This window comes from Bacillus sp. 196mf (assembly GCF_003217275.1).
Lineage (GTDB): Bacteria > Bacillota > Bacilli > Bacillales > Bacillaceae_G > Bacillus_A > Bacillus_A thuringiensis_S.
Map to the genome: position 1 here is coordinate 710,261 of NZ_QJTG01000001.1, position 57,671 is coordinate 767,931.

A 57,671-nucleotide genomic window follows, 5' to 3' on the forward strand; every position below is an offset into this window, starting at 1 on the left:
ATGACTTTGAAGGGAATGAACGTACACTAGACGTTCATATTAATCGGTTACGTGAGAAGTTTCAAGAAGAACAGTCGAATTTTAGTATTAAAACAATAAGAGGATTAGGGTATCGCTTAGAGGTAAGTAAATGAGAAAAAGAAAACGGATGAGTAAGTTGAAGATGCTGAAAGTATTTGGAGCGGTATTAGCGCTCTTTTCTTTTCTTACTATCATTTGGTCTATCGCATTTTATGTAGCAACTAGTATATTGAATGCTTTTGACGTAAACGTATCGCCATTTGTTGCCTTTCTAATTAGTGATATGGTCGGTTTTGTATTTATTATTCTTATTTGGACATTAATTGGAATATTAATGAGGCCAAAACGAGAGGCAATGATTTGGACTATTATTGAACCGATACAAAAAATTGCAAAAGGAGACTTCTCCGTAAAAATACGAAATGAAGAAAAGTATGATGGAGAAATTGGTGTGCTCGTAAAAAGTATAAATGATATGACAGATGAACTGAATACGATGGAGAAAATGAGACAAGAATTTGTATCGAATGTTTCTCATGAAATACAGTCACCATTAACTTCTATAAAAGGGTTTGCTAGAGCACTACAAGACGATAATCTTTCTGAGGAAAAAAGAAAACATTATCTTACCATTATTGAAACTGAAACAACGAGATTATCTAAACTAAGTCAAAACTTATTGAAGCTAACTCTTTTAGAATCAGAAGAGTATATACCAGAAAGAGTGAGTTATCGATTAGATCAGCAGTTAAAGCAAATTGTGTTAAATAGTGAACCGCTCTGGGCTGAAAAAGAAATCGAGTTAGAACTAGATTTAGAAAAAGTACATGTTATTGCTGACCAAGAAAGTATGAGTCAAGTGTGGATTAATTTAATTCATAATAGTATTAAATTTACTCCAAGCGGTGGCACGATTACTATTCAGTTAAAGGAACATGAAACAGTAGTGGAAGTGCGCATCCATGATTCGGGAATCGGTATATCAGAAGAACAGAAACAACATATTTTTGAGCGTTTTTATAAAGCGGATTCTTCACGAAATCGTGCCTATGGAGGAAGTGGCTTAGGTTTAGCTATTGTAAAAAAAGTACTCGATCTTCATCATGGGGAAATAAAAGTTGAGAGTGAGGAAGGGAATGGCACTGAATTTATTGTGTGTATTCCTAATTATGAAGAAAAATAGTGTAGTGATAAAGAACCATTTTTTATTTCATACGCAGACACTCTCTTATGAGGAGGGTGTCTTTATTTTGCATGAATAAGGATAAATATGTGCAATGAATTAATAGTAATTTTCTATAGTTACCTACAAGTAACCTACGCACATGAAAGTGCATCATTGCCTTTTTACATAAACATAGATACAATTTTAATATAATACATAACAGAGATGATTAAGGAGTGTTATACTTGGCAGAATTATTACAAGGTAAAAATGCTTTAATTACAGGAGCAGGTAGAGGGATTGGTCGCGCTGTAGCAATCGCATTAGCGAAAGAAGGCGTAAATGTAGGCTTATTAGCTCGTTCAGAAGAAAACTTAAAAGCTGTAGCGAAAGAAGTAGAAGCAGAAGGTGTAAAAGCCGTTATTGCAACTGCTGATGTTTCTTCATACGAAGAAGTAACAACTGCGATTGAAACGTTAAAAAATGGTTTAGGATCTATCGATATTTTAATTAATAACGCTGGTATTTCTAAATTCGGTAAGTTTTTAGAACTAGATGTTGCTGATTGGGAAAAAATCATTCAAGTAAACTTAATGGGTGTATATTATGCAACTCGTGCTGCTTTACCGAGCATGATTGAACAACAATCTGGTGATATCATTAACATTTCATCTACAGCAGGACAAAAAGGTGCACCTGTAACAAGTGCATATAGTGCTTCTAAATTTGGTGTCCTTGGCCTAACAGAATCGTTAGCGATGGAAGTTCGCAAACATAACATTCGTGTAACAGCTTTAACTCCAAGTACAGTAGCGACTGATATGGCTGTAGATTTAGGGTTAACTGATGGAAACCCTGATAAAGTAATGCAAGCAGAAGATATTGCAGAATTTATCGTAGCGCAGCTGAAATTAAATAAACGTACATTTATTAAATCTGCTGGGCTTTGGTCTACTAATCCATAGGAAGTAAATTTAACTTTAAAAGAAGGGATATCTATTCTGTAAGGGGTAGATGTCCCTTCTTTATTTTTTGTATTGGAGACAGAATTTTCGGTATAATTAAAAGTGAATGGTAGAAAGCATTGGGAAATTGAAAGGGATGGTATTTACATGAGTACAATTGAAAAATGGACGGCTGTTGATCAATATATGAGTGATGTATTAATACCGAAAGATTCTACATTAGAAGGGGTTCTTCAAACTAATGTTGCAGCTAATTTGCCAGCACATGATGTATCACCAATGCAAGGGAAGTTTTTACAACTATTAGTACAAATTCAAGGGGCTCGTAATGTTTTAGAAATTGGCACGCTAGGCGGGTATAGCACGATATGGCTTGCTAGAGCATTGTCATCTGGAGGCCGAGTTGTTACATTGGAAGCAAGTGAAAAACATGCTGAAATTGCACGTAGCAATATTGAGCGTGCTAATTTGACTGATAAAATTGAAATACGAACAGGATTAGCGTTAGATTCTTTACAACAAATAGAAAACGAGAAGTATGAACCGTTTGATTTTATTTTTATAGATGCTGATAAACAAAATAACCCTGCTTATTTTGAATGGGCACTAAAACTATTACGACCGGGTACTGTAATTATTGGGGATAACGTAGTACGTGAAGGAGAAGTTATTGACAATACTAGTACCGATCCTCGTGTACAAGGGATACGTCGTTTCTATGAATTAATAGCTGCTGAGCCACGTGTTAGTGCTACAGCGCTTCAAACTGTCGGAAGTAAGGGATACGATGGATTTGTAATGGCAATCGTAAAAGAATGAGGTAAGGAGATAGATAGAATGAAAAAGATGTTTGAAAAATTATAACATGTATCTTGTATAACGAGATTAGCTCGTGGGCCTCCGACATACATAACACTATATTATATATCAAAAAATTGGAGGCTATAAGTAGATGAGAACTGAAAAAGAAATGCTAGACTTAATTATTAATACAGCAAAAGAGGATGGAAGAATTCGAGCAGTTATCATGAATGGATCGCGTGTAAATCCAAATGTGAAAAGAGATTGTTTTCAAGACTATGATATTATGTATGTTGTAAATGATATACAATCTTTTACGTCTAATCATAATTGGGTTCATAGATTTGGAGAAATAATGATAGTACAAATGCCAGAAGAAATGTCGTTAGTTCAACCAGATGAAGATGGGAAGTTTCCGTATTTAATGCAGTTCATGGATGGGAATCGGATTGATTTAACGCTAGTTCCAGTTGAGTTAATAAAAAAGTTCGTTGGACAAGATAGTTTAAGTAAATTACTTCTCGATAAAGATAAGTGTATGGAAGGAGTCCCGCCAGCAAGCGATAAAGATTACTTAATAAAAAAGCCTACAGAAAAAGAGTTTTTGGATTGTTGTAATGAATTTTGGTGGTGTAGTACGAATGTGGCAAAAGGGCTATGGAGAGAAGAGCTTTCTTATGCAAAAGGAATGCTTGAGGGACCAGTGCGAGATATGTTCATCGTAATGCTAGAATGGTATATTGGTATGAAAACAGATTTTACAGTTAATGCAGGGAAGTTTGGAAAGCATTTCGAGCAATATATTGAAAAAGATATGTGGGTGCAATTTAAAAGAACATTTTCTAATGCAGAATATGAAAACATATGGGAGTCATTCTTTGTCATGGGTGATTTATTTAGGGAAGTGGCGAACGAAATCGCTAACACATATGAATATCAATATCCGCAAGATGATGATGATAAAGTGACGAACTATTTAAAACATGTGAAAGCTTTGCCAAAAGATAGTACATCGATTTATTAATAATAGTAAGCAGTAAGACTGTCCTAATTAAGGACAGTCTTATTTTTGTTTATGAATAACAATTTCTCTAACAAAGTGCAGATGAATTACATATGAAAATTTAGGGAGGTTTTTTATCATGTATTATTTTTATTCGCCAGAAATGTTTGATCCATATCAATGGGGACTAGAACGAGATGTTTCGTATGCTTATATGCCATATAACTCATTTTATTATGGAGACTATATAAGCGCATTGCCATACGCATATATCCCTCAAAGCTATGAAGTACAAATGAAAGCAGATGATCGTGGATCGTGGACACCATTTACATGGGTTGAAAAATATGCGTACGCATTTTCAGGACCGTATAATAAAGCGGAAGTAGCTCTTACATTTGATGATGGACCAGATTCAGAATTCACGCCAAAAATATTAGATAAGTTAAAACAACATAATGTAAAAGCTACTTTTTTCTTACTTGGTGAAAACGCAGAAAAATTTCCGAACGTAGTAAAGCGTATTGCAAATGAAGGGCATGTAATTGGTAATCATACGTACAATCATCCGAATTTAGCGAAAGTAAATGACGCTGAGTACCGTAATCAAATTATAAAAACGGAAGAAATATTAAAACGTTTAGCCGGCTATGCTCCTAAATTTATACGTCCACCGTATGGTGAAATACTTGAAAATCAATTGAATTGGGCAACTGAGCAAAATTTTATGATTGTACAGTGGAGTGTTGATACAGTTGATTGGAAAGGTGTAAGTGCCGATACGATTACAAATAATGTGTTAGGGAATTCATTTCCAGGTAGTGTCATACTGCAGCATTCTACTCCAGGTGGGCATTTACAAGGATCTGTTGATGCACTAGACAAAATCATTCCGCAGTTAAAAACGAAAGGGGCACGTTTTGTAACACTTCCAAGTATGTTCCAGACATCGAAAGAAAGAAAGTGAATGTGTTATAAATTGGAAAAATAAGGGGTGTGTCGTATAATGAAAGTGTAAGTTAGGGGGGGGGGATATAATTGATTGATGCACTAGTAAACATAGGAATAAGCATATTGATTGGTATTATTTTTATACTTGCGGCAATTATTCTTCAAAAAAATCCACCGACCGATATTAATGCGGCATATGGTTATCGTACGAAACGATCTATGAAAAATAAGGAATTATGGGATGCGGGTAACAGGTATAGTGCAGAAGTGATGAAGCAAAACGGATTTATCATGATGTTAATTGGAAGTGTTATTAGTATACTGTTTAGATATCCACATACAATAATAGCGATTATAGTGGTTATGCTGTTATTAATCATTCGTTTATTTATACAAGTAGAGAGTAGATTAAAAATACTTGAACAATAATAAAAAATAGGACTCTACGCAATATTATGCTAGGAGTCCTATTTTATTTATAAACTATTATTTTTTAATAATTCTTTTCCTTGCTCTATAACAAATTCATAGTATGCAAGATCATACGGATAAATATCTTCAAATGTTATCGTAATCGATGTATTGTTTAAGACTGAAATAGTCGTTAAAGATGAAATCTCTCCTTTTAATAGTTGTAGAAAAGAAGTTGCATGTACTTTCATCACATCGTCTACTTCTTCACCTGGTGCGAATGGAAGTGGATTGATGACATTGTGAAAATACATATGACAAAATTCACGATCAGTAAGATTTGAAATTTCATAATCTATTTTAAAGATTCCCTTGTATGTTAAATCATTAGTTTGAAAGGAAAGCCCTAATTCTTCCTCAATTTCACGAAGACCACCAATTTGTACATCTTCATCATGCATAATATGTCCAGCTGAAGTAATATCCCATATACATGGAGCTTCTTTTTTATTTTTAGAGCGTAATTGGAAATATAAAAACATATCTTCATTATCTTTTTCTACAAACCAACAATGAAATGTTTCGTGCCAATCACCGTCACGATGCACTTCATCGCGTAATTTCTTCCCAAGTGTATTTCTTTCAGAATCAAATATTGTTAACCACTCTGTCATTTTAATTCCCCTTTCTGCAAATTTTATTATACAATATTCGTATTGAATTTTGGGAAAATAAAGAAAAAGGGGCGATTATAAGTGGAGATAGAGCGTATGGAAATAAAATCGATTATTTCAACAGAGGAAGAGTTACGGAAAATATTGGGGCAACCAAGTGAGCGAGCATTGAAAAAAGTTATTTCATCATTAGACAACCATTGCGTAGATTTTCTTTCTAAATCTCCGTTTCTAGTATTATCCACTGGAAATAAGTTGGGGGAGTGTGACGCCTCACCGCGAGGAGACGCACCTGGATTTGTATACGTACTCAATAATAATAAAATTATCATTCCAGAAAGACCAGGAAATCGTCGTATAGACTCCATTTTGAATATTATTTCAAATCCACGTGTAGGACTAATCTTTTTTATTCCAGGTCTTGGGGAGACACTCAGAATAAATGGCCGAGCGTATATTACAAACGACGAAGAAATTTTGAAAGAAATGCAGGCGAATGGACGCAATCCGTTGCTTGGAATTGTTGTTGAAATAGAAGAGTGTTATATTCATTGTGCAAAAGCGTTTATTCGTTCTAAGATGTGGGATCCAGAATCTTGGTTAAATAAAAAAGAGTTACCATCAGCAGCAAAAATGTTGCTGGAGCATGCGAAAGTGAATACTTCAGAAGAAGATGTTGCACGTTCTTTAGAAGAAAGTTATACAAAAAGATTGTATTGAAAATTTTATTGATATAGTTTTGTAAGGTGGATATGTACGGGTTTTAGAATGGGGAACTTATATATGAACCGTTGATTTATAAACTGGAGAAATAACAAAATAGGTAAATTGAGTGGCGGTTGCATAATGCTATTGTAAAATATAATAAAAAAAATTCTTGAAAATAGTTAGTAAAAATAGGCTTGCTTTTTAAAAAGTTGATAACTATAATAAGTTAACAAATAGACATGAACGAAAAAGTAACGATAAGGACAAGAAATCATTTTTACGGTTTACAGAGAGGGAAGTCTAGGGTGTGAGCTTCCTAACACGAGAAATGATTTTACCACCTTTGAACTTCAATAGTGAACGAGTAATCTATTAATTATTGACGGTATCAGCCGTTATCTGAACTTGAGCAATCTAGGGAGAGATACGTCTAGATTGGAACAAGGGTGGAACCACGAAAACACATTCGTCCCTTTCCTAGGGATGAGTGTGTTTTTTTACGGATTTATAGATTGAAAATTTAAAATAATTAAAAAATAGTATTGATTTTGTTTTTTATGCGAGTATAATGAGTTAACAAATAAACATGAACGAAAAAGTAACGATAAGGACAAGAAATCATTTTTACGGTTTACAGAGAGGGAAGCCAAGGGTGTGAGCTTCCTAACACGAGAAATGATTTTACCACCTTTGAACTTCAATAGTGAACGAGTAATCTAGTAATTATTGACGGTATCAGCCGTTATCTGAACTTGAGCAATCTAGGGAGAAATACGTCTAGATTGGAACAAGGGTGGAACCACGAAAACACATTCGTCCCTTTCCTAGGGATGGGTGTGTTTTTTTTATTACTTTGAAGGGAGGTGCGGTAACATGAAACTATTTATAAGTACGGAAATAACCACCACCTGCATGACAAAAAAGCAGAGTAAGGTGATTTATAGGTGTAACAATTAAACTTTTAGGAGGAGATTAGAAGATGAATAACGTTATAAATGTTGGGGTATTAGGTTTAGGCACGGTCGGAAGTGGTGTTGTTCATATTTTGAAAGAACATTATAAAAAAATCGCCCTTGATACAGGATACGAAGTGAAAGTGAAAACAGTCGTTGTACGTGATTTGGAAAAAGAACGCGATGTTTGTATTGACGGAATTGCAGTCACAAGTCATGCAGATGAAGTTCTAAATGATTCAAATATTGATATTGTAGTAGAGGTAATGGGCGGAATTGAAGAAGCAAAACAGCATATTGTTAAGGCTTTAGAAAATAAAAAACATGTCGTAACAGCAAATAAAGACTTAATGGCTGTATATGGTGCAGAGCTTCTTCAACTGGCAAACGATAATGATTGTGATTTATGTTATGAAGCGAGCGTAGCAGGCGGTATTCCAGTGTTAAGAGGACTAACTGACGGGCTAGCATCAGATCAAATTGAAAAAATAATGGGAATTGTAAATGGTACAACAAATTATATGTTAACAAAAATGAGTCAAAATGGGTGGTCTTATGAAGAGGCTTTACAGGAAGCACAAAAATTAGGTTTTGCAGAATCGGATCCGACAGCAGATGTAGATGGACTAGATGCGGCGAGAAAGGTAGCAATTCTTGCAAACTTAGGTTTTTCGATGAATGTTTCATTAGATGATGTGCAAGTAAGAGGGATTCGAAAGGTCGAAAAAGAAGATTTACAAATGGCTGAAAAGTTAGGATTTACTATGAAGTTAATTGGGAAAGCAGAAAAACAAGGATCAGCCATTCATTTAAGTGTAGAACCGACACTTTTACCAAGTCGTCATCCATTATCGAATGTAAATAATGAATTTAATGCAGTATATGTTCACGGTCAAGCGGTAGGAGAAGTAATGTTTTACGGACCTGGAGCTGGAAAGTTGCCAACTGGTTCTGCTGTAGTAAGTGATATTATTTCCATCGTTAAAAATATGAATCAAGTGCCGAAAAATAAAAGTGCGTTAAAAGAACCAGTTCCTTATGAATTACAAGGTGATGAAGAAGTAGTTTCGAAATATTTCTTGCGTATTTCATTACGAGATGAGCCTGGGATGTTACAAAAAATAACAGAATGTTTCGTTAATTATTCTGTAAGTTTAAAAGAAGTTATTCAATTACCTTTAAACCGTGAACTGGCAGAAGTTGTTGTTGTGACACATCGAACTTCCAAGTATCAATTCGAACGAGTTTTAGGAGCGATAGAAGCTGTCGCAAGTGAAATAAACAGTTACTACATTATTGAGGAGGAAAAACAATATGTATAAAGGACTATTAAAACAATATGCTTCTTATTTACCGGTGAATGAAAACACACCTGATGTCAGTTTAATGGAAGGAAACACACCTCTTATTCCGTTATTAAATATATCAAAGCAATTAGGGATTCAGCTATATGGTAAGTACGAAGGAGCGAATCCGACAGGTTCTTTTAAAGATCGTGGTATGGTGATGGCAGTTGCTAAGGCGAAAGAAGAAGGTTCAGAAGCAATCATTTGTGCATCAACAGGTAATACATCAGCATCAGCTGCAGCATATGCGGCACGTCTTGGGATGAAATGTATAATCGTAATCCCTGAAGGAAAGATTGCGCATGGAAAATTAGCGCAAGCGGTCGCTTATGGAGCTGAAATTATTTCAATAGAAGGGAATTTCGATGATGCACTTAAGGCTGTAAGAAATATTGCTGCAGAAGAGCCGATTACATTAGTAAATTCAGTGAATCCTTATCGAATTGAAGGACAAAAAACAGCAGCATTTGAAATTTGTGACCAATTGCAAAATGCACCAGATGTTCTAGCTATCCCTGTTGGGAACGCAGGGAATATTACAGCATATTGGAAAGGCTTCTGTGAATATGAGAAAGAAAAAGGTTATAAGAAGCCAAGAATTCATGGCTTTGAAGCAGAAGGAGCAGCGGCAATTGTAAAAGGGCATGTAATTGAAGAGCCTGAAACAATTGCAACAGCAATTCGCATTGGTAACCCAGCAAGTTGGTCGTATGCAGTAGAGGCTGCCGAGCAGTCTTGTGGTGAAATAGATATGGTATCAGATGAAGAAATTTTACATGCGTATAGGTTATTGGCAAAAACTGAAGGAGTTTTCGCTGAACCAGGATCAAATGCTTCATTAGCTGGCGTAATTAAACATGTTAAATCTGGAAAAATCAAAAAGGGAGAAACAGTTGTTGCAGTATTAACTGGAAATGGTTTGAAGGATCCTGATATCGCTATTTCTTCAAATCAACTAGACATCGCAAGTTTGTCAAATGATATAGAACAGATTAAAGATCATATTAAAGGGGTGATTATGTCGTGATACCATTAAGTGTTCGTGTCCCTGCTAGTACGGCAAATGTTGGTCCTGGATTTGATTCAGTTGGAATAGCTTTGTCATTGTATTTAGATGTGGTGGTTAAAGAAAAAGCTGATAAATGGCAAGTAATCCATTCCTTTGAAGAATCAATTCCGACAGACGATAAAAATTTAATCGTTAGCACGGCATGTAAAGTCTGTCCTTCTATATCACCCCATATAATAGAAGTTACTAGTAATATCCCATTAACAAGAGGGCTAGGAAGTAGTGCATCAGCGATTGTAGCTGGGATAGAACTTGCGAATCAACTAGGCAAGTTGAACTTAACTGCTGATCAAAAAGTTCAAATTGCTACAAATTTTGAAGGACATCCTGATAATGTTGCTGCTTCTATATTAGGTGGAACTGTAATCGGAGCACTTGATGGAAAGGATATTTCCGTCGTAAGAATTGAGAGCAAGGAGTTAGGGGTAATTTCTCTTATTCCGAATGAAGAATTAAATACAGATGAAAGTCGATCTGTATTACCAAAGATGTTTCCGTTTCATGAGGCAGTTAAAGCTAGTGCGATAAGTAACGTATTAGTAGCTGCATTATGTCAAAAGCGGTGGGAAGTTGTAGGTGAAATGATGGAGAGAGACCATTTTCACGAGCCATATCGTTTAGAACTCGTACCGTTATTACCATCTATTCGTAAATGCGCAAAAGAATTTGGTGCGTACGGTACAGCACTTAGCGGTGCGGGACCATCTATTTTTATATTAACGCCATATGAGAAACGTCAAGAAATCGCTGAGCAATTAGCGAGAGTATTTACAGATATGAAAGTATGTGAGCTTGAAATCGACCATAAAGGTATTATTGTAAATAAGGAAGAGCATATTGAATCGTAAAGAAAGCTGGCATGGCTAGCTTTCTTTACGTTGCAAACCTATTTTAAATTAGGTTTTTTCGGAAAAAAATATAAAACAAATGTTGATTTTGAATAATGTAAGTAAAGAGTGCATTCATTTTGGAGGTGATTAAATGAATAAAGAGTCACCAGAAGAAAAAAGAGAGCGTATGAGACAAAGTGAATTAAAAAGTAATCCTACGGGTTCTTTACATGACGGACTCAATAGAGCGGAAACAGGTAGTCCAGTTGATATAGCAGGCGGTATGAATTGGAAAGGTACAGGGATAATCATTTTAGTACTACTTTTAGGATACATTGTATACACTTATTTTTTCAGTTAAAGAATACTTGTTAAAATTTTGATTTGTTTAGTTTCATAATTGTTGAGAAAAAATGCAGTTACTGTATTACATGTCTTCTAAGCGAATTATAGTTGTTCATATCAACTTTTAATACTCCAAATAGAGCTAGCAAAATGCTAGCTCTATTATTTTTTGCCACATTCCTGTAACAAACCACCTGTATATTCATTGGTGGAGGTGCAGAGGATGAAAAAAATGATAGCGATATGTCTTCTAACAACTATGCCATTTTCGACTTTAGTCGGTTGTGACGTAAAAGGTAGTAATGCTGTACAAGAGTCTAAAATAAAGAAATCGACGTATAAAGATTTTACTTATGATGTAAATCCAGAAACATTCACATTAACTGTAGAACATGAGGGGGTAAAGGAACAGGCATCACAACCCCTACCGAAAATGAAGGTATCGAATGTAAAAAAAGAAAAGGATCGTACATCGTGGGAATATCCAGATCAAAAAGTAAAAATAAAATTAGAAAAGAAAAAAGACCACTTAAACATTGAAGTGGAATCGACTGGTGCAGAAAGCTTTACATGGCCGAAAGTAGAAGCTGAAAATTATACACTTCCGTTATGGGAGGGTAAGCAAATTCCGAGCAATGATGAGAATTGGAAGAAGTTTTTAAAGGATGATGCATATTCATTTGCTGAATCATTTTCTATGAAGTTTTTCGCTTTAAATGGTTCGAAATATTCAATTGTATATATTGCAAACAATATGTTTAATAATGAATTGAAATTTCATTCGGATCCGAAAATAGGATTTGATTTTACACATGAATTTCCGAGCATAAATAAAAATAAAACATATGGATTTCAATTATATGTGACAAATAATGATGCGGTAAGCATTGCTAAACTGTATAAGGATGATATTGTTCGAAAAGGTGAATTTAAAACATTACAAGAAAAGGCTAGAAAAAATAAAGAAATCGAAAAGTTATATGGAGCGGCGCATTTTTATTTTTGGAATCAAAATGGTTTATCAGAAAATAATATAAATTGGCCAAAACTAAGGGAGCAAATAAATAGCCCGCTGTTTAGTCATATAAAAGAACTTATTCAAAAGAATAGTTCAGAGCCTGGGGAACTGAATGTATTAGATCAAGTAAGTAAACAAGATTTCATTGATAAGTATCAAAAAAATGTTATTTTACGTTATATAAACGAAGTATTATCCATGAAGGAATTTTATAAAGAGGATATTTTTCAAAACGTTGATCAGGAAGCTAGTGTGCTATTAAAGAAAGGTGTAGGTCACTTAACGAACACAGAATTGTATAGCTTAAATAAGCATTTATTAAAGTCGCTACTTGGTGATGCGGTTGAAGAGGTAAGTAAATGGGGTAATGCAGATGGAACGGACATACTAAAGGAAATGAAAGAGGTAGGAATAGAAAAAGCGTGGATTGGTCTGCCGAACTGGGAACAAGGATTTATGCAACCTAATTTCGTGACAAAAGCGAAGGAAATGGGGTATTTAGTTGGTCCGTATGATTCATATCATTCCATTCACGAAAAAAGTGATAAAAATTGGAACACAGCATCCTTTAATGACCCATCATTATATGAAGAGGCTACTGTAACGAAGAAAAACGGAGAAAAGGTGCAAGGCTTTTTAGGCAGAGGTCGCAAGTTAAACCCGACTTTATCGCTGCCTAGTGTAAAGGAACGCATGAATGATATATTACAAAATGGTCCTAAATATAATTCATGGTTTATTGATTGTGATGCGACAGGTGAAATTTACGATGACTATTCAGCGAAACATATAACGACACAAGAGCAAGATTTAAAAGCACGTTTAAAACGAATGGACTACATTGCACAAGAAAAGGGTATGGTCGTTGGTTCTGAAGGTGGAAATGATTTTGCTAGTAGTACGATTGCATTTGCACACGGAATTGAAACACCTGTTATTAAATGGGACGATGAAGATATGCGGAAAAATAAAACAAGTCCGTATTATGTCGGTGGATATTGGTCACCCAATCAAAATGTTCCCGAAAAATATGCAAAACAAGTACCATTGAAAGAAGAATATAAACAAGTGTATTTAAACCCAGTATATTCGGTACCATTATATAAATTAGTATACAATGATTCCGTTATTACAACGCACCATTGGGAATGGGGAAGTTTAAAGGTAAAAGATGAAGTGGGAAATCGAATGCTGTCTGAATTATTGTATAATGTTCCTCCGTTGTACCATTTAGATGAAGTAGAGTGGAATAAACATAAAAAAGAAATTACAGAGCATCTAAAAGTTTGGAATGAAGTTCATGAAAAAGCAGTAAAAGAAGAGATGACGAATTTTGCGTATTTGTCAGAAGATAAGCTAGTACAATCTGTTTCTTATGGAAAAAATATTAAAATCATTGTGAACTTCTCAAATGAAGACATGGAAGTAGAAAAAGCGAAAATAAAAGCAAAGTCGGCTTTTATTGATAATCAGGGGAAGAAAAGCATGTATACGCCGTTTGAGAAATAATAACGTGAAATATACTGTATTCATAGAGGTTTTATCATTAGCTGGACTCTTTATTCATATCGTTTATCTGGAAAAAGATATCCTAATTTAAAATGAAAGAGTTAATGAATTTATAAATTTGCATGTTGCGAAGTGCTAAATTTTTGAAATTGGTAAATAGTGACTTGCCAAAAATAAGTACGAGAGTATAATGTGAAATGGAATACATATTGGGTTTAGTAGTAACCTTACAAAATTGTAAGGTTAATGAAAGGAAATTCAATATGAAGATAAATAGACTTACATTATACTTGGTAAAGAGAAAGAGAGGCGAATGGGTATGAGCTCTGAATTAGAACAAAATACGAGAAGTAATAAAAAGCGTTCTAAAAGAAAGTCAATAAAATGGTTCATATTAATTCCATTTTTCCTACTTATTTTTGGAGGAGTAGGATATGGTTCGTTTATATATAATAAAGCAAAAGCTGTTGTAAATGATGCGTATGCGAAAATTGAAAAGTCATCAAAGCGTGATAAAGAAGTTGAACCTTTAAAGGATAATATTTCAATATTAATCATGGGTGTAGATGGAAGTGAAATGAGAAAAAGCCAATATGGCGAAGCAGTTCGAACAGATGCACTTTTATTAGCAACAATTAATAAAGATGATAAGTCTGTTAAGCTAGTAAGTATTCCACGTGATTCACGTGTTTATATTCCAACTAGAAAAAAATTAGATAAAATTACTCATGCTCACGTATTTGGTGGCGTAGAAAGCACACGCGATACGGTGGAAAGATTTTTAAATGTCCCTGTTGATTATTATGTGAAGTTTAACTTTGAATCATTCGTACAAATTGTCGATTCAATTGGTGGTATTGATATTGATGTACCAGTTACTTTCACTGAACAAGATAGTAAAGACCAAGCTGGTATGATCCATTTAGAAAAAGGTTACCAACATTTAAATGGAGAACAAGCACTTGCACTTGCAAGAACGCGTAAAATTGATAGTGACGCAATGCGTGGACAGAGACAGCAACTTGTAATAGAAGCAATTGCCAAAAAAGCGATGTCTGTTCAATCAATTAGCAAAATGGGCTCTTTACTAGATGCGGTTGATAAAAACATGAAAACGAACTTAACATTTGACGATATGCTTGCCATTACAAAAAATATGGCAGGATCTAATTTGGAAATGGAAAAAATGCAAATAGAAGGTACAGATAAACGTATCGGTGGTATTTATTATTACATTCCAAATGAAAAAAATGTAAAAGATATTTCAAAAAAATTAAATGATCATTTAGGTGTAACGCCAAAACCAGTTCGAAACGAATAATAAAAAAAGATTGGCTTTTGCCAATCTTTTTTTTGGAATGTATTTGTAACTTTTCTGTAACGATTTTTTAGTTTAGAAAAATTATACTCATATGTATGAGTATAATGGATAGGTAAAAAAGTAAAAGGACATATTCAAAATTTGTGGTAAGGAAAGATATCATATGCAGAAATGGTTAAGCATGATGGGAATTATCTTTATATTGACTGGATGTAAAATGTCTGAAGCTCCAACAAGTCTAATGGAAGCTCCAACAAATAAAAAATGGATTAATGAATTAAATGAACAAATTGATAAAGATTTACCTGTTAATTATCGCTTACTTACTCCAATGTCTAATAGAGATAAACAGACGACATGGTCAATGAATTTCGAGCGAGATAATAAAAAAGAAGCTGTCATCGTATATAAGATACCTAATGAAGATTATCATATATATTTAGCCGTATATGAGAAGAAAAATAATGGATGGAATATGAAGTCAACCTATACATTTGATGGGGAAGAAGTAGATATTGTTGAGGTAGGAGATTTCACAGGGAGTGGGAAAAGGGAACTATTGATAGGAATAACTACCAATCGTGATTTATTAGAAAACACAATGTATGTTTTTTCCGATGAGAGTGACGATATAAAGGAATTTTATAGACAGAAGTATACAAAGTTATTTATAGATGATTTAAACAAAAATGGTTTTAAAGACATAAGCCTTGTTTCGCATATGAAAGATGAACAGTTGAAGGTTCAGTTCATTGAAAAGTTTAAGGTATTGTCAGAGGTTACATTTGATCCGTATATAAATAGTATTCAAAGAATACAAATGGGTCGTATTTCTAAATCATTAAAGGCAGTTGTAATCGATGCGGGAACAGGGGCTCATTCAGGTATAACTTATGTAGCAAAATTTGATCAGGATCATTATGAAGTATTACCTATAGATGGGAAAGAAGATTTATTTAATGAATATGTTGTAGAAAGTAAAGATGTTAATGAAGACGGCATTATTGAATTTGTTCGTACTGTACGCCCAAAAGGTTGGGAAGATAAATCACATGGTGATAGTCCGCTTTTCGAACGTTACATACAGTGGAGTGAATCTGGAATTAAACCAATTGAAGAACGATATATAGATATAGAAAAAGGGTATTATGTGAAAATCCCTAAAGAGTTAATAGGGAAAATTACAATACCAGATCAGCAAAAAGAATCAAATTCTCAAAAGTTTTTGGATACAAGAACAAATGAAATATGGCTTGAAGTTCATATTTTTAAGCGGAAAGAATGGTTCAATATAAAAGGCTACAGTGCAGCAATTAAAACGGCTTCTCACGTATATGCAGTACCGAAGCAATCAAAATTTGAAAAAGTGAAAGCATATATAAAACCGCTAGCGGATTATCAACAAGAGTAGGAGGTGAGAATTATGTCAAAAATTTTAGTTTTAGAAGATGAATTAACAATCCGTAGCTTTATTGTTTTAAATTTAAAACGTGCTGGATTTTATGTAATAGAAGCTACTACTGGAGAAGAAGCGTTACAAATTTTGAGTGAACAAACTGTTGATATAGCACTGCTGGATGTAATGTTACCGGGGATTAATGGTTTAGAAGTTTGTAAGGCTATCAGGAAAGAAAATAAAAAAATGGGTATTATTATGTTAACCGCACGTGTACAAGATGAAGATAAGGTGCAAGGACTAGGAATAGGTGCAGATGATTATATTGCAAAACCGTTTAGTCCAGTAGTATTAACTGCACGTATACAGTCTTTATTAAGAAGAATAGAAGTACATGAAGAAAAAACGAATATTGTTACGTCAGGTCCATTTTCGTTAAATATTATAGAAGAAAGATTGTATAAAGATGGACAATTAGTCGATTTAACACCTACAGAGTATATGATATTACAGTATTTAATGAATCAGGCTTCAAAGCCAGTTTCGCGTGATGAAATTTTAAATATGATTTGGGGAACCAATTACGTAGGTGAGACGAAAGTGGTAGATGTAAATATGAGACGGTTACGTCAAAAGATAGAATGTAATCCATCAGAACCTGAATTTATTCTTACGGTGTGGGGAAAAGGATATGTGTGGAAGGAAAGTATAAGATGAAACGGAAAGTGACTTTATATTTTATGACGGTCATTACACTTATGCTTGTATTATTTGAAGTTGTATTTTCAGTCTCAATTTATCGATACTATTATAATGGTATTGTGCAATATATAGAGTCTCATGCGAAAACGAGTACACGTTTTTTTTCAGAATACAATTCACTATACTTTATTCGGTTACAAGAATATAGTGGTGACATAATTAGTAGCTTTCAATTAGAAGGAACAGAATTACAGTTAATTGATCGTCACGGCTCGGTTATACAATCTTCAAGTGGTGAAAAGATAGAAGGTAAAGTCAATATTCCACAATCATTATTAGAAGGTGAAATGTATAATCAAGTTACTAAGAAAGGTAATAAAAAACAACTAGAGGTGCTAAGCCCACTTATACATCAAGGACAAACTATTGGTGTTTTAAAATATACGACTGTTTTAACAAATGTAAATAAAAAGATTATTGAAATTATTACGTTTACTATTTCTGTAGGTATTGTTATTTCGGGAGTCGTCTTCTTAATTAGTAGACGTTTGGCAAATTCATTTGTTGAGCCAATTGAATCCATTATTCAAGCCTCTTCACAAATTGCAGAAGGCACATTAAAGCAAAAAATTAAAGAAGATTATCCTGGAGAATTAGGTGACTTGGCACATAGTTTAAATTATATGGCCTATAAAATAGATAAGGCTGAGCAGATGAAAAATGAATTCATTGCTTCTATTTCGCACGAAATACGAACGCCTTTAACAGGAATTAAAGGTTGGAGTGAGACGTTAAAAACAGTAGATCATTTAACAGAAGAAGAAATAAAGCAAGGTATGGGCATTATTTCAGGTGAGACAGATAGGTTGATTCATTTAGTAGAAGAATTGTTAGATTTTTCAAGATTACAATCAAATCATTTTAATTTATATAAACAAAAGGTGCAATTGTACGATATACTAGAGGAGACGATTTGGCAATTAACTCCTAAATCGGAAGAGAAGGAAATTCAATTTATTACTACTATAGACCGAATTGAATTGATGGGAGATCGAAATAGGCTAAAGCAAGTTTTCTTGAATATTGTTCAAAATGCAATTAAGTATTCACATAAAAAAAGCACAATACACATTGAAGCGACTAAAATAGAAGGACAAGCAGTGATTAAGGTAAGAGACGAAGGAATTGGAATTGCTAAAGAACATTTACCATATATTGAGCAATCATTTTACCAAATTAATAATCATGCTGCAGGTGCAGGTATTGGTTTAGCTATCGTTAAAAAAATGGTGGAGCTTCATGGCGGTGCGCTTAGTGTTACAAGTAAAGAAGGAATAGGAACAACAATTTTGATAAAACTCCCATTATAATACAAATAAAATCTATTTATATGGTGAAATAAAAATAAATAGATGTATAATTATATTGGGCGATTTATATATAAGATTAATAGGGAGAGGAATTCGATAGAATGGAAAAAGCTTTAAAAATTAAACAAATAGTAGTCGTTTTAATAGCGATTGCCGCAGTAGCTATTGGGTATTACATGTTTCAATCAATTACTTCACCAGCAAAAGCTGTTGCGAAACAAGAAAATGTAGTGCAGCTTGCAAGTGAACAGCCGAAAGTTGAAATGAATAAAACGGCACCAAGTCGTTTTAATGGAAAAGAAAGAAAAGTTGCTTATCTTACATTTGACGATGGGCCAGGGAAATATACGGCTGAATTATTAAATACGCTAAAACAACATGATGCGAAGGCGACGTTCTTTTTAATTGGAGCGAATGTCAAAGAATTTCCTGATTTAGTGAAACGTGAAAATGCTGAGGGTCATTATGTAGGCATGCATAGTATGACACATAATTTCGCAAAGTTATATAAAAATGGCGAGTATGTAAATGAGATGAAAGAAGATCAAGGTTTAATCGCTAATATTATTGGGAAATCACCTAAATTAACACGTCCTCCATATGGTTCGATGCCTGGATTGAATGAAGGTCTTCGAAATAAAGTGGTAGAAAGCGGATTTAAAGTATGGGATTGGACAATTGATTCATCAGATTGGAAATACAATAAAATGCCAGTTGATGCAGCTGCAGCACAAATTGCTCAAAATGTATTAACAAACGCAACAAAACCACAAGAAGTAATTTTAATGCATGATATTCACCCGCAATCAGTTGCTGCTGTGCCAGCAATTTTAAAGGGGCTAAAAGAAAAGGGTTATGAGTTTGAAGCTTATCATGAAGAGAATCACTTCCCAGTGAACCTCTGGCATGATAACCGTATGTAATGGAGGAATGAACGTTGAAGTATGGAAAAGTAGCAGTAGTAGGAGCATTATCAGTAGGACTTTTAACAGGTTGTTTCGGTGAAAAGCCAGAAGAAAATCTATATACAGCTTTTGAAACAGCAGCAACACAAGAAAAATCTTTAGTGGATGAAGCAAAAAAATTAGAGCAGTTAGAGAAACAAGGGCAAGAATTATATGCTCAAATTTTGCAAGAAGGTAAAGATCATAATGAAGCAGTTGTGAAGAAAATAGAGCAAGCTACTGCAAATGTAGATGATCGTGAAAAAGTATTGAAAAGTGAAAAAGAAATGTTAGAAAAAGCACAGAAGGAAACAAAATCTGTTCAAAGTAATATAGAGAAGATTGAAGATAAGAAGTTACAAAAACAAGCAAAAGCAGTAGAAGAGTCGTATAAAAACCGTTATGATGCATTCAAAAAGATGAATGAAAATTACACGAAAGTGTTAGCGACTGAAAAAGAACTGTATGAAAAATTAAAAGTAAAAGAAACGAAATTAAAAGAAATCGGTGAAAAAGTTAAAACTGTTAATGAATTAAATGTGGAAGCACAAAAGTCGAAAGAGCAGTTTAACAAATTTACAAAAGAGTATAATGACAGTAAATTAGCATTCTACAAAGATGCAGAAATTAAGATTAAAGATCAGAAATAAAGAAGAATCTAAAGTGTAATAAAAAGCCGGAGAAACATCGTTATAAATGTTTTTTCGGTTTTTTACGTTAAATGAATAGAAAAGACTGGAATTGATATCATAAAAGAGTTATAGTGAGTTATTCTAAGGGAAACATTGTAAAGTAAGGAGAATGGAAATATGTCATATGAATTTTTACTCAAATTAGGTTTAGCACTCTTTTTAGGATTATTCATCGGGATAGATAGGCAGCTAAAGAATAAACCACTTGGTGTGAAAACAAGTATGGTTATTTCTGTAGCAAGTTGTTTAATTACGATGGTTTCAATTGAATCTGTGCATGTATATTCTGTTCCAGGACATACAAATATGGATCCGATGCGACTGGCCGCTCAAATTGTTAGTGGAATTGGTTTTCTTGGCGCAGGTGTCATTTTACGAAGAAGTAATGATGTTATTTCTGGATTAACAACAGCTTCTATGGTGTGGGCTGCTTCAGCTTTAGGGATTGCAATTGGTGCGGGATTCTATTTACAAGCGACAGTTGCTATGGTTTTAATTATTTTAGCGATTAATGTACTTCCGCAACTTGTGAAAATTGCAGGACCGTATTCATTAAGACAAAAGGATTTATCTATAAAAATTACTGTTAAAGAGCATCATGAGTTAGATGGTATATTTAAGCAAATTAAAAATTTAGGCATGCATGTGAAACGCGTGAAAATTAAAGATATAGATAGTGGAGCATTTCAGCAACTGGAGATGGTTATTTTAGCTCCAGAAGATTTATATACAACAGAGTTATATAGTTCCCTGAAAGAGATTGATCGAGTAGTTTCAGTTGAAGTGGAAAGTAGATAATTGTGATAAAAAAGAGTGAAGTGAATTCACTCTTTTTTATTTGGATTTTTAAGGAATGAAATTGATATAATGATGAGTAACAAGGGGGAGAAATGATGGGAATACATATTAGAAGAGCAATAAAGGATGATATACCAGGTATAGCAAAGGTGCATGTTGATAGTTGGAAAACAACGTATAAAGGGATATTTGCTGACGAAATTCTAGATAATGTAGCATATGAGAAACGAGAAAAACAATGGGAAGATATTTTTCAAAAAGAAGGTAATCATCAATTTAGATTTGTAGCAGAGAATTTAAATGGAGACATAGTTGGATTCGTCGATGGGGGAGTAGAAAGAACTGGTACATATAATTGTGATGGAGAATTATATGCAATCTACCTTTTACAAGAGTATCAAGGAATGAAAATAGGACAAAAGTTATTTCAAGCTTTATTATCGGATTGTATAAACAATGATATACAATCACTTTTAGTTTGGGTTGTTACGAATAATCCTTCTAAAAAGTTTTATGAAAAATTTAACCCTGAAAAAATTGATACGAAATTTTTAGAGAGAGTAAGGGTAGAAGAAACAGCGTATTGTTGGAGAGATTTGAATTTGTTATACAAAAAGTTATATAGATTTGCTTAAATAATATTATTATGTAAACTTTATGTTTGAAAGAGGTATACCAATTAAGGTATACCTCTTTTGTTTAACCATTTTGGATAGATTACTAATGAAAAATAGTAAGTATGTAGTTTGAAACTGAGTATTTTTTTTCTTGTATTTTTAACTAGATTAAAGAAAAGAGAGAAAACAAGAAAAATTAAATCAGATAAAAAAATTCTGAAATATACTCTTGAATTGAATATCATTATCAATTAGAATCATAATTGATAACGACATTCAATTATCGTTTATTATATAAAATTTCGATAGCTTTAATATAAAGAGGAGGACCAACATGCAGCATGCGAAACAAATCGCAGAACATGCAACATTACAAAGCTTTTTAAACTGTTATTTAAGAGAAACAGGGAGTGGAGAATGGATTACAGAGGATGAAAGAATGAAGATTATCTTCAGTAATACGTTGAATAGAGATACAGTCCCCACATATTTATGTTGTCGGCTATCGGCACAGAACGTTACTTTGTATGGAGAAGTTATATATAAATCATCAACAGATCGTCATTTGTTTGGAGAACAATTTTATTATCAAATTGGAGATAGTAATTCTGTTATTAAAGCAGATTACGTTACAGTTATTACATTTTTAATAAAAGAGATGTCTATCAACTACGGAGAAGGGACGAATCCTGCGGAACTTATGCTTCGAGTTATCCGTAGTTGTCAAAATATTGAGGAATTTACAAAAGAGAGAATAGAAGATACGTCCGCATTATACGGTTTCCATACAACTTTTATAGAAGCGGAGCAGTCTTTATTATTTGGGCATTTAACTCATCCTACACCAAAGAGTAGACAGGGGATATTGGATTGGAAAAATGCAATGTATTCTCCAGAATTAAAAGGAGAATGTCAGCTTCATTATTTTCGGGCCCATAAAAGTATAGTAAATGAAAAATCATTATTATCAGATTCTACAACAACGATTATAAAAGAAGAATTAAGTAATGATGAGATGGTTAGTAAGGAATTTATAGAGAAGTACTGTAAGGAAGATCAATATGCATTAATTCCAATTCATCCGCTTCAGGCAGAATGGCTCTTGCATCAAGCTTACGTACAAGATTGGATAGTTCAAGAATTGCTTGAGTATATTGGACCTGTAGGTAAGTATTATATGGCAACATCATCACTAAGGACGCTATATCATCCCGATTCGAAGTATATGCTTAAGTTTTCATTTCCGGTGAAAGTAACGAATTCAATGCGTATTAATAAACTGAAAGAACTTGAGAGTGGTCTTGAAGGGAAGAAAATGTTAAAGACGGCTATTGGTGAAGTACGAGAAAGGTTTCCAGGCTTTGATTTTATTTGTGATCCAGCCTATATTACATTAAATTATGGAACACAAGAATCTGGATTTGAAGTGATTATTCGCGAGAACCCTTTTTATAGTGAACATGTAAACGACGCAACATTAATTGCTGGGCTAGTTCAAGACGCTATACCTGGAGAGCGTACGCGGTTATCGAATATTATTCATCGCCTAGCAGATTTAGAAAGTAAAAGCTGTGAAGAAGTAAGCTTAGAGTGGTTTAGACGATATATGAATATTTCTTTAAAGCCAATGGTATGGATGTATTTACAGTATGGTGTTGCATTAGAAGCTCATCAGCAAAATAGCGTTGTTCAGCTAAAAGATGGTTATCCGGTCAAATATTATTTCCGTGATAATCAAGGATTTTATTTCTGTAATTCAATGAAAGAGATGCTTAATAATGAATTAGTTGGTATTGGAGAACGTACTGGAAATTTATATGACGACTATATTGTGGATGAGAGATTTCGTTACTACTTAATTTTCAATCATATGTTTGGTCTCATTAATGGTTTTGGCACAGCAGGATTAATTAAGGAGGAAATTCTTCTCTCGGAATTAAGGTCTGTACTTGAATCATTCCTTCCGTATAACCGGGAACCTTCAACATTTTTAAGAGAATTATTGGACGAAGATAAGTTAGCGTGTAAAGCAAATTTACTAACGAGATTTTTCGATGTCGATGAGTTAAGTAATCCATTAGAGCAAGCAATTTATGTGCAAGTACATAATCCGCTCGTTAGAGAAGTGGCTGTTCGTTCATAAATAGCGTTAAAATTTCACGTAATACAAATAATGGTATTTTGTCATAAGGTGGAGGGTTTTATGAGAGTGGACATGTATCATACGAAAGTATTGAAGGCGCTCGAATCAGAAGATTACATTTCAGTACGAAGAAGAGTGCTACGTCAATTAGTAGAATCGTTAATTTATGAGGGGATTATTACACCGGTTCGCATAGAAAAAGAAGAACAAATTCTTTTTATAATACAAGGACTTGATGAAGAAGACAAAAGTGTCACGTACAAATGCTATGGCAGGGAACGGATGACATTTGGACGTATTTCTTTAGACTCATTAATAGTAAGAGTCCAAGATGAACAGCAAGAAATACAATCTGTCTCGCAATTTCTAGAAGAAGTTTTTCGGGTTGCTAGTGTAGAACAAGCTAAATTAGATTCTTTTATGCACGAATTAGAACAAACAATATTTAAAGACACGATTGCACAATATGAAAGAAATAATAAGAAAGAATATACTCAAAAATCTTACGATGAGTTTGAAAGCCATTTAATAGACGGCCATCCATATCACCCTAGTTATAAAGCACGTGTTGGATTTCAATATCGTGACAATTTTCAATATGGATATGAATTTATGCAGCCAATAAAACTCATATGGATTGCAGCGCATAAGAATTATGCGACTGTAGGTTATGAGAATGAAGTGATGTATAACGACCTTTTAAAAGAGGAGATTGGCGATCGTAAATTAGAAGAGTTTATGGAACGAATTCGTAATAGGGGATGTTATCCAAAACAGTACGTGTTTATACCTGTTCACCCATGGCAGTGGGAGAATTTCATCATTTCAAATTATGGGGATCATATACAGGGTAATTTTATTATTTATTTAGGAACATCAGAGGACGATTATTGCGCGCAACAGTCAATGAGAACGTTAAGAAATATTACGAGTCAAAAGAAACCGTACGTTAAATTATCGATGAATTTACTCAACACTTCAACACTCCGTACACTGAAACCATACTCTGTTGTAAGTGCACCAGTAATATCAAATTGGTTAAATGATGTTGTAAGTAATGACGCCTATTTAATGGATGAAGCACGTTTAATCTTGTTAAGTGAGTTTTCAAGTGTAACGTATGACACGAATAAGAAAGCTATATATGGTTCATTAGGATGTATTTGGCGCGAAAGCGTTCACAAGTATTTAGATGCACAAGAGGATGCAATTCCTTTTAATGGTTTATACGCTAAAGAGAAAGATGGTACACCAATTATTGATGCGTGGTTGAATAAATATGGAATGAAGGATTGGCTACAATTACTTATTCAAAAAGCGATAATACCAGTTATACATCTTGTTGTAGAGCATGGCATCGCACTGGAATCACATGGACAAAATATGATTCTAGTCCATAAAGAAGGGGTGCCTGTTCGTATTGCGTTAAAGGATTTTCATGAAGGGCTTGAGTTTTATCGTCCATATTTGAAAGAAGTTGACAAATGTCCCGACTTTACTAAAATGCATAAAACATATGCGAATGGAAAAATGAATGATTTCTTTGAAATGGATCGCATTGAATGTTTGCAAGAGATGGTGTTAGATGCACTATTTCTGTTTAATTTAGGAGAATTAGCATTCGTACTTGCGGATGAGTATGGATTGAAAGAAGAACATTTTTGGATGATGGTTGTTGAAGAAATTGAAAATCATTTAAGAATATATCCACATTTGAAAGGTAGATTTGAAAATATTCAATTATATGCACCTACATTCTATGCTGAACAATTAACGAAACGTCGATTATATATGGATGTGGAATCGCTTGTTCATGAAGTTCCAAATCCATTGTATAGAGTAAGACAACTTATGAAACAAAAATCAGCTGTTACAGGGGGAAATTATGCTAATCGTTAATAAACAAGAGTATAGCAAAAGTGATTTTGAATTGAGATTACAAGTTTATGAGGAAATGGAACAATTTCAAAAAGCAGAAGGAAATAGATTTGCACTTTGTCTGAAAGATCCATTCGATATTATTACGCTTGTGTTTTTCTTAAAAGAAAAGAAATCATCAGTATTACTTATACATGAAGATACGCCAAAAGAAACGGCTATTGAAATGGCAAAGCGTGCAAATTGTGTAGGGATTTTATATGGAGAATATGGCGATTTTACAAAATTAGAAGTAGGGAACTTTTTACTAGAAGAGCCTTCTTTATTGCAATATAGTTCGGGAACTACGGGAGAACCGAAACTGATTCGTAGAGCATGGACGGAAGTTGATACAGAAATTACTGCCTATAATGAAGCTTTAAACTGTGAAGTAGATGAAGTGCCAATCGTTATGGCTCCTGTTTCACATTCATACGGACTAATATGTGGTACGTTATCAGCAATTACGAGGGGGAGCAAGCCTGTAATCATTACGAACAAAAATCCTAAATTCGCATTAAATATAGTTCGCAATACAGAAAAACATATTATATATGCAGTACCACTTATGTTACACATTATGGGGAGTTTTCCATTAGGAACGTTCCAGTTTCATAAAATTATGACATCAGGATCGCCTTTGCCAGAAGCACTATTTTATAAACTAAAAAAAATGACAACATATATGATGCAGCAATACGGTTGTTCTGAAGCAGGTTGTATTAGTATATGTCATGATATGAAAAGCCATTTAGATTTAGGAAACCCTCTACCTCATGCAAGTATAAGCATAGGTTCAGATGAAAATGCACCGGAAGAAATCGTCGTGAAAATGAATGATAAGGAAATTTTCACGAAGGATTTAGGGTATAAATCTGAGCGTGGCATTCATTTTATGGGGCGTATGGACGATGTAATTAATGTCTCAGGATTAAAAGTCTTTCCTATAGAGGTAGAAGAAACGATGCTTCGATTGGAAGGTGTGCAAGAGGCAATTGTATATCGGGGGAAACATCCTGTGATGGGCGAAATAGTTAAAGCGAAAGTGATCTCTCATGTTGATCCAGTGAAAATAAGAGAATGGTGTATTCAGCACTTACCTTCTTATAAAGTTCCGCATGAAATTGAAAGTGTAAATGAAATTCCTAAAAATAAAACTGGAAAAGTAAGTAGAAAGTTACTAGAGATGGGAGAGGTTACAACATGAGACGGGAAGCGTTAAAGAATGCCGTGTTAAAAATTATGATAGAAAAAATGGAACTGAAAAATGTAACGCATTTAGAAGAAACGATGCGCTTAAATCAAGATTTATATATAGATTCGGTAATGATGTTACAGCTTATTGTATACATAGAAATGGATGTAAAGCTATGCGTTCCAGAGGATGAGGTAGACCCAAAGGCATTTCTTACTGTAGGATCTTTGCTTGATTTTATGGAAGAGTTAGAGCCGTTACAGGAAGTAAATGTGAATAACTAACCTTTAGGAAAGTGGATGAGAGTATGACTTCAATTAAAGTGCACTGTTTAGTGAGTTGTTTTTGTGAAATTATAAAAAGGCGTAGCGACATTGATTTTCGTCCATTTTATTTTGGACTATGGGATGGAGATTTTGATATAACACAAGGCGGAATTATTTCATATCACTCTGAAAACATTAACCATGATCATTATTTAATTTGGTTTGAAAAATTGTACGGTATTAAAGTAAACGAATGGTATGATCATGCAAAAGATAAAGATAGCAATGTAGAAACGTTTTTAGAATTAGTAGAAAACAAGCCGGAAAATCGTTATGTCATTGTAATGGTTGATATGTCTCTATTACCAGAGAGGGAAAATAAATTTCATCAAAAACCGTTTCCACATTATTTAATGATATCAAAAACAGAGAAAGAAGAAGAATGGTTCATGCTAGATCCTGATTTTCGTTGGGAAGGAAATATGGAAAGAGAAAAAGTACTTCACTCTATTCAAGATAACCCATTTGGTGGAGGTTATTTCATTGATATAGAAGGAATTGGAGAGCCAACGCAAGAAACAGTAGCTAGTTATTTCACAGAAACATTCAAAAAGAACGACAATGAACTGACTATGGAACTGAAAAATTTAATTGTAAAAATGGCAAATGAGGAAGAAGGATATGCGCTTTCTGGACTTGTAGCAGCAGTAAAACAAATACCAGTACTTGCAATTCGTAAATATAGTTATGAGCATGCCTTTGCATACTTCCGTGAAACGTTGCAATATTCGGAGCAAGAATTTGATTATTGGTGTGATCGAGTAGAGGATATTGTACAAGGATTTACAAATGTACAGTATCGTGCAATTAAAATGGCAATGACGAATAATAAAGGTATGCTAGTATCGATTATTGAAAAACTGGATGAAATGAATGCAATTGAACTGCAAATTAAGAAGGAATTAGAGAGACAGTTTCTATCATGGAAAGGTATGAAAACAAATCAATCTGTCGCAACTCTTTAATAAGCTAACTGAATTTAAGATAGGAGAGTTTAATACTATGAAATATTCGCTATGTACCATTTCATTTCGTCATCAATTAATTTCATTTACTGATATTGTTCAATTTGCATATGAAAACGGTTTTGAAGGAATTGAATTATGGGGGACGCATGCACAAAATTTGTACATGCAAGAACGTGAAACGACAGAACGAGAATTGAATTTTCTAAAGGATAAAAACTTAGAAATTACGATGATAAGTGATTACTTAGATATATCATTATCAGCAGATTTTGAAAAAACGATAGAGAAAAGTGAACAACTTGTAGTACTAGCTAATTGGTTTAATACGAATAAAATTCGCACGTTTGCTGGGCAAAAAGGGAGCAAGGACTTCTCGGAACAAGAGAGAAAAGAGTATGTGAAGCGAATACGTAAGATTTGTGATGTGTTTGCTCAGAACAATATGTATGTGCTGTTAGAAACACATCCCAATACACTAACGGACACATTGCCTTCTACTATAGAGTTATTAGAAGAAGTAAACCATCCGAATTTAAAAATAAATCTTGATTTTCTTCATATATGGGAGTCTGGCGCAGATCCAATAGACAGTTTCCATCGATTAAAGCCGTGGACACTACATTACCATTTTAAGAATATATCTTCAGCGGATTATTTGCATGTGTTTGAACCTAATAATGTATATGCTGCAGCAGGAAGTCGTATAGGTATGGTTCCGTTATTTGAAGGTATTGTAAATTATGATGAGATTATTCAGGAAGTGAGAAATACGGATCTTTTTGCTTCCTTAGAATGGTTTGGACATAATTCAAAAGAGATATTAAAAGAAGAAATGAAAGTATTAATAAATAGAAAATTAGAAGTAGTAACTTCGTAATGTGAAATGATGTGAGAGTCTCGTTTAGAGGCTCTTTTTTTATGGTAAAATATAACCAAAAATTTCCATGTATTTTAATTTGAATTTAACACAATTTATATATAAATAAGGAGGTGATTGGTAATGGCTAGAAATCGTAATTCTAATCAATTAGCATCACATGGAGCACAAGCAGCTTTAGATCAAATGAAGTATGAAATTGCACAAGAGTTCGGTGTACAACTTGGAGCTGATACTTCTTCACGTGCAAACGGTTCTGTAGGCGGTGAAATCACAAAACGCCTAGTAGCGATGGCAGAACAACAGCTTGGTGGCGGATATACTCGCTAAATGTAGAAGGTTATAGGAGAAAGGAAGGATTCTTCCTTTCTTTTTTTTTCAATTAATTGGTATGGATATATAGTGAACAGAATTCAAAGAATAGAAGTAATACTATATTTTACCCAATTTCTTTTGTTGTGAATGGGAAGTATTAAAGATGTAATAGCCCTGGTGGAATGAAAATTATGTTCCAGCAGGGCTATTATATGGTAAGAAATATATGATGAAAGGTTCCGAAATCAACATGTTAAAAAAAGAAAACTGTTGTTTAATTGCGCTTGCATCAGTTCCACTTGTCATGACATTAGGGAATTCAATGCTCATTCCAATCTTGCCGACAATTGAAAAGAAATTACATATTTCATCGTTTCAAGTATCCATGATTATTACAATTTACTCTATCGTAGCCATTTTACTTATACCGATTGCTGGTTATTTATCAGATAGATGGGGACGAAAGATGGTAATGGTTCCGAGTTTGCTGATTGCGGCTATAGGAGGAGCGATAACTGGTTGGGTATCATGGAAAGTTGATAATCCCTACATTTGGATACTAATCGGTAGAGCGATTCAAGGTATTGGTGCTGCTGGTGCAATGCCGGTTGTTATACCGTGTGTTGGTGATTTATACAAAGATGAAAAACAAGTTAGTACAGGTTTGGGAATCATTGAGACATCCAATACATTTGGAAAAGTGCTGAGCCCTATTTTAGGATCTGCTCTTGCTGCCATTGTATGGTTCTTACCATTTTGGGCGATTCCAGTTTTATGTGTCGTAGCAATTGTTTTATTGCTGGTATTAGTAAAGGCAAAAAAACAAGAAGGGGAAGTACCGCCACTAAAAGAGTTTATTCGATCTATTATCTCTACGTTTCGAGAAAAGGGAAGATGGTTAATTGCCATTTTTGCATTAGGTGCAATTATTATGCTTATTTTATTCGGAATTCTCTTTTATTTGTCGACTATACTGGAATCAAAGTATGACATTCATGGTATATGGAAAGGGTGTGTGCTTGCTATCCCGTTACTTGTACTGTCACTTAGTTCCTATATGGCCGGTAAAAAAATTGGAGATAATCAAAATGTTATGAAGAAGTGTATTTATATTGGTTTTTTAATGGCAGCTGCATCAGTCATCATTCCTTTATTTATAAAAGGGATTTACTTACTACTTCTTTGTCTCGTTATTATGGGGATAGGAATTGGTATGGCACTCCCATGTTTAGATGCTCTCATTACACAAGGGATTGAAAAGGAGCAAAGGGGAACGGTTACGTCCTTTTATAGTTCAATGCGATTTATCGGTGTAGCAGCTGGACCACCTTTATATTCTTTTTTTATGAAAGGGGCGGACCATGAAGTGTTTTATTTGACAAGTATTTTCGCTGCCATTGGTGCTGTTATAGCAATCATTTGGATTAAACCAGCAAAAGATGCAAAGACGGTAAAACAGAAACCGGAACCTACTTCATAATTTGAAAGAGAATTGCATGATGTTTTCAGTAACATGCAATTCTCTTTCGTTCATTAAGAATAAATAACTTGTTTTAACATATAAAGCGCGACACCCCATATGATGAGACCAGAAAATTTATTTAATAATAAGATTGTCTTTCCGGTTGAGTCTAGTCTTTTTAGAAATTTCCCCGCTAAAGCTAAGCTTATAAACCAAATCCAAGAAACGATAATAGTTGCAAGTGTAAAAGCCCATTTTTCACTTCCTATGTATTGAATAGAATTTGTTCCAATTACACCGATTGTGTCTAAAATTGCATGTGGATTTAATAACGAAACTGATGCTGCGAAAAGGATTTGCTTTTTTAAGGGCATACTTTTTTCTTGTTTTACATCGTTGGAAGGGTTACTTCTCCAAATAACAAAGCCCATATATAGGAGAAAGAAAAATCCAATTATATATAACGAGTTAGTTAGCCAAGAAAAAGTAAGGAGTACAAGGGAGACACCTTGCACCGCAATCAATATGAGTAACGTATCACATATAGAGGCAGTTAATACTACAGGGGCTGCCCTCCAAATGTTTGGTTGGCTAGCGCCTTGGTTAAAGACAAAAACATTTTGTACACCTAATGGAATGATAAGTCCAAATGCAAGAATGATACCATGAATAATTGCTTCACTCATCATATTACCTCCTATTTTAATTCATTATGATAGTGTATATTGTATAGAAGAAATGAAAATTTGTATCCATCCATATGGTTGGGGAGGTTACCAACCAAAAAGAATATAAGGTGATATGATGGAAAGATTCGTTTGGAAACCGAATATGTCTCTAGCGACGCCGCTGTATAAACAAATAGAAACGTATATAAAAGAAAGGATTGTTAATGGAGAATGGACCGTTGGAACAAAATTACCTTCACAAAGAGATTTGGCCCATACATTTGGTGTGAATCGAAGCACAATTGTAATGGCTTTCGATGAACTAGTTGCGAAGGGATATATTGAAGGGAATGGCAGGAAAGGAACAATTGTTGTAAATAATAATGAGAATGCTTCAACTTACGCACCCCCGCCTAATTGGCAGTCTTATGTAGAAACAGGAGTTCATTATCCGAATCTCCCAGCTATTCAAGAGATTAATCAAGCTGAATTTTATCCACATGTAATTCGGTTAGGAACAGGTGAGCTCGCGCCGAGTCTCTTACCTGAGAAAAAGATGAAAGAAATTATGAATAAGCTTTTAAAGTCAAATGTGACGCTTGGGTATGAAGAGCCGAAAGGAAATCTGTATTTAAGGGAAAAGATTTCCGAATACTTAAAGGAGCATGGCGTATATGTATCTCCTGCCTCTATATTAATTGTTTCAGGAGCAATTCAAGCGCTGCAACTTATTTCTATGGGGCTTCTTTCGAAAGGGGCATCCATCTTATTAGAGAAACCATCCTATTTATATTCGCTTAATGTTTTTCAATCAGCAGGAGTACGTTTAATTGGAATCCCAATGGATGAGAGCGGGTTACATACATCATATATTAAGAAATATAAGAAGCAGTTCAATGCCTCTATTTTATATACGATCCCGTCTTTTCATAATCCGACGAATTTTAGTATGAATACTAAGAAGCGAAAAGAAATAATGGAAGTATGTAATGAAATTGGATTACCTATTATAGAGGACGCAGTGTATCAAGACTTATGGTTTGATGCACCTAGTTCGAAACCTTTAAAAGCCTATGATAAAAATGGAATTGTACTACATATTGGAAGCATGTCCAAAGTAATTAGTCCAGGTTTAAGAATTGGATGGATTGTTGGACCCGAGCCAGTAATTCAAAGATTGTCAGACATAAAAATGCAAACAGATTATGGTTCAAGCACTATATCCCAGCAAATTGCAGCAGAGTGGTTTACAAATGGTCTATATGATGAGCATTTGCGATTTGTAAGAAGTGAATTGAAAAAACGAAGAGATTTTATGTTACTAATGTTAGATAAATATCTTCGTGAAATAGCAACTTGGCATGAACCAACAGGCGGGTTTTATATATGGGTACATATAAAAATACCCATTTCATATCGCAGTTTATTTGATAAAGCTCTGCAAGAAAAGGTTTTATTAAACCCAGGTACTTTATATGATAGAAGTGCAAATCAATTTTTGCGCCTATCGTATTCATACGCAACGTTAGAAGAAATTGAAATAGGTATAAAAAAACTTGCACAACTAATGAAAAAGTAAGAGGAGAAAGTAATGAAACAATATGTAATTTGCCAAATGATCAATGGAGAAAAATATTTAGCTGCTTATGCGGAGACCCAGCAAGAAGCAATTGAAAAAGCAGAACTGTTAGGATTAAGAACGGGAAATCGTTACATAGTTATTACTGCAGAAGAAGCCGAAGGGTTATCGTACCCTTAAACAATGTACGAGATTGTATAGGAAGTAAATAAGCCTAGTAATATAAGAAATTACTAGGCTTATTTACTATTAATTTGTCAAACGTTTTTGTATGCAAAATAATAATATTATGAGTCAAGTTGACGAAAAAATCGATTTGTCTTTCGGTCTTGATTTCTTTTTCTATATTCATCAATATATTGCCTAAAGTTCCAAGCTTGTAAAAATTTATTAGCAGAGTTATAACCAGAATTGTAAAGCCATTCTTTTTCTTCCTTTGTCAGTTCAAAATTAGTACTTGTAATCGTTCCTGTTGGAATTGTAATGGTTCTTGCTTTTGATTCCTTATCTAAATGACGTAAATCGTGAGCTTGCATCATTGTTTTAAATAGTCCTTTGAACATAGAAATAGGCTCGTTATAGTGAGCAGGGTCAGCTTGAATCTCATCTTTTACAAAATGAAATCCGAAAGTCGGCCAGCGAGGAGCGGTAGGTGAATCGAAGATCCAAATTGGATAATTACTTAGAATTCCTCCATCAACCATATAACAAGGCTGCTTCCATTTTGGAGTTCTCCATTTTACGGGTTCAAAGAAGAAGGGGATTGTACTACTCATTCTTACCGCTTTAGCGATAGAGAAGCGATAATTTAAAAATCCGTAGTTTGGTAAGTCGTCAGGAAAGACAACCATTTTACCATTACTAATATCAGAGGCGATGATTTTGAGTTTGTTTAGATCTGGTAAATCAGTAAATAAATGAACACCTTTTTTTCGAAGTAATTCTTCAATCCATTCTTCTATAAATACATTAGAGTATATACCTAGAGTAGTCCATGCACTTAGTCCCTTACCGATAAAAGGAATTCTATCAATAAAAGTTCTTTTCGTAAATTTATTATAATCAATATCAGTTATAATCGTTTTTAACTCTGAACAAGAATATCCTGCCGCTAGGAGCGCTGCAATAATCGAACCAGCCGATGTACCAGCTACACGTTCCCATTCATAACCTTTTTCGGCTAACGCGCAAATTGCCCCGACATGCGCAATACCGCGCACACCGCCTCCTTCAAAAACACCATCAATCTTCATTAAACATACTTCCTTTCGAATAAAAGATTTGGAAATGGCAAAAAAGCACGTATTGTACGTGCTTTTTTTTAATAGTTTTTAAGTTTACTAGCAGCCTACAAAGCCGCCCCAACAGCTAGCTCCGATGATGATTAGAAGGATAAATAAAACGATTAATAAAGCGAAACCTCCGTAACCACAACCGCCGCCACCGTATCCGTAACCACAGCAACTATATCCGTAACCCATGTGGAATTCCTCCTTATATTTAAAAATGAACGAGGGGAAAATGTACTGGAAGAAATAAAGAATTATCGTGTTTGTAGGAACAATGTATAGTATGCTTTTTTAAACTTGTTCGCGTACGAAGGATAAGCCCGTTTTTTAGAGGCTTGTTGATTTTGTAAAGAATGAAGTATAATCTTTGTACTATGATATAAATAAGTATGTAAATGTAAGGAGAATTTATGAATAAAAAAATTGAAGTATTAATTGATAAATATGAACTAACACACTTGAAAGAAGAACTTATTAATACTGTATTTCCTTGTATAAAAGTTGTGCCAAAGCAGCAGGAAACTGTTGCGATAGGTAGTTCGAAAATGGGAGGAGTTCCTGATTTACCAGCTTTATTTGAATATCCAAAGTATAAGGGAAATCCACTACAATTTATCGCACAATTTAACTTAAGTGATTTACAAAACGTTGGTATGGATCACAATCTTCCTAAGACGGGGATGCTGTATTTCTTTTGTATTGAAAATTATTTTGAAGAAAATGTGAATCTAACAGAAGCTGGGCGTGTACTTTATTATGATGTTCCTGTAGAGCAATTACGAAGAGAAAATGAAATACAAGCGAAATATAACCAGTGTGCAATTACTTTTGAACTGACATACAAATTACCAGAACTTTTCATTGAAGATGAGGCTGATTCAGATCGTTTCTTGCAATTACTTGAAGAGCTAATTCCAGATAACTACGATAACCATCAAATGTTTGGTGAGCCATTCTCTGTACAAGAAGAAGTGTTATATGAGACAGGAGAATATATGGGAGTAGACCCGCAGCAAATGACTCTTTTATTCCAAATTGATTCAGATCATAAAAATTGTAATATGGTTTGGGGAGAACTAGGGATGCTATATTTCTGTATTAGTAATGAAGATTTGAAAAATCAACGTTTTGAAAATACATGCTGTGTATTACAAACATGCTAATGAAAAAAGGTTGTTCTTTTAAAAAGAACAACCTTTTTATGTGAATTAGTTAATATGCATAATCTCATATGACCTATACGAAAAAGTATTGTATACTCTGAAACTATACGATACTTTTTCGTATAGTTATAGAATATAAGGAGTGACAAGATGGGAAAGACAAGTAAGTATGTGACAGCTGCCGCACTTTGTTCAACTATAGTAATGGGAGGCTTACAAGCGTCATCTGTATCTTATGCAGCTACAAATCCGACTACGGTGACAGCACAATCAGATGTAAAGTTATTAGATGATTTCAGAAAAGAATTAAAAAAACAGATTGATAATCGAGAAGAAAATATTACAATCACATATAAAACAAAAGATAGAAATGCTAGAAATATTATGGATCAATTGTATGGTGAGTTTAATAAAATTGTAGATGCTGATGAGTATGTAAAATATAATGTAGCGTCTACTAGATATTCTATTAAAGGAATGCCAGGGGACTATACGTTTACACTGCAAGTAAAATACCGTGAATCAAAAGAACAAACTCAATATGTAAAAGCTCAGGCAAAATCAATTGTTGGATCAATTGTAAAACCAGGAATGGATGAGCATGAGAAAGTAAAAGCTATTCACGATTACGTTGTGAAGCATGTGTCTTATGATACGTCTTATCAAGCGTATACAGCATATGAAGCATTAGCGAATCGTTCTGCCGTTTGCCAAGGATATACATTATTAACGTATGAGTTGTTAAAAGAGGCAGGTATTCAAAATCATATTGTAACAGGCACAGGAAATGGACAAGCTCACGCGTGGAATTTAGTGAACATTGAAAACAAATGGTATCACCTAGATACTACATTTGATGATCCAGTACCAGATAAAGCAGGGCGTGTAACTTACTCATATTTTAATATGTCTGACGAACAGTTAAGTAAAGATCATGAATGGGATCGTAGCAAATATCCAGCGGCAACTACAAGTTATTTTGGTGAATTAACAAATAAAATAAAAGCTGGTAGCTCAAAAACTGTTGTATATGAGCAGATGTTAAAAGAAACAAATTTACAATACTTATCTGCAGAATACGGAGCAGAAAATTATAATGAATTTAAGCAAAAGTTGCAGCAACAGTTTGCAGCCAAACCAGAAAAAGTAGAAGTACGATATAAGCAGTCCATGGATGGAACGATGCAAGATATAAAGAAAGTATTAAATGAAATAAATTGGCCAAAAGGTGCAAAGCGTGTGTCTTATCAAGTAGCACCTTATAGTGCATTGGCTGGTTATTCATTGGCGACAATTACATTTACGTATTAAGCAATGAGAAAGAGCATCTGTAAAAGATGCTCTTTTTATATTTGTTGATCACTTTAAAATATTGGGAATTATGTGATAAAATAAAAAGGAGAGGATGTGAATGCTGAATGAACTTGTTCGAAAGTAATATTTTCACATTGATATATACTTGTTTAGTAATCGGACTTATCGTTTTGTTTTTCATATCATTTACTTTGTTTATTAGAAGAGTATTACAAAGCAGCGTTGCAAAGAAACACCATGTGATTAATATGAACCAGAAGCTAGATCGAATTATTGAATTGCTTGAAAAAGATAAGAAATAGCGATAGAAGAAGTATGAAAAGGGGAAAGAGAATGGCGAATTATATAAAAGAATTACGTGAAAAAGTAGGACATGATTATGTTTTCTTAAACTTTGCCGGTGGTTGTGTATTTAATAAAGAAGGAGAAGTATTACTGCAAAAAAGAGGAGACTTTAACGCTTGGGGCTTTCCAGGTGGCGCAATGGAGATAGGGGAATCGGCTGCGGAAACTGCAATCCGAGAAATAAAAGAAGAAACCGGGTATGATGTAGAAATAAATGAGCTTATTGGAGTGTATACAAAATATTTTCAATCATATCCAAATGGAGACAAGGCACAGTCAATTGTGATGTGTTTTTCATGCTCAATAGTTGGGGGCGACAAAAAAGTAGATGGTGATGAAACGTTGGATTTGAAGTTTTTCCCGTTAGACGACATGCCACCGTTATTTTGTAAACAGCATGAAGATTGCCTGCAAGATTTATTGGAGAAAAGAGTAGGGGTATATCGTTAACATATAAAAAAGAAGCTAAATGAGATTAGCTTCTTTTTTATGTTTTATTTCCACCAATCATCAAACATTGACGCTGGTACTTGTCTTTTATGCTCACTCACTGTGTAACGTTTTTCAATTTTCTCTGCAACGTCAGCTGGAACTGCTTTACCTTCTAAATAATCATCTAATTGATCATAAGTAATACCTAACTCTGTTTCGTCAGCTTGACCTGGTTTTTCATCTAATAAATCAGCTGTTGGCATTTTTAAGTAAAGTCGCTCGTCTGCACCTAACTCTTGTAATAATGCACGTCCTTGGCGCTTCGTTAATCCCGTTAATGGTAATAAATCTGCACCACCATCTCCGAATTTTGTAAAGAACCCTGTTACAGCTTCTGCAGCGTGATCTGTTCCGATAACAAGAAGCCCTTTTTGTCCACCAGTTGCATATTGAGTAACCATACGGATACGTGCTTTCACGTTACCTTTATTGAAATCTGTTAATGATTCACCCAATAAGTTTTCATATTGATTTGAAAAAGCATCAACAGTTGAAGCAATATCAAATGCAACAGATTGATCTGCTTGAATGAATTGTAATGCTAATTGTGCATCATCTTCATCTTTTTGTACTTTATAAGGAAGACGTACGGCGATAAACGTTACATTACCACCTTCGTTACGAATTTCTTCAACTGCAAGTTGTGCTAAGCGTCCTGCTAATGTAGAGTCTTGGCCGCCGCTAATACCAAGTACAAATCCTTTTGCACCTGTTTTTTTTACATAATCTTTTAAGAAATCAACTCGTTTACGAATTTCAACTTTTGGATCAATTACAGGCTGAACATGTAATGCTTTCATAATCTGTTCTTGTAATGTCATTATGTTTTCCTCCTATTCATATTAAAGCGGTAAATAAGTTTATATGTATAATGGTACATACTTCTATCCTTTATTATTTCGCAAAACTAACGAATATACAATAGGATGTGTGTATGAATACGAATGTAGTCATTATAAATAAAGTACTACGTATAAGCAATTTTTTTAAACCTTTCAAAACTGTAAGGTTTTTGTCATTTGAATCGATGGAAGGTATTTCCGTACTTTACTAATATAAAAACATAGTTAGTAGAAAGAAGGGCGGAGAAGTAATATGAACATTAGAGAACTCGCATATCGGAATGTAACGCGAAATAGACGGACATACTCAGCCTATTTTTTGAGTAGTGCATTTGCTATTATGGCCTTTTTTGTGTATTCATTTTTTGCGTTTCATCCGGCATTAAGTGCAGGAGAATTGGGTCAGTACGTATTCGTAAGTATGTCTTTTGCACAGTCTATTATTTACTTATTTACATTCTTCTTTATTTTGTATTCAATGGGAATGTTTTTAAAAACGAGAAAGCGTGAGCTAGGAATTTTAATGATGCTAGGTATGACGAAATATCAATTAAAGCGTCTTATCTTTTTTGAAAATATTATGATTGGAATAGGGGCAATTATTTTTGGTATTCTTTCAGGTATGTTATTTTCAGGGGTATTACTATTTGTCGCCCCGATGATATTAAAACTAGATATATCCTTATCCTATTACATACCGATGAAAGCAATTGTTGTAACAAGTATTATGTTTTTCATATTATTTATGATCATATCATTGTTTAGTGCAGGAATGATTCGTAAAAATAAAATTATGAAGTTGTTTAGAGGGTCAGCAGAGGCAAAACCGGAACCGAAAGCATCAATCATTTCTTCAATATTAGCAGTAGTATTGCTTAGTGCTGGCTATGTAGGAGCTCTTCTATCGCATGGCGCAATGGTATTTATTATGATGATTCCTGTTACAACGGTAGTTATTATTGGGACGTATTTGTTGTACAAGCAGCTGAGTGTCTTTATTATTCGATTATGTAAAAAAAGTAAACGTTTTTATTGGACACAGACTAATATTATTACGTTATCAGATTTAGCGTATCGCATGAGAGATAACGCAAGAATGTTCTTTATTGTAACCATTATTTCTACTGTAGCATTTTCCGCAATAGGGACATTAGTCGGCTTCGCATCCATGACGAAAGGGATAATGGAGAGACCAATTGCGTTTCATTACCATTCTAAGCAAGGGAATAGTAACGAATCACAACATATACAAATGATTGACAAAGGATTAAAGAAACATAATATAGCAACTTCAAAAACTAATATTTCGACAAAGAAAACGGAGGAACAGTCGTTAAGAAGCGCCACTTTTATAAAAGAATCAGATTATAAGGAATATGCAAAGTTAACAGGAGAACCATTTAATACTGTAGCCAATAAAGAGATTGTATTTTTGTCAGGTGATATACCAGGGCCAGCGATGAAAGAAAGAAAAGAAATTACTTTACTCAATATGAATGAAAGTTTAAAGGTGAAAAAAGTTACTTCATCTTCATTGGGGAAAATATTAAGAGGAAATGTTTATGTAATCTCTAATAATCAATATGATTCATTACAAGATGGATTTATAGAGACAAAAGATTATATGTATAAAACTGAAAGAACGAAAGATGAGATTGAAATTGGTAAAGAGCTTACTCATCAAATTAAACCGTATCAAGAACAGTCAACGTTTAGTGCGGAAGAGTACGAACAAAACCAAAGTTTACAAATTGCAGGACCGATTTTATTTGTAGGTTTCTTTATTGGTATAGTATTTTTCGTTTGCGCAGGAAGTTTCCTTTACTTCCGTTTATTCTCCGATTTGGAGGATGATGTTCGCTTGTTCGAAATGATTCGAAAAGTTGGATTGACGAGTGGGGAATTATCGAAGGTAGTTACAATTCGATTGGCGCTTTTATTCTTCGTTCCAATTGGTGTTGCAACATTACATGGGGCAGTAGCCTTAACTGCGTTAGGGCAAATGTTTGAGTACTCATTGTTTAAAGAAAATACAGTTGTATTAAGTATTTTCATAGGTATTCAAATTGTATACTTCTTACTTATAAGATCCCGTTATGTAAAACAATTGAAAGAGAGATTACATATGCATTAAATGTGTTTTTTTAACTCGAGTACAAAATTTTCTAAAAAGAGGCAAGTATTGCCAAAAAGTGATAAAATGGAAAAAGCGAGGTGAAAAAATTAATATAGAGTAAGGGGGGGAGAAATATGAAAGCAACAGGAGTTATTCGAAAAGTAGACGAATTAGGACGAATTGTTATCCCTAAAGAATTACGCGATGTATTGGGAATACAAATCAAATCACCGCTTGAAATTTTTGTAGAAGCAGATAAAATCATTTTACAAAAATATCAACCTTACAATGCTTGCCAAATCACAGGTGATGTTTCAGAACAGAACATATCATTAGCAAATGGAAATATTACTGTTGGGATAGAGGGAGCGGAATATTTAGTAAAAGAGATAGAAAAGTTTTTAAACAAGAGTGAGGTTTAGTCTTAATTTATATTATTTTTCAAATTACATATCATTCTTTTAAAAGACTGTAAGAGGACCATTAATTGGTTCTCTTATTTTGGTTAGTAGTTGAACGACATGGGGTGTTACTTCCTACAAATCATAGGGAAAATAAAAAAGTAGTATAGAGTTAGTAAATGATGTTGAGAAATATTTGAAAAGAAGGAAAACAAAAAGAATAAAACGAATGTTACATTTACACTTATTCAAAAGTGGTCTGAAATGAAAATAATACATTTTCAGGAGGGATTACGATGAGTAGTACAGTGAATAAACAAAAAGGTATACAATTGATTCCGTTTACCGTAAATAAGGTGGTAGAACAAGTAAATGAAATTCCACCAGGTGTACAAATGATTCACGCTCCGCAAGTATGGGAAAAGAGTGTGAAGGGGCAAGATGTAGTCGTTGCCGTATTAGATACAGGGTGTGATACTAATCATATAGATTTAAAAGATCGTATTATCGACGGAAGAAATTTCACAAAAGATTATGAAGCTGATCCAAATGTGTATCTTGATAATAACGGACATGGTACTCATGTAGCGGGGACGATTGCCGCGACTGAAAATGGTGTCGGTGTATTAGGAGTTGCACCACTTGCTAAAATGTTAGTATTAAAAGTTTTAGCGGGAGATGGTTCTGGAAGTTATGAGCAAATTATTGAGGCAATTCATTATGCTGTAAATTGGAGAGGGCCGAATCAAGAGAAAGTGAGAATTATTTCAATGTCACTTGGTGGTCCGCAAGATGTTCCAGAATTACATGAAGCAATTCAAAATGCGGTAAAGCAGGATGTTCTCGTTGTATGTGCTGCTGGAAATAATGGAGATTGCGATGATGAAACAGAGGAATTAGATTTCCCAGGTGCTTACTCTGAGGTAATTGAAGTTGGTGCTGTTAATTTAGAGCGGAAGATTGCATGTTTTAGTAATTCAAATCAAGAAATTGATCTAGTAGCGCCAGGTGATGAAATATTATCTACGTATCCAGATGGGAAATATGCTGTGTTAAGTGGAACTTCCATGGCGACGCCGCATATTGCTGGGGCGCTCGCCTTGCTCATTAAACAGTGTGAGAAAGAATACGGTCGAAAGTTATCAGAGCCGGAAGTATATGCACAACTTATTAAAAGAACTGTACCTTTAGGGTACGAACGTACATCTGAAGGGAATGGATTAATAGATTTATTAAAAGAATAGCCATATTAAAAAACATCTCATATGAATATGAGATGTTTTTTAATATGGCTTTGTCGCATGTAATACAACTTGTAACAAACCTGGGAATCTAGCATTTAAATCTTCTTCACGAATTGAAATGAAACGTTGTGTTCCTTCAAGGCGCGTGTACATAACACCTGACTCACGTAAAACTTTGAAATGGTGAGATAAAGTTGATTTCGCAATAGGGATGTTTAAAGCACCACAAGATTGTTCACTTTTCTCTAGTAACATATTTACAATTTGTAAACGAATTTGATCGCTAAGTGCATATAAGACAGAAGAAAATTGAATTTCTTCTCGATTTGGATGATAGAGTGTACGCATATTTCACCTACTTGTATAAGTTAAGATATTTGCACTATAACATATAAAGTGATATATTTCTATTGTTCGAATATATTCGAACAATAGAAATATAGGGGGAGAAAAAATGAAGTATACAAAATTGCAAAAGGCAGGACTAAATATTTCAAAGTTGGGTTTAGGTACAAATGCAGTAGGGGGACATAATTTATATGCTGATGTGAATGAAGAAGAGGGAAAGCAATTAGTAGAAGAAGCTATTCAGCAAGGGATTACATTTTTTGATACAGCAGATTCATATGGTTTTGGTAGATCAGAGGAATTAGTAGGAGAAGTATTAAAGGGAAAACGTCATGAGTTTATACTTGCTACAAAAGGTGGAATTCAACCGTTGTTAAATGGAGAAACTTATATTAACAATGAACCAAGTTATTTAAGAAATGCTGTGGAGAATAGCTTAAGAAGATTACAGACTGATTATATTGATTTATATTATTTACATTTTACAAATCCTGAAACAAGTTACATAGATTCAATCGGAGAGCTTACTCGTTTAAAAGAAGAAGGGAAAATTCGTTCAATTGGAATATCGAACGTAAACATAGAACAATTAAAAGAAGCGAACCAACATGGTCATATAGATGTTGTACAATCTCCGTACAATGTGTTAGAACGTACGGCAGAGGAAGAACTGTTGCCGTATTGTATAGAAGCGGGTATTTCATTTATTCCATATGGGCCTCTTGCTTTTGGAATATTAGGTGGGAAATATACAGAAGATTTTAAATTGAACGAAGTCGATTGGCGCCAAAATGTAAATCTATTTGAAGAAAATACATATAAGAGTAATTTTAAGAAAGTGGAAAAGTTAAAAGGGCTAGCTAAAGAAAATGATATTGAAGTGTCTCATTTAGCGCTAGCATGGTTATTAAATAAAGAAGGAATTGATACAGTTATACCTGGTGGAAAGCGGGCAGAGCAAATAAGAGAAAGTGTGAAAGCGGTAGACGTTTCATTGAATGAAAGAGTCATGAAAGAAATCCAATCTATTTTAGAAGATTAGTGAAACAGAGGGATAGTACCCTCTGTTTATATAAGGAGAAGGTCTAAATGAATAGAGTACTAGCTGTATTTTTCACGATAATGTTTATGATCGGTACAGACACTTTCTTAATTTCACCACTGTTGCCGACATTACAACAGGTGTATCATGTTTCAACCGAGTTGTCAGGATGGATGGTGAGTTCGTATGCTTTAGGGTATGCTGGATTTGCGCTTATTGCTGGTCCTATATCAGATGGATTAAACAGAAAAAAAGTGATGGTACTAGGTATGAGTTTTTTTGCAATAAGTACGTTTTTGTGTGGAATTGCACCGAGTTTTTTATGGATGCTAACATTTAGATTTTTAGCAGGTGTAAGTGCAGCTTTTGTATCTCCACAAGTGTGGGCATCCATTCCGCTCCTTATAGAGAAAAAGCAAATTGTGAAAGCAATTGGGGTTGCAACAGCAGGGTTATCAATCTCTCAAATTTTAGGGCTGCCACTGGGAGCTTATTTAGCAACGATACATTATACAATCCCATTCTATTTCATTGGTATATTATCAGCACTACTTGTTATTCTTATTTATGTTGTATTACCAGAAATACAGTCGGTTCATATAGATGGAAATAAAAAAGTGATTTTACAGCGTTATAAACAATTACTTACAGATTCAAAGGTTTCACTTTCTTATTTTGCATACTTTGTTTTTCAAACCGGAAATTTTGCTGCATTTTCATTTTTTGGTGTATGGCTTTCCATTCAATTTGGCTTACAGGTTCATGAAGTAGGTACGGCTATGCTTGTACTAGGATTAGGAAATTTAGCTGGTAATATTTTTGGCCCTAGACTTGTAAATAAAATTGGATACAATCTTTCTTTCTATGGTGGAATTGTATTTACGGCAGTGTTATATGTAATACTTCCCTATTTAAAGAATCTTATTTTTGTTGAATTCTTTTTCTTTGTTTTATTTTTTGTGACAGGAATTTTGTTTGTATTAATGATGGGACATTTACAAAACATGTCTACTATAGCACGGGGAACAGGTGCTGCCCTTGCTAACGCCTCGATGTACATTGGCCAAATGATTGGTGCGGTAATAGCAGGAATGTTATTTGCAACATCTCACAATTTTATACTAGTAGGTAGCTTTACAGCGTTATTATATGTTGTAGCTTTATTTCTGCTTAGAAAAGGTGAACACATTAGTAAAGATAATGAAAAAGGAATTGCATCATAAAGTTTTAGTAAATCAAAAAACAATTTTTTAGGATAAGTTAAAAAGGTGCTTTTTGATTGCATAGTTGCTGTATTTTTAATAATTCGTCGTTGAGCTGTATGATTGAAAAGGATTTGTAATAAAATTATGGGAAAATAAAAAACCCCTATATAGATAGGGGTTTATATATCGGCATATAGCTCCTCGGAAAAGGATATACCTAGTTTAACATATAGGAGTACTTATAATTGTGAAATAGATGTGAAAGTAATGTGAAAAATGTTGTAATAAAAAGCACTGTTTTAGCTAATGTAGCTAAAACAGTGCTTTTCTCTTTGATTGAACAGTTGCAGCATTTTCATCATGTATACCTGCATCTTTAATAATTCGTTGTTTTGCTTTATTTAATAGATGGTTTACTGCTTCGCCAAAATAGTTAGCTTCGCTTTTTGTGCGGGCTTCTCGTAAACATTTATAGTTTTCTAGCAGTTCCTCTTTTTCGGAGTTTGTTAAGAAATCTTCTATTTTCTTTTTTGTCATACGAAACACCCTTTCTCCTGACAAACGACGCAATAGAAAATATTTATTTCTCATTATAACAATAATTTTAAAAGAAAGTATACACTAACGTCGCAATAATTTGTCAATTTCTTGAATCTTCTCATCAGCTTTCCCAATTTGCGTATTTTTAGCCTGTTCGCCACCAAGAGCTTGATGTAGTAAAAAAGTTTGACCGGAAATAGCAGTTACAATGGATACTTTTATAATTTCTTTTATTGCGGTGACATCGAATAAAACGAGCCCAAGAAGTGCGGCTAGGCTACCAGTAAAAATATCAGTTAAAAATCCAAAATGAAAAAATGTTTTCAAACGGCGTGGAAGCAATAACTTACCTTGGTTATTGATTAGATGGGAAACGAAGCCGGTAATGCCACCAACGAGAACAGCGGTTAGCCATTGATACATTTCCATCGAATCCACTCCTTTTAGTGAATAAGATTCGATTATTTTATATTGATTCCTTTTAATATTTCATATAAGCATATTGAGAAAGTTTGTTTGGGTATATTTTGTATTCAAATTAATTATAACAGAAAATTTCGATAGATTTCAGTCTATTATATGAATCATTTTTACAATAATATGAATGCAGAAAGGGGTGCGTCATATGAATATAGATTATCGAATAAGAAGTGTAGATGGTTATACAAAAAAAATAGGGGAATTAGTAAGCATGCTTGAGCATACGAGAGCTGTAACATTAGGCGAAGTAAAAAATTTATCAGTTGAGCAATTAGATTTAATTATGCAAAGCAGCGGAAATTCAATTGGCGCCTTATTAAAGCATATAGCAGCTATTGAAAAAGTTCATCAGCTTATTTCATTTCAAGATAGTGACTTTACAAAAGAAGAATTAGAAATATGGGAAGATGCACTGTATTTAGGGGAAGCGGGTAGAGCAATCTGTGGTCATGAAATACAGTATTATGTACAACTTCTACAAAGTGTTCGAGAAGAATCTCTGAAGTATTTAAGTGAACAAGGTAATGAGTGGCTCATGTCAGAAAGAAAGTGGCCTAACGGTGTAGTATATAACCAGCACTATCTTTGGTTTCATGTGCTAGAAGATGAAATTAGTCACCGAGGACAAATTAGAATGCTCAAAAACAAGTTATTTGAAAATTACGTTAAATGATGTAGCTTTTTATAGGAGAATTCCATATAATGAGAGTAATTAAAATAAGAACGGGGTGATGTATTATGGCGAAAATAACTTATATGAATAATAAACCAAATACAAAGGTGGATGGAAAGGGCGAAACGATATAAGTGAGCGCACTATCCTTCCACTTAGCTTAAACTAGGGAGGATATCAATTTGAATCAAAATATTTTAGAATCGTATGGCTGGGATTCTTTTTTTGAGGAACAAGCTGTAGAGAACTTTGAAGTAGGGCGTATTTTACTTGAGCATAAGCATATATATCGAATTATTTGTAATGATGGTGAATATATGGCAGAACTGTCTGGAAAGTTTCGGCATGAAGCAGTAACGAAGGGAGATTATCCAGCTGTTGGTGATTGGGTGTATATAAAGAAAATAGAGAATGAAAAGAAAGCTATCATTCATCGTATTTTTCCGAGAAGAAGCTCTTTTTCTAGACAAGAGGCTGGTACTCGAACGGAAGAACAAGTAATAGCAGCAAATGTAGATTATTTATTTTTAGTGAATGCACTTAATCATGATTTTAATGTTAGAAGGATGGAACGTTATTTATTATTAGCGTATGAAAGCGGTGCTATGCCAGTTATTGTTTTAACAAAGAGTAGTATATGTAATGATGTGGAACAGAAAATTGTAGAAACGGAAGCTATAGCAATTGGTGTTCCTATTTTCGTTGTTGATAGTTTAGAGCATACAGGTATTGATTCGTTGAAACAATTCGTTTCTTCAGGGAAAACAATTGCTTTAGTTGGGTCATCAGGGGTAGGAAAGTCAACTTTGTTAAATGCACTAATAGGAATTGAGGTAGCAAAAACGGGAGATATACGTGAAGAGGATAGTAGGGGGAGGCATACGACAACGCATCGAGAGTTATTTCAATTGCCAAGTGGCGCTCTCGTAATTGATACTCCCGGTATGAGAGAATTGCAACTTTGGGAAGGAAGCGAAGCGATTCAAACAACATTCTCTGATATTGAAAAACTTGCGACAACATGCCGTTTTCGTGATTGTAAGCATGAGAATGAACCAGGATGCGCGGTGCATAGTGCAATTGATAACGGACTTATTACGATAGATCGTTTGAAAAGCTATAAAAAATTACAAAGAGAACTGGCGTATTTTATGAGAAAACAAGATGTAATCCTTGCCAGAGCAGAGCGTGATAAGTGGAAAAAGCTTTCTAAACAACATAAAAAAATGTAAAAACCAAAGGGTGCCCCTTTGGTTTTTTCTATTTGTAAATTTTATAATAATATTATTCATATATATAGACAAAAGGAACCTAATTGTTTAAACTTTACAAAGTATTCATCATAATAGGTTATGAAAATAATAATTAGGGATTGGGAAATATTCATAATTAACTCAATTTAACTTTTAAATTTGAAAATTAGGAGGTTCATAATGGATAAACTATTAAATTTGTTTCGTGATATGAAAGTAGCAAAAAAGCTATTAATTTCATTCTTTGTAATTTTAATTGCGGCTGTGTCTATTATCGGAGGCATGTCTTATCAAACAGCCAAAAATAATTTTGAATCGCAAATTAAGAGCAGTGCCAACGACAATATAAAAATACTTGATAATTTAATCAATCAAATGATTGATGCAAAATTTAATGATGTGAATAATTTTGCACGGGTGATTCAGGGGAATATGTATCAAGGAGATAATCAGGATGAATTAAGAAAAATGTTATCTCAATATATAAATTTAAATAAAGATGTTGAACAAGTATATGTTGCCGGAAATGATAAAAAATTTGTACAAGAACCAAATATACAAATGGCAACAGACTATGATCCAACAGAGCGTTCTTGGTATAAAGATGCGGTTGCAAAACAAGGTGGTATTGTTGTTACTGAGCCATATAAGGCAAAAGGAAATGGACATATTGTCGTAACAATCGCAAAACAAACAGAAGATAAAAATGGGGTTGTTGCGCTAGATTTAAGTTTAGATAATTTATTAAAAACATCAAAGTTAATTAATATTGGTAAAAAAGGATATGCCTTCATTTTAGATGGAAAGCAAAAAATAATTGCTCATCCACAAGAAAAATCAGGGGAAAAAGCGGCTGATTCTTGGGCAAAGAAAATTTATGAAGATAATCACGGTGCTTTTTCATATTCTTATGGCGGTAGTGAAAAGAATATGGTATTTGCTACAAATGTAAAAACAGGTTGGAAAATTGGTGGGACTATGTACTCAAGTGAAGTAATTGAAGCTGCTCAACCTGTATTTTATAATATGTTAATTGTTATGCTTATCTCATTAGTAATAGGTGGAGCACTTATTTATTTTGTAACACTTTCAATTACGAAGCCTTTAAAGAGATTAGTTGTTACCTCTAAAGAAATAAGTGAGGGGGATTTAACGCAAACAATTGAAATTCATTCTAATGATGAAATCGGCCAACTTGCTAAAGGATTTAATGAGATGACGAATTCGTTACGGACGTTAATCGGAAGAATTAACGATTCAGCTGGGCATGTTGCAGCGGCATCAGAAGAGCTAACTGCAAGTGTAAGGCAAGCAAGTGAAGCGACTGAGCAAATCACAATCGCAATGGATGAAATATCAAGTGGGGCAACGACGCAAACAACAAGCGTAGAAAATGGCGCTATGTTACTGTTTGATGTAACGGAAGGAATTCAACATGTAGCAAATAGTTCATCATCTATTAATACGGCTTCTGCACATACTCGTGAAAAAGCAGAAGATGGTGGGAAACTAGTAGGAAGAACAGTAAACCAGATGCAGTCTATTGCAGAATCTGTGTCACAATCAGATGCAGTTATACAATTACTAAATAATAAATCAAAACAAATTGGTGATATTTTAGAAGTAATTCAAAATATTGCAGATCAAACAAACCTTCTAGCTCTAAATGCGGCGATTGAAGCCGCAAGAGCCGGTGAGCATGGAAGAGGTTTCGCAATTGTTGCAGATGAAGTGCGTAAATTGGCAGAGCAGTCTAGCGTATCTTCTAGTGAAATTAGTAAATTAATATGTGAAATACAAGATGATATGGGTAAGACAGTCAAATCTATGAATCATGTAAATGAGGAAGTTCAATCTGGACTTGTTATCGCAAATGAAACGAAGCAAAACTTTGCTGAAATTTTACAATCTACAAATGAAATAGCTAATCAAATTAAGAAGATGGTTGAAACGGCTAATGGAATGTCAAAAGGGGCAAATGAAGTATCTATTTCGGTAGGACAAATTGCAATGACAGCGCAAAATAATGCAACAAGCACACAAAATGTTGCGGCTTCAGCTGAAGAACAGCTAGCTTCGATGGAGGAAATTGGATCCGCAGCGGGCACGTTATCTCAAATGGCTGAAGAGTTACAAGGACTAATTGACAGATTTAAAGTTTAATAGAGAACAGACTATCCCTAGTAGCATTATGCCACTAGAGGGTAGTCTGTTTTATTGTGTAAAATCAAATAGGGATGTAGACTTCCTTTATGACGTTTAAAATGGCATTTTGCATAATGTTTGTCGAAAAATAGAGGTATTTGTTAGCTTTGTGTATAATTATTAACGTATAGAATACAAATAAAAGGAGAGTATTATGGGAGTGTATTGGGGGACAAAAAGACATTCTTGGCTTAGTTACGTCTCATTTTGGCTAAGTATTTCATTTTTTATTGTTTTTCTAATTGAAGTGTTTATATTAAAAACACTTTCGAATAGCTCGGTACAAATTGTTAAATATTTTTATTTTATACTTGTACCAGTAAATATTTTTCTTAGTTTAAAGTTACTATTTAAGAAGAATGAAAAGAAAGCGTTACCTATTTTTAGTTTCATTGTCTCATTATTATTTGCAATTTTAATAATCGTATTAGTTTTAGCAGCTATAGGGAATTTCTTTTAAGGGGAGTGGTATAAGTCACTCTCCTTTTTTATTTGTGGTAGTCTTACTATATATAAAAGTATGAATGCTGTGAGCTAATAAAAGCGGAGAGTAGACAATATTTGCATGGATTAAATCCTGACGCTATTTAAACTTGTAAGAGTGTATGGAGTAATGAGGTAATATAACATAATAATGGAGATAGAATTAGTTATTTTATAAGTATCTATGAAGCAAATGAATACGGTAAGAACGGTGATATATGGTACAATAGCTATGGATAGTGATAGAGATAAAGGGTATATAAAATACTCATCGTTTTTTAGTAAGAGAGGGGTTATCTTATGCTATACGAGGATTTGGAGACATTATTTCAAACAGCTCCGAAAGAAGATAGAGGCGGATGGAAATATATAATCCAAGAACAAAATGATACATATAAAATTGTTGATGAAATACTGAAAAATCAAATGAGTGTCGAATTGTATTTTAATGAATACGATGAGGTGAAAATCACTTTATATAAAGATGGAATTCCCATTACGACTATACAAAGAATTGTGATTTCAAAAGTTGAATTAGACGAAGATGAAGAAGGTATTCAATTTGTTTTAGAGCGCATGCCTAGTCGAATGATCCGGTTGCAGTTAAAGCCGTATTTAGCATTAGAAATGGGACCGTACTGGGAAGTATGTGATGATTGTGAATGAACATAAAAAAGCATCCAATAACATGGATGCTTTTTTATGTTTTTTGAAGTTGTTTAAACGCAATGATTGGAAGTATAACAATACTTACCCATCCGATGATAGGATATAGAATATGAAGTAAGTCACTGTAACCGATGTAACTAAAGCAATAACTAATTAGTAAAATGAAGAAAATAATATTGTGATTTTTCCACCCAGTAATAGATTGCATCTGTTTTGTCATTCCGAACACATTACCAACTAAAGTTGTGAAAACTTCACCGAAAATAATGAGAACGAAGAAGAAATGAAAAGTTGCATTAAATCTTCTTATGACTTCAGCCATTGGGATGTTATATTGATAAAATTGATCGACTGATAAGATTGCTAAATGGCTGCATAATAAAATTAAAGAAAGTCCAGCACCACCTAAAATCCCACCCCAAAAAATGGCTTTTCGATCCTTTACTTCACTGGCTAATGGGACGAGAACACTTTGGGCGAGAGAAAGATTTAAGGCGACATATGTAATAGGGCTAGTAATCCATTTCATATTCCAGCTCTCTGCAGGAATAGTGTTATTAATGGAAGGTGTACCGTGAAAAAAGGTTGTAATAGCAAGTCCGATAATAAAAATCATCATAATAGGTACGACAAGTGTATTTACTTCAAAAACACCTTGTAATCCGCGGCTACTTATAATGAGACAAGCGATAACTGTAATGAGAATACCGAGTTGTCTTGGTAAGCGAAGTTGCTCTTCAAATACTGCACCAGCCCCTGATAACATAACGCTCGTTACACCGAATAAAACGAGTAATAATAATGTGTTTACAACATTCCCAAATACATCCCCAAATAAATATTTGTTAAATTCTTGCGCTGAAAATGCCCCGATTTGTGATGAAAGTAACATCATCTTTGTGCCGAGCCAAATAAAAAAAAATCCACTTACACATATGCCAATTGTCCCGTATAATCCATTCACTGTGAAAAATTCAACAATTTCTCGTCCAGTAGCAAATCCAGCTCCAACGACAGTTCCGATATAAGTAGCAGCTACTTTCTTTGCTACTTGCCATTGTTGATTGTCCATGTTATCCCTCTTTCTACTATGATGAGCTTGATGTACTATTATGCATATGTATGAGCTTGGACAATTAGACGTATGAAGTGTTTGAAAAAATACATGAATTAAATGATATTAGGGAAGTATTAAAGGTGTTAAAACTTTGTTACATATAAGCCGATTGTTCGAAAGGAAAGGGAATGTATGGTAAAATGTAATTAGGTTATTAAAAGATAAACATTACAAAATGATAAGAGGAGTGGATTGTATGAGTACGAAAACAAATGTTGTTGAAGTATTAAACAAGCAGGTAGCAAACTGGAATGTGTTATATGTGAAATTACATAATTATCACTGGTATGTGACAGGGCCACACTTCTTTACATTACATGAGAAATTTGAAGAGTTTTATAATGAAGCTGGAACGTATATTGATGAGTTAGCAGAACGTATTTTAGCTTTAGAAGGTAAACCATTAGCGACAATGAAAGAATATCTCGCAACATCTAGTGTCAGCGAAGGGACAAGCAAAGAATCTGCAGAAGAAATGGTGCAAACATTAGTGAATGATTATTCTGCACTTATTCAAGAATTAAAAGAAGGTATGGAAGTTGCGGGCGAAGCTGGCGATGAAACATCAGCTGACATGCTGTTAGCAATTCATACAACATTAGAACAACATGTATGGATGCTAAGTGCATTCTTAAAATAACGATAAAAAATATAAAGAAACCCATTGAAAAATTATTTCAATGGGTTTTTTTATGATTTTTCAGTTTTCTTTTATGCTATAATATAGTAAAAAGGAGGCGATGCGATGTTTCGCTTTTTCAGAACTGGAAAAGAAGAGCGGGAAATTACGAAAGATGAATTAGAACAAGCGATGGCTCAGTTTTTAGAAACGAATGCTAATATCGTTTATACAGTATTAGTAAATGAAGATTATACAGTAAATTATGATTTGTTAAAACCGTATTTACCTGCATTTCCAACAAATGATTTTCTCATAACGAAGGAAACGCTTGAGGTATTTGAACATACAGCAGAAAATTTAAACCTAGTGAAAGAAATTGATGTCGTACAAAAGGCAGTAGATCAATACGTAACAGAAAAAGAAATGTTCCCAATTGTTGAAGGTAGCGAAGATCGCCTCATATGCGGAATGAAACTAGGACCTTACTTAAATCGTAGCTTAAAAAGAGACTTATATATTTCAGAAAAACATTATTTAGTTTCAAGTAAACCAGATAGAAAAAAACAAAAGAGCGGGTAGACGTAATGAAAACAACAATACATATATTGTTGTCTTTTTTTTGTTTGTTAAAATATTGACTTTTCAGTTTATTGATATTTATATTAAATGTATTGGACAGAGAAGGATAACTATTAAGTATCATTCGGAGAATAAGATATTGCTAGGGCGAGTTATATAAAATCTTCACAAAGTGGTATAAAGATTCGCAAAATAAATATTATAAAAAGTTTCGGGGGAATTGGTACATGAAAAATAGTATGACTTACATTCAATTATTAAATGAAACGTTACGTTGTTATGCAAATAAAGGAAGTTTTGAAGCGTACAATTATATAATGGAAAACGCTATAGGTGTAATAGGGAATGAGGCGCAAATATATAATTTTAAGTATGCGCTCGCAAGTGCATCAGGACTTGAAAAAGAAGCATTACATTTAATGAGGGAGGCCATTATAGAAAAGGGATTCTGGTATGGAAATGAATATTTGATTTCCGACGAAGATTTAAAATCACTACATAAATTTAAAGAATTTCATACAATGGTGCAATTATGTAAAGAAAGAGAAGAATTAGCACATAAAAAGGAAAGACCAGATGTGAAATATATATATAGCAAGAAAGAGGGGAATCTACTACTTACAATACATGGTGACCAAGAAAATATTCAAATAATAGAGCCATATTGGAAATCAGTTTTGACACAAGATTACACGTTAGCTTTACTACAGTCTTCACAAATTCAGTTTTCAGATGGATTTGTTTGGGATGATTTAGAGAGAGGGAAAGGGGAATTAAAAGAGCATTACAATAAGTTTATAGAAAATCATACAGTAGAAAATGTGATAATTGGTGGTTTTTCTGCAGGGGCAAGAGTAGCTTTATATACGATTTTACAAAAAGATATAGATGTAGATGGTTTTATTTTTATGGCACCATGGCTTCCTGAGATTGAAGAATGGGATGAGTTGCTAAGAGTGCTGCAGGATAAACATATAAAAGGATATATAGTATGCGGGGATCAAGATGAAGATTGTTTCGAATCCACGCAGCAATTTGTACGATTATTAAGAGATAAGAATATAGAACATAAGTATAAAGTTGTGCCTAACTTAGATCATGATTATCCTATTAACTTTGATGAGCTATTAAAAGAAGCTATTGAATATATAGGAAATAAAAACAATAAGTAGTAAGAAAAAGAGATGCATCATATGTGATGCATCTCTTTTTAGAGTTATAAATTAAAAGCATTTGCTAGTAAGCGATAAGACTTTAATTTATGTTCAAATTGATGGGTAATCGTGACAATCATAAATTCGTCAGTATTGTATGCTTTGCTTAAGTTTATTATTTTTTCTTTTACAGAAGACGGATCACCAACAATCATACGTTGACGATTTTCTTTTATACGGAATAAATCATAAGCACTGTATGAATAATTTTGAGCAGTTTCAATAGAAGGTGTACCAGTAGTTCGTTTTCCTTGCTCTAATAATAAGATTGATAAATCTAAACTAGAAGCAATTTTTTCCGCTTCTTCATTTGTTTCTCCGCATATAACAAAGATGGCAACGATTGAATTAGGCTTATCTCCTAAAAATGAAGGCTGATATTGTTCTTGGTAAGCCCTCATAACTTCAGGGCCTCCGAAGCCATTAATAAATTGTGCAAATGCGAAAGAAGCTCCGTTGTTTGCAGCAATTTTAGCGCTCTCTCCGCTAGAACCGAGCATCCACATTTCAGGAGATGTTGGGATAACTGGAGTAGCTTTTAAGTTTGCATAGTGATGGTTTTCTGGTATTTGATCATGTAAGTACATTGCAACGTCTGCAATTTGTTCTGGATATTGATCAAGTGAGACCATTTTCCCTTCTTGAAGTGCGCGAGTTGCTATTGGCATACCACCAGGAGCTCTACCAACACCGAGATCGATGCGGTTCGGATACAGTGCTTCTAGAACACGGAAATTCTCAGCAACTTTATATGGGCTATAATGTGGTAACATAACACCACCTGAACCGACTCTAATACGGTCCGTTTTTGCTGCAATATGAGAAATAAGTATTTCTGGACTTGAACCAGCTAAGCTTACGGAATTATGATGTTCGGATACCCAAAAACGTGTGAATCCGAGTTTTTCAACTTCTTGTGCAAGCGTAACTGTATGTGAAAAAGCTTGGGCTGCTGTGCTACCATCTGAAATAGGTGATTGGTCTAATACACTTAACTTGATCATAGAATATACCTCTCAATCTTAATGTACATCCTATTATATATTTACTTATGAAAAATGCGTAGTGAAATGCTCAAAATGAAAAGCGGATAATCCTATTTCCGCTTTTAACGAGAAAATCCGCGTTCATAATGATTCATTTCGACCAGATTTAAAATATATTCATAGTTGTCAATTTCACATTTTAGCTGTTCACGTTCTTTTTCAGATAGTGTCATATTGCTAAGTTTTTTACATAAGTTTTGTTTCTTTAATTCTAAATGCTTTTTTGTAGCGTGGTAATCATAAGTATGTTTCATTTTTTAGTCACTCCTTCGTTGCGGTTGCTATATTATACGAAGCATAAAGAAATATGAAATCTGTCTCTTATGTACTTTTAGTGAATATTCAAATTGCAATGGTGTTATGTTTATGGAGATTTATGAATAAAATGCACTAAACCACTAACGTCCATTTGATGAAGTAAGGGGTGGAATTGTGCAGAAAGATATAATGTATAACACTGAAATGGATGAAGCGTTAAAAGTTATAGATAAAGGATTGAAGAAGACGATAAATCCAAAACAAATTATTGTAGTGGGAGCTGGTATGGCTGGATTAGTTTCAGCATCTTTATTAAAGGCTGCAGGACATGATGTGAAAATTTTTGAAGCAAACAACCGGGTAGGTGGCCGTATAGAAACGGTTAGAATGGAAGATACCGGATTATATTTAGATGTCGGAGCAATGAGAATTCCGTATTCGCATACATTAACGATGGCTTATATAAGAAAATTTGGGCTACAGGTGAGTCCATTTATTAATAGAAATGAGACGGATATTATATACGTAAATGGACGAAAAACGACGTTGAAACAATATGAAAAGGATCCAAGTATTTTAAGGTATCCTGTGGAAATGAATGAAGTGGGAAAAACGTCTGAAGAACTATTGTTATTAGCAGTACAGCCGATAATAAATTTTATTAAAAGAAATCCAGAGAAAAATTGGGATGTTGTAGTGAAGGATTTTGGGAGATATTCCACAGGACAATTTTTGAAGTATCACCCTTATCAGTATAATACTTACTTTTCGCCAGTAACAATTGAGATGATTGGTGTTCTATTAGATTTAGAAGGTTTTTTGGAACGATCGTTTGTAGAGACTTTACGCTTTCTATACATTATGCAAGAGGAGAGCGGATTTTGTGAAATTGTGGGCGGGAACGATAGATTGCCAAAGTCATTTTTACCGCAATTAGAAGAGAATATTATATATAATCAAAAATTAATGAAGCTACATCAACACGATAATGGTGTGACAGCTTTCTATCGGAACGAGGAAACTTTTGAATATAGCAGTATTACAGGAGATTTAGTTATTGTTACCATTCCGTTTTCGACAATGCGTTTTGTAGAAGTAGATCCGTTTGATTCTATATCTCATGAAAAATGGAAAGCAATTCGTGAATTACATTATATGCCTGCGACGAAAATAGGAATTCAATTTAAAAGCCGATTTTGGGAAGAACAAGGACAATTAGGTGGCAGAATTATAACAGATTTGCCAATTCGTTATGCCTATTATCCAAGTTATGGAATTGGTGAGAAAGGACCGGCTATGATGTTAGGTAGCTATACATGGTCTTATGACGCATTGTTATGGGATGGTTTATCAAAAGGTGATCGTATTTATTACGCATTACACAACTTAGCAACAATATTAGGTGGTCAAGTGTATGATGAGTTCATATCTGGAATATCAAAAAGCTGGACATTGGATCCGTATGCGCTTGGAGGATTTGCACTTTTTCAAGCAGGTCAAGAATCTGAGCTGCAACCAGCGATTGTCAAACCAGAGGGGAGAATATTCTTCGCTGGAGATCATACAACGCTATATCACGGATGGATTCAAGGTGCGATTGAATCTGGAATTCGTGTAGCGGTGGAAGTGAATGAGTAAAAGGTTTTCAATTCAGAAAATTCTTTACTATATA

The 57,671-nt window shown here is 34.0% G+C and carries 60 protein-coding genes, 1 pseudogene and 2 other annotated features (1 of these 63 cut by a window edge); of the genes and pseudogenes, 50 read left to right on the forward strand and 11 right to left on the reverse strand.

Annotated elements, in window-relative coordinates:
- From hitR to ATL10_RS03930, 7 genes are all read left to right on the forward strand, one after another.
- Positions 1-134: the end of an envelope stress response regulator transcription factor HitR gene (hitR, locus tag ATL10_RS03900; RefSeq protein WP_100910588.1), read on the forward strand. Its footprint begins 544 nt before the window's first position; 134 of the gene's 678 nt are visible here — the last part of the coding sequence; the start codon falls outside the window, past its left edge; it ends in the stop codon at positions 132-134.
- Entirely contained in the window at positions 131-1,204 is a 1,074-nt protein-coding gene (gene hitS, locus ATL10_RS03905) for an envelope stress sensor histidine kinase HitS (protein ID WP_139213212.1), read from the forward strand. Before hitR ends, hitS begins: the two co-directional genes overlap by 4 nt.
- Positions 1,205-1,431: 227 nt before the next feature.
- Positions 1,432-2,151, forward strand: coding sequence for a 3-ketoacyl-ACP reductase (locus tag ATL10_RS03910; protein WP_000818985.1), 720 nt, complete (start codon positions 1,432-1,434; stop codon positions 2,149-2,151).
- A gap of 147 nt (positions 2,152-2,298) precedes the next feature.
- A complete protein-coding gene (locus ATL10_RS03915) occupies positions 2,299-2,970 on the forward strand; it encodes an O-methyltransferase (RefSeq protein WP_110496480.1) in 672 nt (223 codons plus the stop codon).
- Positions 2,971-3,103: 133 nt separating this feature from the next.
- Positions 3,104-3,976 (forward strand): aminoglycoside 6-adenylyltransferase, encoded by an 873-nt coding sequence (locus ATL10_RS03920; RefSeq protein WP_110496456.1) that lies wholly within the window; start codon positions 3,104-3,106, stop codon positions 3,974-3,976.
- A 118-nt stretch (positions 3,977-4,094) separates the two neighbouring features.
- On the forward strand, positions 4,095-4,922 hold the full coding sequence (locus ATL10_RS03925) for a peptidoglycan-N-acetylglucosamine deacetylase (protein ID WP_090976235.1): 828 nt from the start codon (positions 4,095-4,097) through the stop codon (positions 4,920-4,922).
- A 74-nt stretch (positions 4,923-4,996) separates the two neighbouring features.
- Entirely contained in the window at positions 4,997-5,335 is a 339-nt protein-coding gene (locus ATL10_RS03930; protein WP_025118474.1) for an SdpI family protein, read from the forward strand.
- Between the two features lie 47 nt (positions 5,336-5,382).
- On the opposite strand, the gene ATL10_RS03935 is transcribed toward ATL10_RS03930, so the two are convergent.
- Complete coding sequence (locus ATL10_RS03935) at positions 5,383-5,991, reverse strand: NUDIX hydrolase (RefSeq protein WP_097924379.1); 609 nt, start codon at positions 5,989-5,991, stop codon at positions 5,383-5,385.
- Between the two features lie 81 nt (positions 5,992-6,072).
- On the opposite strand from ATL10_RS03935, the gene ATL10_RS03940 reads away from it, so the two are divergent.
- From ATL10_RS03940 to bcbE, 22 genes are all read left to right on the forward strand, one after another.
- Entirely contained in the window at positions 6,073-6,711 is a 639-nt protein-coding gene (locus tag ATL10_RS03940) for a pyridoxamine 5'-phosphate oxidase family protein (RefSeq protein ID WP_061660378.1), read from the forward strand.
- 233 nt (positions 6,712-6,944) lie between these two features.
- Positions 6,945-7,176: a binding site (T-box leader), on the forward strand.
- A 115-nt stretch (positions 7,177-7,291) separates the two neighbouring features.
- Positions 7,292-7,523: a binding site (T-box leader), on the forward strand.
- Positions 7,524-7,678: 155 nt separating this feature from the next.
- Positions 7,679-8,974, forward strand: a complete 1,296-nt coding sequence (locus tag ATL10_RS03945) for a homoserine dehydrogenase (protein ID WP_001066894.1) — start codon at positions 7,679-7,681, stop codon at positions 8,972-8,974.
- On the forward strand, positions 8,967-10,025 hold the full coding sequence (gene thrC / locus ATL10_RS03950; RefSeq protein WP_000276434.1) for a threonine synthase: 1,059 nt from the start codon (positions 8,967-8,969) through the stop codon (positions 10,023-10,025). Before ATL10_RS03945 ends, thrC begins: the two co-directional genes overlap by 8 nt.
- Positions 10,022-10,915: a homoserine kinase gene (gene thrB / locus ATL10_RS03955; protein WP_090976237.1), complete on the forward strand. Its 894-nt coding sequence runs from the start codon at positions 10,022-10,024 to the stop codon at positions 10,913-10,915. Before thrC ends, thrB begins: the two co-directional genes overlap by 4 nt.
- A gap of 133 nt (positions 10,916-11,048) precedes the next feature.
- Positions 11,049-11,258 (forward strand): DUF6366 family protein, encoded by a 210-nt coding sequence (locus ATL10_RS03960; RefSeq protein WP_001031479.1) that lies wholly within the window; start codon positions 11,049-11,051, stop codon positions 11,256-11,258.
- Positions 11,259-11,465: 207 nt separating this feature from the next.
- Positions 11,466-13,769, forward strand: a complete 2,304-nt coding sequence (locus ATL10_RS03965; RefSeq protein ID WP_090976239.1) for a glycoside hydrolase — start codon at positions 11,466-11,468, stop codon at positions 13,767-13,769.
- 319 nt (positions 13,770-14,088) lie between these two features.
- Positions 14,089-15,090 (forward strand): LCP family protein, encoded by a 1,002-nt coding sequence (locus ATL10_RS03970; RefSeq protein WP_002093954.1) that lies wholly within the window; start codon positions 14,089-14,091, stop codon positions 15,088-15,090.
- Positions 15,091-15,253: 163 nt separating this feature from the next.
- Positions 15,254-16,501 carry a hypothetical protein gene (locus ATL10_RS03975; protein WP_001174878.1) on the forward strand — a complete coding sequence of 416 codons (1,248 nt, stop codon included), beginning with the start codon at positions 15,254-15,256 and terminating at the stop codon, positions 16,499-16,501.
- 12 nt (positions 16,502-16,513) lie between these two features.
- Positions 16,514-17,203 carry a response regulator transcription factor gene (locus ATL10_RS03980; RefSeq protein ID WP_000036074.1) on the forward strand — a complete coding sequence of 230 codons (690 nt, stop codon included), beginning with the start codon at positions 16,514-16,516 and terminating at the stop codon, positions 17,201-17,203.
- Entirely contained in the window at positions 17,200-18,558 is a 1,359-nt protein-coding gene (locus ATL10_RS03985) for a sensor histidine kinase (RefSeq protein ID WP_000824526.1), read from the forward strand. Before ATL10_RS03980 ends, ATL10_RS03985 begins: the two co-directional genes overlap by 4 nt.
- Before the next feature lie 101 nt (positions 18,559-18,659).
- Complete coding sequence (locus ATL10_RS03990; RefSeq protein ID WP_061661212.1) at positions 18,660-19,481, forward strand: peptidoglycan-N-acetylglucosamine deacetylase; 822 nt, start codon at positions 18,660-18,662, stop codon at positions 19,479-19,481.
- A gap of 14 nt (positions 19,482-19,495) precedes the next feature.
- Positions 19,496-20,152, forward strand: a complete 657-nt coding sequence (locus ATL10_RS03995; RefSeq protein WP_000873563.1) for a YkyA family protein — start codon at positions 19,496-19,498, stop codon at positions 20,150-20,152.
- Between the two features lie 159 nt (positions 20,153-20,311).
- Positions 20,312-20,992, forward strand: coding sequence for an MgtC/SapB family protein (locus ATL10_RS04000; RefSeq protein WP_000119510.1), 681 nt, complete (start codon positions 20,312-20,314; stop codon positions 20,990-20,992).
- Between the two features lie 92 nt (positions 20,993-21,084).
- Positions 21,085-21,627, forward strand: a complete 543-nt coding sequence (locus ATL10_RS04005; RefSeq protein WP_090976241.1) for a GNAT family N-acetyltransferase — start codon at positions 21,085-21,087, stop codon at positions 21,625-21,627.
- A 316-nt stretch (positions 21,628-21,943) separates the two neighbouring features.
- A complete protein-coding gene (locus tag ATL10_RS04010) occupies positions 21,944-23,752 on the forward strand; it encodes an IucA/IucC family protein (protein ID WP_110496458.1) in 1,809 nt (602 codons plus the stop codon).
- A gap of 60 nt (positions 23,753-23,812) precedes the next feature.
- Complete coding sequence (locus ATL10_RS04015) at positions 23,813-25,651, forward strand: IucA/IucC family protein (RefSeq protein ID WP_053564713.1); 1,839 nt, start codon at positions 23,813-23,815, stop codon at positions 25,649-25,651.
- On the forward strand, positions 25,638-26,876 hold the full coding sequence (locus tag ATL10_RS04020) for an AMP-binding protein (protein ID WP_000909573.1): 1,239 nt from the start codon (positions 25,638-25,640) through the stop codon (positions 26,874-26,876). The genes ATL10_RS04015 and ATL10_RS04020 overlap by 14 nt, the downstream gene beginning before the upstream one ends.
- Positions 26,873-27,148: a petrobactin biosynthesis protein AsbD gene (asbD, locus tag ATL10_RS04025; RefSeq protein WP_001250560.1), complete on the forward strand. Its 276-nt coding sequence runs from the start codon at positions 26,873-26,875 to the stop codon at positions 27,146-27,148. Before ATL10_RS04020 ends, asbD begins: the two co-directional genes overlap by 4 nt.
- A 23-nt stretch (positions 27,149-27,171) precedes the next feature.
- Entirely contained in the window at positions 27,172-28,155 is a 984-nt protein-coding gene (locus ATL10_RS04030) for a DUF6005 family protein (RefSeq protein ID WP_139213213.1), read from the forward strand.
- A 37-nt stretch (positions 28,156-28,192) separates the two neighbouring features.
- Complete coding sequence (locus ATL10_RS04035; RefSeq protein ID WP_000877687.1) at positions 28,193-29,035, forward strand: sugar phosphate isomerase/epimerase family protein; 843 nt, start codon at positions 28,193-28,195, stop codon at positions 29,033-29,035.
- 123 nt (positions 29,036-29,158) lie between these two features.
- Positions 29,159-29,365: an alpha/beta-type small acid-soluble spore protein gene (locus ATL10_RS04040; RefSeq protein WP_000113545.1), complete on the forward strand. Its 207-nt coding sequence runs from the start codon at positions 29,159-29,161 to the stop codon at positions 29,363-29,365.
- A 235-nt stretch (positions 29,366-29,600) separates the two neighbouring features.
- The gene (gene bcbE / locus ATL10_RS04045; protein WP_141241086.1) at positions 29,601-30,830 is read left to right on the forward strand and encodes a bacillibactin exporter BcbE; all 1,230 of its coding nucleotides are present in this window, start codon (positions 29,601-29,603) and stop codon (positions 30,828-30,830) included.
- A 53-nt stretch (positions 30,831-30,883) separates the two neighbouring features.
- Here bcbE and ATL10_RS04050 read toward each other — a convergent pair whose 3' ends face one another.
- Complete coding sequence (locus ATL10_RS04050; protein ID WP_001287303.1) at positions 30,884-31,498, reverse strand: LysE/ArgO family amino acid transporter; 615 nt, start codon at positions 31,496-31,498, stop codon at positions 30,884-30,886.
- Positions 31,499-31,616: 118 nt separating this feature from the next.
- Between ATL10_RS04050 and ATL10_RS04055 the strand changes: the two genes are divergently transcribed.
- Both ATL10_RS04055 and ATL10_RS04060 read left to right on the forward strand, forming a co-directional pair.
- The gene (locus ATL10_RS04055) at positions 31,617-33,059 is read left to right on the forward strand and encodes an aminotransferase-like domain-containing protein (RefSeq protein ID WP_069355447.1); all 1,443 of its coding nucleotides are present in this window, start codon (positions 31,617-31,619) and stop codon (positions 33,057-33,059) included.
- A gap of 12 nt (positions 33,060-33,071) precedes the next feature.
- Positions 33,072-33,239, forward strand: a complete 168-nt coding sequence (locus ATL10_RS04060; RefSeq protein ID WP_000816390.1) for a DUF3933 family protein — start codon at positions 33,072-33,074, stop codon at positions 33,237-33,239.
- A 107-nt stretch (positions 33,240-33,346) separates the two neighbouring features.
- Here ATL10_RS04060 and ATL10_RS04065 read toward each other — a convergent pair whose 3' ends face one another.
- Positions 33,347-34,312, reverse strand: a complete 966-nt coding sequence (locus tag ATL10_RS04065) for a patatin-like phospholipase family protein (protein WP_110496460.1) — start codon at positions 34,310-34,312, stop codon at positions 33,347-33,349.
- A gap of 87 nt (positions 34,313-34,399) precedes the next feature.
- A complete protein-coding gene (locus ATL10_RS04070; protein WP_000540419.1) occupies positions 34,400-34,540 on the reverse strand; it encodes a YjcZ family sporulation protein in 141 nt (46 codons plus the stop codon).
- A 218-nt stretch (positions 34,541-34,758) separates the two neighbouring features.
- Between ATL10_RS04070 and ATL10_RS04075 the strand changes: the two genes are divergently transcribed.
- The 4 genes from ATL10_RS04075 to ATL10_RS04090 all read left to right on the forward strand — a co-directional run bounded on the left by ATL10_RS04075 (position 34,759) and on the right by ATL10_RS04090 (position 37,620).
- The gene (locus ATL10_RS04075; protein ID WP_090976248.1) at positions 34,759-35,511 is read left to right on the forward strand and encodes a YwqG family protein; all 753 of its coding nucleotides are present in this window, start codon (positions 34,759-34,761) and stop codon (positions 35,509-35,511) included.
- Positions 35,512-35,661: 150 nt separating this feature from the next.
- On the forward strand, positions 35,662-36,822 hold the full coding sequence (locus ATL10_RS04080) for a transglutaminase domain-containing protein (protein ID WP_000520865.1): 1,161 nt from the start codon (positions 35,662-35,664) through the stop codon (positions 36,820-36,822).
- A 107-nt stretch (positions 36,823-36,929) separates the two neighbouring features.
- Entirely contained in the window at positions 36,930-37,127 is a 198-nt protein-coding gene (locus ATL10_RS04085) for a DUF4083 domain-containing protein (protein ID WP_001048104.1), read from the forward strand.
- A gap of 31 nt (positions 37,128-37,158) precedes the next feature.
- Positions 37,159-37,620 carry an NUDIX hydrolase gene (locus tag ATL10_RS04090; RefSeq protein ID WP_000024996.1) on the forward strand — a complete coding sequence of 154 codons (462 nt, stop codon included), beginning with the start codon at positions 37,159-37,161 and terminating at the stop codon, positions 37,618-37,620.
- 44 nt (positions 37,621-37,664) lie between these two features.
- On the opposite strand, the gene nadE is transcribed toward ATL10_RS04090, so the two are convergent.
- On the reverse strand, positions 37,665-38,483 hold the full coding sequence (gene nadE, locus ATL10_RS04095; RefSeq protein WP_110496462.1) for an ammonia-dependent NAD(+) synthetase: 819 nt from the start codon (positions 38,481-38,483) through the stop codon (positions 37,665-37,667).
- 274 nt (positions 38,484-38,757) lie between these two features.
- Between nadE and ATL10_RS04100 the strand changes: the two genes are divergently transcribed.
- From ATL10_RS04100 to ATL10_RS04110, 3 genes are all read left to right on the forward strand, one after another.
- Entirely contained in the window at positions 38,758-40,638 is a 1,881-nt protein-coding gene (locus tag ATL10_RS04100) for an FtsX-like permease family protein (RefSeq protein WP_110496464.1), read from the forward strand.
- A 116-nt stretch (positions 40,639-40,754) separates the two neighbouring features.
- A complete protein-coding gene (locus ATL10_RS04105; protein WP_000648324.1) occupies positions 40,755-41,042 on the forward strand; it encodes an AbrB/MazE/SpoVT family DNA-binding domain-containing protein in 288 nt (95 codons plus the stop codon).
- A gap of 275 nt (positions 41,043-41,317) precedes the next feature.
- Positions 41,318-42,265, forward strand: coding sequence for a S8 family peptidase (locus ATL10_RS04110; RefSeq protein ID WP_000099763.1), 948 nt, complete (start codon positions 41,318-41,320; stop codon positions 42,263-42,265).
- A gap of 39 nt (positions 42,266-42,304) precedes the next feature.
- Here ATL10_RS04110 and ATL10_RS04115 read toward each other — a convergent pair whose 3' ends face one another.
- Positions 42,305-42,613 carry an ArsR/SmtB family transcription factor gene (locus ATL10_RS04115; RefSeq protein WP_053564708.1) on the reverse strand — a complete coding sequence of 103 codons (309 nt, stop codon included), beginning with the start codon at positions 42,611-42,613 and terminating at the stop codon, positions 42,305-42,307.
- Positions 42,614-42,719: 106 nt separating this feature from the next.
- Between ATL10_RS04115 and ATL10_RS04120 the strand changes: the two genes are divergently transcribed.
- Together ATL10_RS04120 and ATL10_RS04125 are read left to right on the forward strand one after the other, a co-directional pair.
- A complete protein-coding gene (locus tag ATL10_RS04120; RefSeq protein ID WP_097821625.1) occupies positions 42,720-43,655 on the forward strand; it encodes an aldo/keto reductase in 936 nt (311 codons plus the stop codon).
- 47 nt (positions 43,656-43,702) lie between these two features.
- A complete protein-coding gene (locus tag ATL10_RS04125) occupies positions 43,703-44,878 on the forward strand; it encodes an MFS transporter (protein ID WP_097821626.1) in 1,176 nt (391 codons plus the stop codon).
- Positions 44,879-45,172: 294 nt separating this feature from the next.
- Here ATL10_RS04125 and ATL10_RS04130 read toward each other — a convergent pair whose 3' ends face one another.
- Both ATL10_RS04130 and ATL10_RS04135 read right to left on the reverse strand, forming a co-directional pair.
- A complete protein-coding gene (locus tag ATL10_RS04130) occupies positions 45,173-45,397 on the reverse strand; it encodes a hypothetical protein (protein WP_000162602.1) in 225 nt (74 codons plus the stop codon).
- A gap of 84 nt (positions 45,398-45,481) precedes the next feature.
- On the reverse strand, positions 45,482-45,829 hold the full coding sequence (locus ATL10_RS04135) for a DUF4257 domain-containing protein (protein ID WP_000426317.1): 348 nt from the start codon (positions 45,827-45,829) through the stop codon (positions 45,482-45,484).
- A 196-nt stretch (positions 45,830-46,025) separates the two neighbouring features.
- Here ATL10_RS04135 and ATL10_RS04140 point away from each other — a divergent pair, with 196 nt between their 5' ends.
- The 6 genes and pseudogenes from ATL10_RS04140 (at position 46,026) to ATL10_RS04165 (ending at position 51,160) form a co-directional block, all read left to right on the forward strand.
- Positions 46,026-46,553 (forward strand): DinB family protein, encoded by a 528-nt coding sequence (locus tag ATL10_RS04140; RefSeq protein ID WP_110496466.1) that lies wholly within the window; start codon positions 46,026-46,028, stop codon positions 46,551-46,553.
- A 182-nt stretch (positions 46,554-46,735) separates the two neighbouring features.
- The gene (rsgA, locus tag ATL10_RS04145) at positions 46,736-47,785 is read left to right on the forward strand and encodes a ribosome small subunit-dependent GTPase A (protein WP_097924392.1); all 1,050 of its coding nucleotides are present in this window, start codon (positions 46,736-46,738) and stop codon (positions 47,783-47,785) included.
- Between the two features lie 303 nt (positions 47,786-48,088).
- Positions 48,089-49,027, forward strand: a pseudogene (locus tag ATL10_RS32280) (HAMP domain-containing protein); the annotation flags it as partial.
- A gap of 123 nt (positions 49,028-49,150) precedes the next feature.
- Positions 49,151-49,969 (forward strand): methyl-accepting chemotaxis protein, encoded by an 819-nt coding sequence (locus ATL10_RS32285; protein ID WP_420913082.1) that lies wholly within the window; start codon positions 49,151-49,153, stop codon positions 49,967-49,969.
- A 196-nt stretch (positions 49,970-50,165) separates the two neighbouring features.
- On the forward strand, positions 50,166-50,471 hold the full coding sequence (locus ATL10_RS04160) for a hypothetical protein (protein WP_000539572.1): 306 nt from the start codon (positions 50,166-50,168) through the stop codon (positions 50,469-50,471).
- Between the two features lie 323 nt (positions 50,472-50,794).
- Positions 50,795-51,160 (forward strand): DUF3979 family protein, encoded by a 366-nt coding sequence (locus tag ATL10_RS04165; protein ID WP_000965063.1) that lies wholly within the window; start codon positions 50,795-50,797, stop codon positions 51,158-51,160.
- A 34-nt stretch (positions 51,161-51,194) separates the two neighbouring features.
- Here ATL10_RS04165 and ATL10_RS04170 read toward each other — a convergent pair whose 3' ends face one another.
- Positions 51,195-52,235 (reverse strand): YkvI family membrane protein, encoded by a 1,041-nt coding sequence (locus tag ATL10_RS04170; protein ID WP_000370207.1) that lies wholly within the window; start codon positions 52,233-52,235, stop codon positions 51,195-51,197.
- Positions 52,236-52,476: 241 nt separating this feature from the next.
- On the opposite strand from ATL10_RS04170, the gene ATL10_RS04175 reads away from it, so the two are divergent.
- From ATL10_RS04175 to ATL10_RS04185, 3 genes are all read left to right on the forward strand, one after another.
- Entirely contained in the window at positions 52,477-52,920 is a 444-nt protein-coding gene (locus ATL10_RS04175) for a Dps family protein (protein ID WP_000105199.1), read from the forward strand.
- 105 nt (positions 52,921-53,025) lie between these two features.
- Complete coding sequence (locus ATL10_RS04180) at positions 53,026-53,481, forward strand: DUF3939 domain-containing protein (protein WP_000488209.1); 456 nt, start codon at positions 53,026-53,028, stop codon at positions 53,479-53,481.
- 227 nt (positions 53,482-53,708) lie between these two features.
- Entirely contained in the window at positions 53,709-54,653 is a 945-nt protein-coding gene (locus ATL10_RS04185; RefSeq protein WP_071731025.1) for an alpha/beta hydrolase, read from the forward strand.
- A 44-nt stretch (positions 54,654-54,697) separates the two neighbouring features.
- Here the strand turns inward: ATL10_RS04185 and ATL10_RS04190 are convergent, their stop codons facing one another.
- Positions 54,698-55,699 carry an LLM class flavin-dependent oxidoreductase gene (locus tag ATL10_RS04190; protein ID WP_000594040.1) on the reverse strand — a complete coding sequence of 334 codons (1,002 nt, stop codon included), beginning with the start codon at positions 55,697-55,699 and terminating at the stop codon, positions 54,698-54,700.
- Between the two features lie 104 nt (positions 55,700-55,803).
- Complete coding sequence (locus ATL10_RS04195; protein WP_000683366.1) at positions 55,804-55,995, reverse strand: DUF3896 domain-containing protein; 192 nt, start codon at positions 55,993-55,995, stop codon at positions 55,804-55,806.
- A 178-nt stretch (positions 55,996-56,173) separates the two neighbouring features.
- Between ATL10_RS04195 and ATL10_RS04200 the strand changes: the two genes are divergently transcribed.
- On the forward strand, positions 56,174-57,637 hold the full coding sequence (locus ATL10_RS04200; protein ID WP_141541691.1) for a flavin monoamine oxidase family protein: 1,464 nt from the start codon (positions 56,174-56,176) through the stop codon (positions 57,635-57,637).
- Positions 57,638-57,671 lie beyond the last annotated feature (34 nt).

Excerpts from the sequence above, each read along its gene's own strand:
- hitS (WP_139213212.1), top strand. The coding sequence starts at position 131 with ATGAGAAAAAGAAAACGGATGAGTAAGTTGAAGATGCTGAAAGTATTT.
- ATL10_RS03915 (WP_110496480.1), top strand. The coding sequence starts at position 2,299 with ATGAGTACAATTGAAAAATGGACGGCTGTTGATCAATATATGAGTGAT.
- ATL10_RS03920 (WP_110496456.1), top strand. The coding sequence starts at position 3,104 with ATGAGAACTGAAAAAGAAATGCTAGACTTAATTATTAATACAGCAAAA.
- ATL10_RS03925 (WP_090976235.1), top strand. The coding sequence starts at position 4,095 with ATGTATTATTTTTATTCGCCAGAAATGTTTGATCCATATCAATGGGGA.
- ATL10_RS03935 (WP_097924379.1), bottom strand. The coding sequence starts at position 5,991 with ATGACAGAGTGGTTAACAATATTTGATTCTGAAAGAAATACACTTGGG.
- ATL10_RS03945 (WP_001066894.1), top strand. The coding sequence starts at position 7,679 with ATGAATAACGTTATAAATGTTGGGGTATTAGGTTTAGGCACGGTCGGA.
- thrC (WP_000276434.1), top strand. The coding sequence starts at position 8,967 with ATGTATAAAGGACTATTAAAACAATATGCTTCTTATTTACCGGTGAAT.
- ATL10_RS03960 (WP_001031479.1), top strand. The coding sequence starts at position 11,049 with ATGAATAAAGAGTCACCAGAAGAAAAAAGAGAGCGTATGAGACAAAGT.
- ATL10_RS03965 (WP_090976239.1), top strand. The coding sequence starts at position 11,466 with ATGAAAAAAATGATAGCGATATGTCTTCTAACAACTATGCCATTTTCG.
- ATL10_RS03970 (WP_002093954.1), top strand. The coding sequence starts at position 14,089 with ATGAGCTCTGAATTAGAACAAAATACGAGAAGTAATAAAAAGCGTTCT.
- ATL10_RS03975 (WP_001174878.1), top strand. The coding sequence starts at position 15,254 with ATGCAGAAATGGTTAAGCATGATGGGAATTATCTTTATATTGACTGGA.
- ATL10_RS03980 (WP_000036074.1), top strand. The coding sequence starts at position 16,514 with ATGTCAAAAATTTTAGTTTTAGAAGATGAATTAACAATCCGTAGCTTT.
- ATL10_RS03985 (WP_000824526.1), top strand. The coding sequence starts at position 17,200 with ATGAAACGGAAAGTGACTTTATATTTTATGACGGTCATTACACTTATG.
- ATL10_RS03990 (WP_061661212.1), top strand. The coding sequence starts at position 18,660 with ATGGAAAAAGCTTTAAAAATTAAACAAATAGTAGTCGTTTTAATAGCG.
- ATL10_RS04000 (WP_000119510.1), top strand. The coding sequence starts at position 20,312 with ATGTCATATGAATTTTTACTCAAATTAGGTTTAGCACTCTTTTTAGGA.
- ATL10_RS04005 (WP_090976241.1), top strand. The coding sequence starts at position 21,085 with ATGATGGGAATACATATTAGAAGAGCAATAAAGGATGATATACCAGGT.
- ATL10_RS04010 (WP_110496458.1), top strand. The coding sequence starts at position 21,944 with ATGCAGCATGCGAAACAAATCGCAGAACATGCAACATTACAAAGCTTT.
- ATL10_RS04015 (WP_053564713.1), top strand. The coding sequence starts at position 23,813 with ATGAGAGTGGACATGTATCATACGAAAGTATTGAAGGCGCTCGAATCA.
- ATL10_RS04020 (WP_000909573.1), top strand. The coding sequence starts at position 25,638 with ATGCTAATCGTTAATAAACAAGAGTATAGCAAAAGTGATTTTGAATTG.
- asbD (WP_001250560.1), top strand. The coding sequence starts at position 26,873 with ATGAGACGGGAAGCGTTAAAGAATGCCGTGTTAAAAATTATGATAGAA.
- ATL10_RS04030 (WP_139213213.1), top strand. The coding sequence starts at position 27,172 with ATGACTTCAATTAAAGTGCACTGTTTAGTGAGTTGTTTTTGTGAAATT.
- ATL10_RS04035 (WP_000877687.1), top strand. The coding sequence starts at position 28,193 with ATGAAATATTCGCTATGTACCATTTCATTTCGTCATCAATTAATTTCA.
- ATL10_RS04040 (WP_000113545.1), top strand. The coding sequence starts at position 29,159 with ATGGCTAGAAATCGTAATTCTAATCAATTAGCATCACATGGAGCACAA.
- bcbE (WP_141241086.1), top strand. The coding sequence starts at position 29,601 with ATGTTAAAAAAAGAAAACTGTTGTTTAATTGCGCTTGCATCAGTTCCA.
- ATL10_RS04050 (WP_001287303.1), bottom strand. The coding sequence starts at position 31,498 with ATGAGTGAAGCAATTATTCATGGTATCATTCTTGCATTTGGACTTATC.
- ATL10_RS04055 (WP_069355447.1), top strand. The coding sequence starts at position 31,617 with ATGGAAAGATTCGTTTGGAAACCGAATATGTCTCTAGCGACGCCGCTG.
- ATL10_RS04060 (WP_000816390.1), top strand. The coding sequence starts at position 33,072 with ATGAAACAATATGTAATTTGCCAAATGATCAATGGAGAAAAATATTTA.
- ATL10_RS04065 (WP_110496460.1), bottom strand. The coding sequence starts at position 34,312 with ATGAAGATTGATGGTGTTTTTGAAGGAGGCGGTGTGCGCGGTATTGCG.
- ATL10_RS04070 (WP_000540419.1), bottom strand. The coding sequence starts at position 34,540 with ATGGGTTACGGATATAGTTGCTGTGGTTACGGATACGGTGGCGGCGGT.
- ATL10_RS04075 (WP_090976248.1), top strand. The coding sequence starts at position 34,759 with ATGAATAAAAAAATTGAAGTATTAATTGATAAATATGAACTAACACAC.
- ATL10_RS04080 (WP_000520865.1), top strand. The coding sequence starts at position 35,662 with ATGGGAAAGACAAGTAAGTATGTGACAGCTGCCGCACTTTGTTCAACT.
- ATL10_RS04085 (WP_001048104.1), top strand. The coding sequence starts at position 36,930 with ATGAACTTGTTCGAAAGTAATATTTTCACATTGATATATACTTGTTTA.
- ATL10_RS04090 (WP_000024996.1), top strand. The coding sequence starts at position 37,159 with ATGGCGAATTATATAAAAGAATTACGTGAAAAAGTAGGACATGATTAT.
- nadE (WP_110496462.1), bottom strand. The coding sequence starts at position 38,483 with ATGACATTACAAGAACAGATTATGAAAGCATTACATGTTCAGCCTGTA.
- ATL10_RS04100 (WP_110496464.1), top strand. The coding sequence starts at position 38,758 with ATGAACATTAGAGAACTCGCATATCGGAATGTAACGCGAAATAGACGG.
- ATL10_RS04105 (WP_000648324.1), top strand. The coding sequence starts at position 40,755 with ATGAAAGCAACAGGAGTTATTCGAAAAGTAGACGAATTAGGACGAATT.
- ATL10_RS04110 (WP_000099763.1), top strand. The coding sequence starts at position 41,318 with ATGAGTAGTACAGTGAATAAACAAAAAGGTATACAATTGATTCCGTTT.
- ATL10_RS04115 (WP_053564708.1), bottom strand. The coding sequence starts at position 42,613 with ATGCGTACACTCTATCATCCAAATCGAGAAGAAATTCAATTTTCTTCT.
- ATL10_RS04120 (WP_097821625.1), top strand. The coding sequence starts at position 42,720 with ATGAAGTATACAAAATTGCAAAAGGCAGGACTAAATATTTCAAAGTTG.
- ATL10_RS04125 (WP_097821626.1), top strand. The coding sequence starts at position 43,703 with ATGAATAGAGTACTAGCTGTATTTTTCACGATAATGTTTATGATCGGT.
- ATL10_RS04130 (WP_000162602.1), bottom strand. The coding sequence starts at position 45,397 with ATGACAAAAAAGAAAATAGAAGATTTCTTAACAAACTCCGAAAAAGAG.
- ATL10_RS04135 (WP_000426317.1), bottom strand. The coding sequence starts at position 45,829 with ATGGAAATGTATCAATGGCTAACCGCTGTTCTCGTTGGTGGCATTACC.
- ATL10_RS04140 (WP_110496466.1), top strand. The coding sequence starts at position 46,026 with ATGAATATAGATTATCGAATAAGAAGTGTAGATGGTTATACAAAAAAA.
- ATL10_RS32285 (WP_420913082.1), top strand. The coding sequence starts at position 49,151 with ATGGATGAAATATCAAGTGGGGCAACGACGCAAACAACAAGCGTAGAA.
- ATL10_RS04160 (WP_000539572.1), top strand. The coding sequence starts at position 50,166 with ATGGGAGTGTATTGGGGGACAAAAAGACATTCTTGGCTTAGTTACGTC.
- ATL10_RS04165 (WP_000965063.1), top strand. The coding sequence starts at position 50,795 with ATGCTATACGAGGATTTGGAGACATTATTTCAAACAGCTCCGAAAGAA.
- ATL10_RS04170 (WP_000370207.1), bottom strand. The coding sequence starts at position 52,235 with ATGGACAATCAACAATGGCAAGTAGCAAAGAAAGTAGCTGCTACTTAT.
- ATL10_RS04175 (WP_000105199.1), top strand. The coding sequence starts at position 52,477 with ATGAGTACGAAAACAAATGTTGTTGAAGTATTAAACAAGCAGGTAGCA.
- ATL10_RS04180 (WP_000488209.1), top strand. The coding sequence starts at position 53,026 with ATGTTTCGCTTTTTCAGAACTGGAAAAGAAGAGCGGGAAATTACGAAA.
- ATL10_RS04185 (WP_071731025.1), top strand. The coding sequence starts at position 53,709 with ATGAAAAATAGTATGACTTACATTCAATTATTAAATGAAACGTTACGT.
- ATL10_RS04190 (WP_000594040.1), bottom strand. The coding sequence starts at position 55,699 with ATGATCAAGTTAAGTGTATTAGACCAATCACCTATTTCAGATGGTAGC.
- ATL10_RS04195 (WP_000683366.1), bottom strand. The coding sequence starts at position 55,995 with ATGAAACATACTTATGATTACCACGCTACAAAAAAGCATTTAGAATTA.